This is a genomic window from Maribacter luteus, from assembly GCF_009674825.1.
Taxonomy (GTDB): domain Bacteria; phylum Bacteroidota; class Bacteroidia; order Flavobacteriales; family Flavobacteriaceae; genus Maribacter_A; species Maribacter_A luteus.
This window is the reverse complement of the sequence record NZ_WKJH01000002.1, coordinates 230,685-288,355: the sequence shown is the minus strand read 5'-3', so window position 1 is coordinate 288,355 and position 57,671 is coordinate 230,685. Positions and strand designations below refer to the sequence as shown.

Genomic DNA, 57,671 nt, shown 5'->3' with positions numbered 1-57,671 from the left:
TATGGGGCTTTGAAGTAATGCGAAGGCATTTTAGGGAGGAGGAACGTTCGGTTTGGCAAAGGTTACCACCTGATACCGGTGGATTTGTTAGCGAATTCGGGGAATTGCATGGGTTAATGGATCTGGAGCCACAGAATCAATTGGAGATACAACCATATACAGTCGGCAGCGTAAAAACATATGAGGCGGAAGAAGGTAATCCGTTCCGTGATGGGAGCGATGGGAAATTGACGGTAGGTTTGGATGCTAAAATCGGAATAACGAATGATTTGACAATGGATGTAACCATTAATCCAGATTTTGGGCAGGTAGAAGCAGATCCATCTGCCATTGCCTTGGACGGTTTTCAGATTTTTTTTGAGGAACAACGCCCGTTCTTTGTGGAGAATAAGAATATTTTTGATTACACGGTTTCGTCTTCGGAAGCAGGTAATACTTTTGGTTCGGATAACCTGTTTTATTCGAGGCGGATAGGCCGCAGTCCGCAAGGGTATCCTGATCTGTTAGATAATGAATTTATTGATCAACCTGAGAATGCCAATATTTTGGGGGCGGCCAAATTTAGCGGTAAGACCAAAAATGGATGGTCTATTGGTGTGTTAGAGAGTGTTACGGCAAGAAAACAAGCTACTATTGTAAATAATGGGGAACGTAGAAAAGAGGTTGTGGAACCCCTGACCAACTACTTTGTGGGGCGTTTACAGAAAGACTTCAATGACCGCAATACTTTTGTGGGGGGCATTTTAACGGCAACAAATAGGAATCAATTGACACCGGAGCTCGATTTTTTACATAAGTCTGCCTATTCCGGAGGGTTGGATTTTAAACATCAATGGAATGATCGGGATTGGTATGTAGGGGGAAATGTGATATGGAGCCATGTAATGGGTAGTGAGGAGGCTATCCGAAACACCCAAGAGTCCATTGCGCATTTATTTCAAAGGGTGGGGGCAGACCATGTAGAATTGGACCCGGGAAGAACTTCATTGACCGGTACGGGAGGTAATTTGCAACTTGGGAAAATAGGTAATGGGCATTGGAAGTTCGAAACCGGTGCAACATGGCGTTCTCCGGAACTTGAGCTGAACGATATCGGGTTTCAAAGAAGGGCGGATGATATTCGCCATTATACATGGATTGGGTATCAAACCTTAAAGTCTGATAAAACTTTTAGAAAGGTTGGGATTAATTACAATCATTGGAGTGTTTGGGATTTTGGGGGTAATTTCAATAGCCTAATGTTCAATACCAATTCTTGGCAAAACTGGAAAAACAATTGGTTCAGTAATTTCGGTTTTAATATAGAACCTGTTTCCTATTCTAATTTTGCGTTACGTGGCGGGCCAAGATTAAGGGAGTCTCCACAGATGTCTTTTTGGAACGGCATTAGCATGGACGAGCGTAAAAAACTGAGATTTGAATTTTTCCATAACGGGAACAAGGCATCTGACAATTCATTCAGTTCTTATTATGTTGAATTTGGAGCAGTTTATCAACCTTTTAACTCTTTGCGAATTTCCGCCTCTCCCGAGTATGGAACCAATAGAAACAAATTACAATATATAGATAACTTGGACGTAAATGGCGAAACGAGGTATTTGAACGGTACGGTGGAACAGCGAACCTTGAGTATGTCATTCCGTCTAAATTATACCATAAATCCAAATCTTACCATTCAGTATTGGGGGCAACCTTTTATTTCCCGGGGTAGATATAATAATTTCAAGGAAGTGGTAGATCCTCTGGCCAAAAACTTTGATGATAGGATATCACCATTTTTAGAAAATCAGCTTTCACTTTCTGAAGATGTATATGCTGTGGATGATGATTTGGATGGTACAACGGACTTCAGTTTTGATAATCCGGATTTTTCATTTGTACAATTTAGGTCAAATTTGGTCGTGAGATGGGAATACATTCCGGGCTCGGAGATTTTTCTGGTATGGTCGCAGGATTTATCACAATCGGGAAATCCTAGAGAGATGCTTTTTCAGGATCTACAAGACAATATTTTCAACAATGAAAAGCCTCAGAATATCTTTCTGATCAAGGCTACATATCGGTTTATTCTATAGGCGTCAATATCTGCGAACATAATAGATCATCTATTTTTACGTTTTGTTTTCATATTAATAAAACTAAACTAATAGATGAAACGATATTTGTTTTTATGTGCCATAGCGGCATTCATGGTGTTTTCATGTTCTACGGATAAGGAAGATGAAGCGATTTCTGAGGATTCGATTGTAGGGACTTGGAAGTTTCAAGAGTTGAATATAGACAATGCCGATTCACCAGACGAAATAAGATTGGCAAATGATGTTATTGAGGTTTTGGTTGCTTCCGGTTGTGAAATACTTGTTTTTGATTTTAAATCAGATAATACGGTAACTGCTTCGGCAAAGGATTTTACCGAAACGGGAAGGGATATAAATGCCGAAGGTACCGGTCTATTGATAGAATGTCCTTCAGATGTTGAGACCAGTTCTTCTGTTTGGGAGCTAGACGGTGATCAATTGACTTTTGTTGATGAAAACGGTTTAGAGGAAACAATTACCATTAAATTAGATGGTGATACCCTGACAATACCAGCCGAAATTGTAGATGAAGATAATCTGGATGGGGCGGAAGCAATTTTTATAAGGGAATAAACTTTAAGATATATTCAATATGATTTAAAGACTACCTAATTTTTAGGTAGTCTTTTTATTTTTTATAGAACTTGGTCTGTACTTTCTGTTCTTGGGAAATAATGGTGACCATATAAATGCCCGCACTCAAAGATGCAATCGGAATGTTCAGTGCATTGGTCTTTATTTGCCATTGATATCGCAAAAGTGAGTTCCCGTATACATCCGAAATAACGATATCGGCCCTATTACTGTTTTTGAGCCCAAGAATATTGACCACATTCGTGGCAGGATTAGGGAACACCTTTACTTTTTGGGCAACGCTATTTTGGGATACTTGGTTCCCATTTTGGGAAATATCCTGTGCTTGTCCGGCAAAGGAACATAAAAGAATTAGCATGAAAATATAAAACGCCCTTCTCATCGTCATTCGGTATTTAGAATTACCTCTTTGTCAATAACGTAAAAAATGGATTCTTTAGTGTTGCTGTACTCCTAATAAAAGGTTAAAAATGAAAGTGTTGGGTTTAGGGGTGTTTTTGTTTTTTCAGTTTATTAATGTGCCTCGAGCCAATTTTGGCCAATGCCCAAGTCTACATCCAAGGGAACGGCAAGTTCATAAGCATTTTCCATTTCCGATTTGATCATGGCCTGTAACGCTTCCAATTCGGGTTTGTATACATCAAAAACCAATTCATCATGTACTTGTAAAAGCATTTTGGATTTGTAATTGCCTTCCCCAAGTTTTTTGTGGATGTTGATCATCGCGATTTTGATGATGTCCGCGGCACTCCCTTGAATGGGGGCGTTTACGGCATTCCGTTCTGCGGCTCCTCTAACTATGGCATTACTGCCATTGATGTCTTTTAAATACCTGCGTCTGCCCAAAACGGTCTGTACATAACCATTATCGCGGGCAAAATCTACTTGCTCACTAATATAACTTCGTAATTTAGGATAGGTCTTGTAATAAGTTTCTATCAATTCCTTGGCTTCAGAGCGTGAAAGATCGGTTTGATTGCTTAGTCCAAATGCCGATACTCCATAGATAATCCCGAAATTCACGGTTTTGGCATTACTACGTTGTTCTCGGGTTACCTCGGCCAAGGGAACATTGAAGACTTTCGAAGCTGTGGAGGCGTGTATGTCCTCACCGTTCTTAAATGCCTCGATCATGGTGGTCTCGTTGCTTAAAGCCGCGATTATGCGTAATTCTATCTGTGAATAATCCGCTGCCAACAAGATGTAATTTTCATCCCTTGGTACAAAAGCTTTACGTACTTGACGCCCGCGCTCCGTTCGTATAGGAATGTTCTGCAGGTTCGGATTGTTACTGCTCAAACGACCTGTGGCAGCGACCGTTTGCATGTAATCGGTGTGTACCCTTCCGGTTGAAGGTTCAATCTGTTCTGGCAAGGCATCGATATACGTACTCTTTAATTTTGAAAGTCCGCGATAGTCCAATACGCATTGCACGATCTCATGGTCTTTGGCCAAATAAGAAAGTACATCCTCTGCGGTGGAATATTGTCCGGTTTTGGTCTTTTTGGGTTTGTCCACCAGCTTCAATTTGTCAAAAAGGATTTCACCCAATTGTTTTGGGGATGCAATGTTGAATTCCTGATCGGCTTCTTTATAGATTTTTTCTTGAAGGTCCAAGATGTCCTTGTCAAGGTCTTTGGAAAGTGAGTGTAAAAATTCCTTATCCAGATTAATGCCTTCCAATTCCATGTCGGCGAGCACATGCAATAAAGGGATTTCGATGGTGTTAAAAAGTTCTTCGGTTTTGGCTTCGGCCAATTCAGGTCTAAAATGTTGCGCCAACTGGAACGTAATATCGGCATCCTCAACGGCATATTCGGTCTGTTGTTCCAAAGGCACGTCTCGCATACTCAATTGGTTCTTTCCTTTTTTGCCAATGAGTTCGGTTATGGAAACGGGGGTATAATTTAAATAGGTTTCCGATAAAACATCCATATTATGGCGCATATCGGGATTTATAAGGTAATGGGCCAACATGGTGTCAAAACATTTGCCTTTGACTTGAACATTGTACTTATGTAATACTTTGATGTCGTATTTCAGGTTCTGTCCAATTTTCTCTATTTCCTCTGATGCAAAAAACGGCCGCAAGGTTTCGATAACCTCTTGAGCTTCGTCTTTATTTTCGGCAAACGGTACGTAAAACCCTTTTCCGGCTTCCCATGAAAATGCGATTCCCACCAATTCAGCTGTCAACGGATTAAGTCCGGTCGTTTCCGTGTCAAAGCAGACGGAAGGCTGTTTCATTAGGTTTTGCATGAAGAGTTTCATGGCCATAGGGCTGTTGATGCTCTGGTAAACATGCGCAACATCCTTTATCGTTTTTCTGCCCGAACTTTCTGTAATAGTCGCTGGTGAGTCACCATCGTTTCCGAATAAGGAAAACTGACCCTCACCCGCACTTGTTGCTGTTTTTTTAGGAGTTGGAGAGTCCTCCGAATTTGTATCGGCAGTATTTGTGTTGAATATTTTGGCAAATTGGTCTTTGAGTCGTCTAAATTCGAGCTCATCAAAGATTTCCTGTACTTTTTCATTATTAGGCTCGGACATTTCATAGTCCTTTGCATCGAATTTTACATCTACGGTAGTACAGATCGTTGCCAATTTTTTTGAGAGTAATCCGAGTTCCGCATTCTCAATGACCTTCTCTTTCATTTTGCCTTTAAGCTTGTCTGTGTTGGCAAGGAGCCCTTCCAACGAACCAAATTCATTGATGAATTTTTTTGCCGTTTTATCACCTACACCCGGAAGACCTGGAATATTATCACTGGCATCGCCCATCATGCCCAAATAATCGATCACTTGTTCAGGGTGTTCTACCCCAAAGCGCTTTTGTATTTCTGGTATTCCCCAAATCTCGATGCCGTTACCCATACGGGCGGGGCGGTACATGAAAATATTCTCGGAAACCAATTGTCCAAAATCCTTGTCCGGCGTTACCATATATACTTTGTACTCTTCTTTTTCTGCTTGCTTGGCCAAAGTGCCGATGATATCATCGGCTTCCCATCCTTCTTGAACCACTACCGGGATATGCATGGCCTCCAGGATTTGTTGAATGTAAGGGACAGCTATTTTTATCGCATCTGGGGTTTCGAGACGGTTGGCTTTATAGTCAGGGAACATTTCAGTACGTTCCACGCTGCCTCCTTTATCAAAACATACGGCTATATGGTCTGGTTTTTCACGTCTGATGACATCGAATAGGGAATTGGTGAACCCCATAATGGCAGAAGTGTCCATGCCTTTGGAATTTATTCTTGGGTTTTTTATAAGTGCATAATACCCACGGAAAATCAAAGCGAAGGCATCTAATAAAAAAAGTCGTTTTTGCTCGGCCATTTTAGGTTTTTTAATTTTCGTAAATCTACGAAGATTATAATTTTCAGTAATGTTGTTACTGGGGTTATTGATTCTATAAATCCTCTGGTTTGAACTTGCTCTTAAATGAGAAGGCATATGGGGTCTCTCCATTGGTCTGCAGATATTCCAATCTTTCCTTTGCTTCCGATGGAGTAGGGAAAATACCTTCTTTCACATACCAAAGCGCCATATGCATATCTTCCATTTTATCGAACCACTCCTTTTTGCGTTTCAACACTTCTACATGCATGGAATTGTATACATATTCTTTGAGTGATGTGGCATTTTCCCAAACGGACATATTGATGATAAGATAGTCATTATCGAAAATCTTAATGGCCGTTGCATTGTCCTCTTCATCCTTAAGCCTCCAAACAAAACCTTTGCTTTTATCCGCAATGGCATTGATGCTGTCAAGATTATTTACAAAGTCGGCCATGATCGGACTATCGATCGGGGGTTTCATTTTCGCGATATTTACTTGTGCTAAATGCATAGACTTATACCATTATCGTTTTATAAAAGAATCTGAAGGGTTGTTTACATGTCCTTCATTGGAATATTGACGATAGGTAAACCCTGGATGTATGCAAAAACTACCGGTATCCCCTTTTTTGTTCATAGCGATAAAACCTATTTGAAAATCTGTATTGTCCTTGTTTTTGGCCATGATACGTTTTACACCTTCCTCACAGGCTTCTTGGGGCGATTTTCCTTGGCGCATTAATTCTACGATCAAAAAGCTGCCCACGGTACGTACAACCTCTTCACCAACACCGGTTGCAGTGGCCCCACCGACTTCGTTATCAACGAAAAGTCCGGCACCTATAATGGGTGAATCCCCAACACGACCGGCATATTTATAGGCCATACCGCTTGTGGTACAGGCTCCGGAAATATCACCGTTTTTATCAATGGCCAACATGCCAATGGTATCGTGGTTTTCAATATTGATGATAGGCTTGTACTTTGATGTTTTTTTCCATTCGAGCCATTCTTGTTTTGATTTTTCGGTAAGTAGGTTCACTTTCTCGAACCCTTTTTCATAAGCGAATTGTTCGGCTCCTTTACCGGCAAGCATAACATGGGGCGTATCTTCCATTACCTTGCGCGCCACGGAAACTGGGTGGGCTATGTTCTGCATGGCCAATACGGCCCCACAATGTCCATCTTTGTCCATGATGCATGCATCCAAGGTTACATTTCCATTTCTGTCCGGACGACCTCCTTTACCTACCGTTTGGTTGTTTTCGTTGGCTTCCTCAACCATAACACCTTGCTCAACGGCATCCAAAGCACTTCCTCCATTTTTCAAGACTTCCCAGGCTTTGGCTGTGGCGTTTTGAAAATTCCATGTGCAAATGGCAATGGGTTTGGTTTCTACGGTGTGGTCATTGATCTTTGTTTCAATTTTTCTGGTGTCTGGGTATGAGGCCAATAAAGGGGCCGAAACCAATCCGGCGGTGATCTTAGTTGAATTTTTAAGGAATTTTCTTCGTTTCATCTGTATGCGTTACTTAATTTTAGGGAGTTAAATATAACAATATGTTAGTAGAAGTCTGTGCCAATTCCTTGGAATCTGCAATGAATGCACAAAAGGCCGGAGCCGATAGGATTGAACTCTGTTCAGAGTTGGCCGTTGGGGGAATTACCCCTTCTTATGGATTGTTAAAAGCTGTAAAAGAAAATGTGGACATTCCCGTTCATGTGCTAATTAGGCCACGAAGTGGTGATTTTTCATTTACCGAAGATGAGTTTAAAATCATGAAACGGAATATTGAACTGTGTGCTGATATGGGTTTCGACGGAATCGTTTCAGGGGTTCTGCAAACGAATTTCACTTTGGATTTGGAAAAGACCAAGATGTTGGTCGACTTGTCCGGGGATTTGAAATTTACTTTTCACCGGGCATTTGATTGGGTCGTTGATCCAATGGGCACCATGAAGCAGTTGGAGGGTTTAGGGGTTGATTATATTCTGTCTTCAGGGCAAGAAAAGTCGGCTTTGGAAGGGATCAATTTATTGACTCGGCTTCAGCATGAAGCTTCTACATGTTTAATAATGCCCGGTAGTGGGGTGAATGCCGGTAATGTGCGGGAATTCAAGAAAAATGGCTTTAAAGTGGTTCATTTGTCAGGGTCATTGTTTGAAACCCGATTGTTGAATGCCCCAAAGGTATCTATGAATTCGCCTTCTTTTTTAAAGGACAAGGGTGTTTTTGTTTCCAATGTCGAGGTTGTTCAAAAAGTAATAAAAGAAGTTAAATAAACTGTAAAGGATGCGAATAGCGTTCACATTAGAAATAACTTTGTAAAAAATAGGATTATGTTACGTTGGATAATTTTTGTGGCACTTTACACCGCACTTGGTTTCTATGCTTTGCAGGCACTTAGGACGGTAACACGGTTCCCGTGGGTCTACTTTACCTATATGGGTATTTCGCTGATCGTGCTTTTGAATTTTATATATCATTTTACTTGGGGTGAAGATGCCGGAAGGGTCTTGAGCAGACCCAAGAGTTATGCGTTTGGATTTTTACTTACCATTATCGTTTTTAATCTTATTACGGTCATTTTTCTTTTCTCTGAAGATTTGTTCCGTTTTTTAACAAGTGTGTATCATAAACTGTTCGGTGGGAATAAAGAACTGACTTTTCCCGAGCGAAGAAGGTTTTTGAGTATGATCGCAATGGGGATCGCCGCTATTCCTTTTGGGGCATTGCTTTATGGTATGTACAGGGGGAAATATAATTTCCAGGTTTTGAAATATAAGATGGAGTTTGATGATCTTCCCGATGCCTTCGATGGTTTTCAGATAACACAGATTTCCGATGTGCATAGCGGTAGTTTTGATAATCGAAAAAAAATAGAATACGCAATTGATCTTATAAATAAGCAGCAAAGTAATGTTATTTTGTTTACGGGGGATATGGTGAACAACAAGGCCGAAGAGATGGAGCCTTGGAAAGAGACCTTTGCGCGGTTGGAAGCAAAGGATGGGAAGTTTTCCATCTTGGGCAATCATGATTACGGTGATTATGTAGATTGGGAAACACCGGAATTGAAAAGTAAGAACCTAGAGGACCTTAAAGTACTACAGCGCGAGATCGGTTTTGATCTTTTATTGAACGAAAGCAGGTATTTGAGTAAAGGGGATGATAAGATCGCATTGGTCGGTGTTGAGAATTGGGGTCGTGGAGGATTCAAGAAAGCCGGGGACTTGTCCAAAGCGGCCGAAGCGATAGCCAAGGATGACTTTAAGATATTGATGAGTCATGATCCATCCCATTGGGAAGATGTCGTGATTAGCGATGATTACCACTATCATCTTACCTTAAGTGGTCATACCCATGGTATGCAGTTCGGGATAGAAATACCGGGATGGGTAAAATGGAGCCCAATAAAATGGCGCTATAAATATTGGGCCGGTATTTATGAGGAAATGGGTCAGTTCATAAACGTGAACCGTGGATTCGGCTTTTTAGGTTACCCTGGCAGGGTGGGTATTTGGCCAGAAATATCGGTTATTACCCTAAAGAAAAAGTCGTTAACATGATTTTAACGGCAAACTTTGACTACAATTAGGTGGCAGAAACTGGTGTTTTAACATTTTTTCTTACATTTGATTTGTAACCGAAACAACTATATATGTCGAAGTTTGGTGAACTCATAGATTTACCTGTTCCAGTTTTATTGGATTTTTATGCCGAATGGAACGAGCAATCAACTGCAATGCATGCCGTACTTAGGGATGTTGCGGCCGCTCTGGGGGATAAAGGTAAGGTCATTAAGATAGATGTGGATAAGAACAAGGAATTGTCCCAGGCATTACGTGTAAAAGGATTGCCGACCCTAATTATATACAAAAAAGGGGAGATGGTTTGGCGCCAAAGTGGGGAGCAAGATGCCAATACACTTATCGGTATCCTAAATGAATACGTTTAATACTTTGTTATTTGGGTAATACGGCCCTTTTGAATAACTTATTTAAAATAAAAACACCTATCTATATTTTGTAGATAGGTGTTTTTTTTATTGGTTATGGTCTAAACACAGGATGTTAAACCAATTTTGACCTGCTTTTATTCGCTGGTTTTAACGGTGTCCAAAGCTACGGTATCCTTAAAGTCCGGATTATCCTGCATGAGGGGTTCATCCTCTTCCAGCATCTCATCTTGATAAAAATGACTGAACTTGTCAATATATTCATTGAAAATGATGGTTTCCTTTTCTGCCATCTGCCTGTCATTGTTCTCAATAAGTACATCTATCAACCTACGATACGATTCCATATCGGATATAATGTCATCGATTTTTTTGTATTGCTGGTCTAAAGGTATTCCTTCATAATACTCCAAGCGCTCTTGGTATATGTTTTTCAGGGTTTCATAAATTTCGTGGGCCTTGTTGGTTTCGCCCACCTTGTAATAGCCATCTATGAAAGGAAGTACAAAATGGTAGTAACTGAAGTATGCAACGGGCATCTTCTCCATGGCGAGGTCAATGATTTCCTTGGCCTTGTCAACCTTGTTTTCTTGAATCAATTTCTCCATTAATCGGGCAAGGTTACTTCGGTAAGAAATGCCTTGGACCCTTGTCTGTGGATCGTGATAGATATCCGGGCTGCCCGAGTTGCCCCATTCCCAGTTGGTAACGATGTTGTACATGAGTTCGGAATCTATCCGGCCCATATCAAAGGAATTACTTCGTTCTGTTTTTATAGGGACCAATTTATAGGCCATTCCGTCTAATTGAAGATAATCTTTCATCCAGATGAATTCGGCATCATCAAAGCTTCCTCCTGAGAAGTACAAAGGCCGTTTCCAATCGTTGTTGGCCACAATATCGAGCATCATCATACTTTTCTTGGTAATGGCACTTGGAAGGTCAATGTCTATGTAATCCACGATTTGCGCAGAATCCTTCACTTTTACCAATCCGCTCTCCAAAACATTCGTTTTATTAACTGGGATGCGTATTTTTTGGGTAGGATAGTATACCAGATTTTGCGTATTCTCGGGATATTCATCTACATCAACATCTTGTTGTTCCAAGAAAAACTTGAACTTGGTCTGGGGTTTGTCGCTATCTATCCAATCAATAAAATCTTTAATGTTCCAGCGACTCTTTGAAACTTCCCTGTTGAACAATGGGTCAACATTTTGGAAGTAAAGAACGTCCCTAGATCCCCATCGGTATTTGTCGTGGGTGATTTGGGAAGGTATTGGGTCGCTCGTATATGCTTTACGCTTCATTTGATCCACATACCAGTCCGTTTCAAAAAGACTTGTACAAACAATACGCACATCGGTCCTGTAATTTTCAATTTCCTGTGCGTACCAGAGAGGGAAAGTATCGTTGTCCCCGATAGTGAACAACAAGGCCCCAGCATCTTTTTGACAAGAGTCGAGGTAGGCTTTTGCAGAGGATTCGGCGGTATAACGGTTAGATCGGTCGTGGTCGTCCCAATTTTGAACGGCCATTACCGTAGGTACGGCCAACAGGCATAGTACGGTAATTACAGGTGCCAAAACCGTTGGGTTCACCCATTTCTTGAATTCATCGAACAGGCCATATACTCCAAGCCCTATCCAAAGGGCGAAAACATAGAATGAGCCAACTAAGGAATAATCCCTTTCCCGGGGTTGGAATATATACGGGTTCGTGTAAAACTGTATGGCGATTCCCGTGAACAAAAAGAAAACCAGCAAGACCCAAAACTGTTTCGGGTTTTTCGAGACTTGGAACAATATTCCGATGATTCCTAGAATAAGCGGTAAAAAGAAATAGGTGTTACGTGCTTTATTGTCCTTGATGTCACTTGGTAGGTTGTCTTGACTGCCATGAAAAGCGCTGTCGATAATCGGTATGCCCGATAACCACTTGCCGTTTTCGTCGTAACGACCCTGTATATCATTGTTCTTGCCAACGAAATTCCACATGAAATAACGCCAGTACATGTAACCGAATTGAAACTCGAACATGTATTTTACATTGTCCCAAATGGTCGGGGGTTGTACTTCAAGATAGTCATCGAACCGTTTTAGGAAGCTTATGTATTGTTCAGCATCTATATCCCCGTTGGCATATCCGGTCTTTACTTGGGCTACTGCTTGTCTAAGTTCATCGTTGGATTGTTTCATCTTAAAATCCAACGGCCCAAAATACTTCATATAATTTTCGGCATGCTGTCCGCTCCACATTCGGGGTAAAATACCTTTATGCTTTTCGTTGGAGTCTTGCAGTGCATTTTTATAGTAGTTTACGATTACGTATTTCCCTTTTTCATAATCTTTTTCGTACTTGGGCTTATCATCTTTTTCCTCACCTGCAGGAGCGAAAATATCGGAATAATACGCGCCGTAAACAGGACTGTCAACACCAGGGTATTGTTCCCTGTTGTAATAGGCCAATAAGGATCTTGCATCTGAGGGATTGTTCTCATTGATCACCACATTGGCATTGGCCCTGATGGGGAGCATTAACCATGTAGAGAAACCGAAGAACAGGAACATGATGCAAAGGACGATGGTATTCGCATTGCGAAAATCGTTTTTGCGTGTATATCGTAATCCAACATAAAAAGTGATGATGAAAATAAGTCCCATGATCAAGGATCCGGAATTAAAGGGTAATCCAATGTTGTTTACAAAGAAGACCTCTGCCCATCCGAATAACTTCAGGACGTAGGTCAGCGAAAACTTATAAACCAGCATTAGGACCGCGATGACCATGATATTGGCCAAAAGGAAATTTTTTACAGTGGTGGTTTTGTATTTTTTGAAATAATAGAGTAAACCTACGGAGGGGATGGCTAAAAAGCCCATGAACTGAACCCCGAAGGTTAGGCCGACAACAAAGGAAATAAGTACCAGCCAACGGTTGCCACGTGGTGTGTCCAGGTTATCCGTCCATTTGAGTCCAAGCCAAAGGAGCAATGACATGATCAAACTTGCACTTGCATAAACTTCGGTTTCAACGGCATTGAACCAAAAACTATCGGAAAATGTGAACGCTAAAGCACCAACCAAACCGCTACCAAGGACCGCTACCGATTTGCTATCGGAGAGTATTTCTTTTTCACCGATCAATTTTCTGGTAAGATTGGTAATTGTCCAAAACATAAAAAGAATGGTAAACGCGCTACTTACACCGGAAACATAATTGACCATTCGGGCAACTTGATCGGGTTCAAGGGCGAACATAGCGAAAAACGCCCCGATCATTTGTAATAATGGTGCTCCTGGGGGATGGCCAACCTGTAATTTTGCGGAAGTTGCGATATATTCCCCGGCATCCCAAAAACTACTTGTGGGTTCTACGGTAATACTATAGGTTATAAGTGCTATAAAGAAGACTACCCATCCGAGTATGGTGTCCCATTTTTCGAAGTTCTTAGAAAACATGCAATATTTGGTTTTACCTTGAGGGCGAATTTAGTAATTAAAATATATATGCTCACACATTTTTGATAAACCTTTAACAACGCAAGTTGGTGTTTTTTCGATGAATGTTTTTAAAAATGTTTGCTCAAACCAAACTTTGTTTTAAATTTGCACGCTCTAAAGCTGAAACAATTTCTAAATTTTTTTCGGAGTTGGGCTTTAGATGAGGTATTGGCCTATGGTGTAATTGGCAACACAGCTGGTTTTGGTCCAGTCGTTCTAGGTTCGAGTCCTAGTAGGCCAACAGATTTAAAAAGAATCCTGATATTGAAAAATATCAGGATTTTTTCGTTTTTGGTAAATTTTCTTTACTTCAAAGCTGAAGTTATGCTGGGTTCGTGGGGTCCTTATATCTTAAATAAATGAGGAAATGGCTTTATTCCTTGGGAATACTGCCTTGGTTGTCCTCATCTTTCAGGTCTAAATCAATATTGTTTTGGGTATTGGGTGTTTCCGATTTCGGTAATTCATTTTCCTCTAATGGATCATGTGGGATTTCGTTATCAGTTAGAATACTTGGTTTTTTTCCTTCTTTGATCAAGGCCCAAGTCATGATCAGACTAGTGGCTATGATAACGAAAAGTAAAATACCAGATTCGAAATTTGCCACTTCCGCCTCTTTTGGAATGGCATAAAATAAAAGAACGGTTATAAGTCCCCGTGGGGCTATAAACAGTTGGGGCATTATATCGCTGCCAAAAAAAGTACGGAGTATAACAAATCGTATAAGGTAAATAGAGATGATGATCAAGATGCTTATCATAGCTACACTTAGGCTAAAAAGTGAAGAGATGGCTATGGTAAGACCGAATATCACAAAGAAAAACGTGCGTACCACAAAGGCGGTTTCCAGTGTGATGATGTGAAGTTCATGGTACATTTGGCCTACTTTGTCATTTTTCAGAATACGGGATAACCTGCCGGGAAAGAACAGTTTCACATTGGCGATGACCAAACCGAAGATCAATATGATGATAAGTGAGGAAAGGTGGAATTTCTTTCCGATGGCATATAATAACAAGAGTATGGCAATCAATAAAAATAATTTTGCCTGACTTTTTATACGTTGAAATATAAGGATGATGGCATAGCTCGCGATAAGTGCTATAACAACTGTTATTAAAAGGTTTATTGAAAACCCTGCAAAACCTGTGTCCTCTGCGGGGTTCAATCCTCCGATAAGAAAATAGAACATCATAATGCCCATGATATCCGAAAATGTACTTTCGTAGATATGAAACTCTTTTTTCGATTCTGAAAGTCCACTTACACTTGGAATGATGATCGCACTGGACAATATGGATAAAGGAGTGGCGTACAGCCATGCCGATTGCATGGTCATTTCAGGTATGAACTGATGCATAATGAGGGCTGCGGCCCAAGCTGAACCCAATAATCCCAGTAAGGCAATACCCATAGCTTTAAGAATGGGGATTATTTTTTCTTTTTTTAGTTCAAGTTCTAGGGCAGCTTCAAGAACGATCATAATTAGACCAACAATGCCCAATATTTCCAAGGCCCCATCGAATTCGGGTTTATCGGGCATAAAATAGCCTAATGCATATTGAAGGATAATACCTAGGGCGATCAACATTAATACCGACGGAATATTGGTTTTTTTGGATAGGCCGTTAAACCAAAATGATAAAATTATAATGATAGAAGCTTCAATGATAATGTTGTAAGAAGAGAAAATTTCCATAAAAAAGGGCTTTGGTCCAAAGGCTAAAAGTAATATTTAATTATAACTTTAAATAAGAAGGATTATTAATAGGGGATATCTTGAAAATAAGCTTGTTGCGGATACTAAAAATGTTGTATATTTGTGCCACTGAAAGGATATTAAGGTATTCATGAGGGGACAATTTGTCCCCTCTTTTGTTACTGAAAATTATGTTGAAGGATAAAGTAAAGGCCCTTTTGAACGAAGCCCTGGCCCAGGACGAATCACTCTTTTTAATCGATTTTACCATGGGTGCGGACAATAGCATACATGTGGTATTGGATGGGGATAAGGGTGTAAGCGTTCAAGATTGTATAAAAGTGAGTAGGGCAATAGAACATAACCTGGATAGGGACGAGGAAGATTTTTCCTTGACCGTTACTTCTTCGGGAGCTGCGTCCCCGATGGTTGACCCACGGCAATACAAGAAGAATATTGGTAGAAAAATAAAGGTGCAGACCATCGAGGAATCGTATGAAGGTAATCTTACCGGAGCCGATAACCAGGGTATTGTGCTGGAATGGAAAGCAAGGGAACCCAAACCCATAGGAAAAGGGAAAACAACGGTTCAGAAAAAAAAGGAGATCTTATTTTCTGATATTAAGGAAGCAAAAGTTATTTTAAAATATTAATTGTAGTATATAAATGGAAAATATTGCGCTGATTGAGTCTTTTTCGGAATTTAAGGATGACAAATTCATTGACAGGGTAACATTAATGGCAATCTTGGAAGATGTTTTTAGAAACGCGCTTAAAAAGAAATTCGGTTCCGATGATAACTTCGATATAATTATAAACCCTGATAAAGGGGATTTGGAGATATGGAGAAACCGTATCGTAGTTGAAGATGGGGAAGTCGAAGAGCCAAATGAAGAGATTTCATTGTCCGAGGCAAGGAAAATCGAGCCCGATTTTGAAGTTGGAGAAGATGTTTCTGAAGAGGTGAAATTGATCGATTTGGGTCGTAGGGCGATTTTGGCATTACGTCAAAATCTGATTTCAAAGATCCATGAACACGATAATACCACCATATATAAGCAATTTAAAGACTTGGAGGGTGAAATTTATACCGCTGAAGTACATCACATAAGACATAAGGCTGTAATTTTGTTGGATGATGAGGGTAATGAGATTATTTTGCCTAAAGACAGACAAATTCCATCTGACTTCTTTAGAAAAGGGGATAATGTCAGAGGGGTTATCGAAAGTGTGGAGCTTAAGGGAAATAAACCTACTATTATCATGTCAAGGAGTTCCCCTCGCTTTTTGGAGCAGCTTTTCTTTCAGGAGATACCAGAGGTTTTCGATGGTTTGATCACTATCAAAAAAGCAGTTCGTATTCCAGGGGAAAAGGCCAAAGTGGCTGTTGATTCCTATGATGATCGTATTGATCCGGTCGGTGCCTGTGTGGGGATGAAAGGTTCCAGGATACATGGTATCGTTAGGGAGTTGGGAAATGAAAATATTGATGTTATCAACTGGACGAGTAACCCTCAGTTGTTGGTAACCAGGGCATTGAGCCCTGCAAGGGTTTCTTCGGTGAAACTAAATGACGAAAAAATGACCGCCCAGGTTTATTTAAGGCCTGAAGAGGTTTCCAAGGCCATTGGTAGGGGAGGTCATAATATCCGTTTGGCAGGAAAACTTACGGGTTATGAGATAGATGTGTTCCGTGAAGGGGTAGAGGAAGATGTGGAGTTGACCGAATTTTCAGATGAAATCGATGCTTGGATCATCGAAGAGTTCAAGAAAATCGGAATGGATACTGCAAGAAGTGTGTTGGAGCAAGATGTGGACGATCTAGTGAAAAGAACGGACTTGGAAGAGGAAACGATTTCCGAAGTTGTTCGTATACTTAAAGAAGAATTAGAAGATTAGCTATATATTAGCGGCAGTTTTAGAATAAGGAAGTAATATTTATGGCAGACAATGCAACAATTAGACTTAATAAGGTACTAAGGGAGCTCAATATCTCTTTGGACAGGGCAGTGGATTTCCTAAAGTCGAAAGGGCATGAGGTTGAGGCGAGGCCCACTACAAAGATATCTGAGAAGGTACACCAAGTGCTATTGGATGAGTTCCAAACCGATATGAGCAAGAAAGTTGCTTCTAAGGAAGTAGGGGAGGAGAAAAGAAAGGAGAAGGAAGCCATAAGATTGCAGGTAGAGCAAGAGCAAGAAGAGCGGAGGTTGGCACGTGAAAAAAGGGCGGAGGCCTCTGAACGCATCATCAAGGCCAAAGTTGAGCTTGCCGGACCTAAAACTGTAGGTAAGATCGATCTTAATCCTAAGAAAAAGGCAGATCCGGTTGTAGAGAAGAAAATTGAAGAAGTTAAGAAAGAGGAAGATTCAGCCAAGGTAGAACCTAAGAAAGTTGAGGTTGTCAAAAAAGAGGAGCCTAAGAAAGTAGAGGTTAAAAAAGAAGAAGTTAAGAAGGAGGAGGTTAAGAAGGAAGAGGTTAGGAAGGAAGAGGTTAAAGAAGTTGTTGCCCAGCCCATTGTTGGGAAAGAGGAAAAACCAAAAACTCCAATAGCTAAGGAAGAGAAAGCCGAGGATGTTGCTCCTGCAGCAGAGGAAGAGCCAAAGAAAGAAGAGAAGATAAAAACCCAATATCAAAAACTTAGTGGTCCTAAGATAATGGGGGACAAAATCGACCTTAGTCAATTTAATAGGCCTAAGAAGAAAAAAGAGGACCCAAAGGCCTCGAAGGACAATACGGATAGGAAAAAAAGAAGAAAAAGGATTGTCAGTAGTCCTGGTAGTGGTCCTGGCCGTAATACCACCCCTAGAACAGGTGGTCCTGGAAACAGAAAAGGAGGTAAACGTTTTGCGACGGTTAATAAAGTTGAACCTTCTGAAGAAGATGTTCAAAAACAAGTACGGGAAACCTTGGAGAAATTGCAAGGGAAATCCAAGAAAGGAAAAGGCGCAAAATATAGAAGGGATAAAAGGGACCAACACCGTCAGCAAACCGAAAAAGATCTGGAGCAACAAGAACTTGAAAGTAAAATACTTAAAGTTACCGAGTTTGTTACCGCAAGTGAGGTTGCGACCATGATGAACGTTAGTACAACGGAAATTATCTCTGCCTGTATGTCGCTTGGTATCATGGTAACCATGAACCAAAGATTGGATGCTGAAACCTTGTCCATCGTTGCGGATGAATTTGGTTATGAGGTAGAGTTCGTTACAGCTGATATTGAAGAAAGTATCATAGAAGAAGAGGACGCACCGGAAGACTTAAAACCAAGGGCGCCGATAGTGACCGTAATGGGACACGTTGACCATGGTAAGACTTCTTTGCTGGATTATATTCGTGAGGAGAACGTTATAGCAGGTGAAAGCGGGGGCATTACACAGCACATTGGTGCTTATGCGGTGACACTTCCCGGTGGACAAAAAATCTCATTCTTGGATACCCCAGGTCACGAGGCCTTTACGGCAATGCGTGCGCGAGGGGCCCAAGTTACTGATATAGCGATTATCGTTGTGGCTGCTGATGATGACATTATGCCACAGACCAAGGAGGCCATTAGCCATGCCCAAGCAGCTGGTGTGCCGATTGTTTTCGCAATAAACAAAATAGATAGGCCTACGGCCAATCCTGATAAGATTAAAGAAGGTCTGGCACAAATGAATTTGTTGGTCGAAGATTGGGGAGGTAAGATCCAATCCCATGATATCTCGGCCAAAACAGGTGAAGGTGTTAAGGAACTATTGGAAAAAGTACTTCTTGAGGCCGAGTTGTTAGAATTGAAGGCCAATCCTGATAAGTTAGCATCCGGTACGGTCGTTGAGGCCTTTTTGGATAAAGGAAAAGGTTACGTGTCGACAATTCTGGTACAAGCAGGTACCCTGAAAATCGGGGATTATGTTTTGGCCGGTACCTGTAGTGGTAAGGTCAAGGCCATGCAAGATGAAAGGGGTAAAGAGGTAAGTGAAGTCGGACCTTCGTCCCCAATTTCAATCCTTGGATTGGACGGTGCCCCACAGGCGGGTGACAAATTCAATGTATTGGAAGATGAGCGTGAGGCAAAACAAATTGCAACGAGGAGGTCTCAATTACAAAGGGAACAGTCGGTGCGTACGCAAAGACACATCACATTGGATGAAATCGGAAGACGTATTGCCTTAGGTGATTTCAAAGAATTGAATATTATCCTTAAAGGTGATGTGGATGGTTCCGTTGAGGCGTTGACTGATTCTTTCCAGAAATTATCAACCGAAGAAATTCAGGTCAATATTATCCATAAAGGGGTAGGACCAATAACCGAATCCGATGTGCTTTTGGCTTCGGCTTCCGATGCGGTGATTATCGGGTTTAATGTGAGGCCAATGGGCAACGCAAGAATGGTCGCTGAAAAAGAAGAGATAGATATTCGTATGTACTCGATTATCTATGATGCTATCAATGATCTTAAGGATGCAATGGAAGGTATGCTTTCGCCAGTAATGAAGGAAGAGATTACCGGTACTGCGGAAATTAGGGAAACATTCAAGATTTCTAAGGTCGGTACCATTGCAGGATGTATGGTGACCAATGGAAAAATATTCCGTAACTCCAATATCCGCTTAATACGTGATGGTGTGGTGATATACACAGGAACCTTGGCTTCGTTGAAACGATTTAAAGATGATGTCAAAGAAGTCGCGAAGGGATATGATTGTGGTTTGCAGATAAATAACTATAATGATATCAGGGAATTGGATATTGTAGAGGCATTCCAGGAGGTAGCTGTTAAGAAGAAATTGAAATCAAAATAAAATAAACAATAAATATTAGGCAAAAAAAAATCGACTTGATCAAGTCGATTTTTTTGGTTTTAAAAGCATCGCATCAGGATATTTGGCGCGAACTTCGATAAATTTTCTTTCGGCCTCGAGTTTTGTTTTGAACCGCCCGACCCGAACACGGTAGGTGGGTGAGTCAAAATCTATTTTTGAAAATAGGTCGGGGAAATCAATCTCCACATTTTCCTTTATACGTTGGGCTTTGGCATATGAACCGAAGCCAACCTGTATTTTATAATAATCATGACTTTCATTCGATGATTTGTAAATGCTTAATAAGTCTTTGATCCGATTGTCTTCTTGTATGTTGACGTGTCCGTTCTGGGCGACACCAACGGTGGTCGACAAAGCGATAAGACCAGTAATTAACAGTTGCTTCATTATTATGTAGTTATAATATGGATTGCGTTTTTGCAAAAGTAAATTTTAAATGAATAAGGTAAACTTTTCTTTCTTATTTAGAATAATTATAAATTGAGATTATCAATACCTTAACATTTTGCAAATAAAGTCTAATCCTTATTTTTGCCCTCAATGCAGGTACGGTTTCTTTGAATGTGTTTATCCTTTAATATAGTAATAACCGTGCCAAAATTTCGATTGAAATATTCTATATATGAAAAAGGTAACATACCGCAATCAAATTTCTAGAGTTTTAGGTGTTAGTCTAGTAGTTTTTCTACTTTTTTCCGGTGCTATTTTTGGGCAGGATGAAGCTGCGGCTGCTGGTGATCCAGCAAAGGGTAAGGCTCTTTTTAATCAAAATTGTGCCGCATGTCATGCATTGAATAGGAAAATGACCGGCCCGGCTTTGGCAAATGTTGAATCCCGTCTAAGTGAGGATGAAGGTTTAGATCGTGAATGGATCTATGCATGGGTTAAGAATAGCCCAGGTGTTATAAAGTCCGGTGATGACTATGCGAACAAGGTGTTCAATGAGTATAATCAGGCGCCTATGACTGCTTTCCCGACATTGTCGAACGGTGATATAGATAATATTTTGGCGTATACCGCCGCACCTCCTCCGGAGCCCGTTGTTGCTGAGGCCGCAGTAGCGGAAGAAGGGTCTGGGGATTCTTCTGGAATTTCCAATGAGTTGATATTAGGGGCTTTAGTGATAATATTCGGGCTTTTGGTCATGATGTTGGTATTGGTTCAAAGAACCCTAAGGCGTATTGCGGTTGCCAATGGTCTTGATTTGGAAAAAGAAAAGGCGGAACGCGGTTTGCCGTTGTGGAAGGCATTCGCACAAAATCAGTTCTTGGTTTTGGTAACTGTGGTTTTATTGTTGTTGTCCGGTGCTTATTTTGCATATGGTTGGTTAATGCAAGTTGGTGTTGATCAAGGGTATATGCCAATCCAAGAAATTCATTATTCACATAAGATCCATGCGGGTGATAATAAGATCGATTGTAAGTATTGTCATTCATCTGCCCGTGTTTCCAAGCATTCAGGAATTCCTTCCTTAAATGTTTGTATGAATTGCCATAAATCTATTTATGAGTACAAAGGAAATGCCGAAGGTCCTTCAAAAGAAGATTTGGCCAATGGTTATACCAATGAATTCTATACAGGGGAGATAAAGAAATTGTATAAGGCCGTTGGTTGGGATGAGGACAATCAAAGTTATACCGGTGAAAGCAAACCCGTAGAGTGGGTGAGAATCCATAACCTTCCCGATTTGGTTTACTTTAACCATTCACAACACGTTTCCGTTGCTGGTATTGAATGCCAGACTTGTCATGGTCCTGTAGAGGAAATGGAAATCATGTACCAGTATGCTCCGTTGACCATGGGGTGGTGTATCAACTGTCATAGGGAAACCAATGTCAAGGTTGAGGACAATGAGTATTATGCAAAAATACATGAAGAGCTTTCCAAGAAATATGGGGTCGAAGAGCTTACTGCTGCCCAAATGGGTGGTTTGGAATGTGGAAAATGTCATTATTAATAAAATTAAGTAGCTAATTACAGATATAGTATGGCATCAAACAAAAAATATTGGAAAAGCGAAGCGGAGTTAAATCCAAACGATTCCATTGTTGAGGCGCTAAGACAGAATGAATTTGTTGAGGAAATTCCTGTTGATGAATTTTTGGGGGACAAAGAGAAACTGTCCTCGACCAATACAAATAGAAGGGATTTTTTAAAATACGTAGGTTTTAGTACTGCGGCTGCATCTTTGGCAGCCTGTGAAGGGCCGGTTAAAAAATCGATTCCTTATGTTGTTCAGCCTGAAAGGATTATTCCCGGAGTAGCGAACTATTATGCAACTACAATTGCCAATGGTTTTGATTTCGCTAGTGTATTGGTTAAGACCCGTGAAGGTAGGCCGATAAAAATCGAGAATAATACAGATGCCAAGGTTAATGGTGGTGCAAACGCTCGTGTTCAAGGCTCGGTATTGTCCTTATATGACAGTACAAGGTTGCAAGGACCTGTAAAAGGGGGTGAGGCAATTGAGTGGAGTGCATTGGATGCTGATGTCAAGGCGAAATTAAACGCCTTGAAAGGTTCTGGTAAACAAATAGCTTTGTTGACCCAGACCTATGCTAGTCCATCGACTTCAAAATTGATTGCGGAGTTCAAGGAAATGTACGGTTCAGTGAATCATGTTGTATATGATGCAATTTCCGAAGATGCCGCGTTAACTGCTTTTGAGGCTAGATATGGTGAAAGGGCTTTAGCGGACTATGATTTTGAAAAAGCCGAGGTTATCGTTTCTTTCGGAGCTGATTTCCTAGCTGACTGGCAAGGTGGGGGGTATGATAGTGGATATTCCAAAGGGCGTGTGCCGAAGAATGGCAAAATGTCCAAGCATGTTCAGTTTGAAGCCAATATGTCTTTGACCGGGGCCAATGCGGATAAGCGTGTTGCCTTAACACCTATGCAGCAAAAAATTGCTCTTGCCAAGTTGTATGCCAAATTGAACGGTACTTCTATAGGGGGTGAAATTCCTGAATATGCCCAACAGGCCATTGATGCTGTTGTTGCTGAAATAGATAAGAACAAAGGTGCGGCGGTTGTCGTTACCGGTTTGCAAGATGTGAATGCCCAGGCGGTTGTTCTGGCAATCAATGAAAGTTTGGGTAGTAAGTCGTATGATGCAAAAGCGCCCAAATATATCCGTCAAGGAAGTGTTAAGGGTTTAAATGCATTGGTAGCGGACATGAAGTCAGGTCATGTTGGTGCATTGATTATGGATGGTGTTAATCCAATGTATACTTTGCCAAATGCTTCTGAGTTTGAAGAAGCACTTGGAAAGGTGGATTTGTCTGTAAGTTTTTCAACAAGTTGGAATGAGACTACGGAGGTTACCCAATATGCTGCTGCAGCAAACCATTACTTGGAGTCTTGGGGGGATACCGAAATTAAAAAAGGCCATTATAGTCTTATACAGCCAACGATAAAAGAGCTTTTCGATACACGACAATTCCAAACGGCCTTGTTGGCTTGGATGGATAGTGATAAGAGTTATTACGATTATATAAAAGAAACATGGGATGCCGATGTATTGGGAGGTGCTGATTGGAATCAGGCCCTGCATGATGGTGTATATGTTTCAGGGTCAAATTCAATAGATCAATTTGTTGAAACCGTTGCGAGTACGGTAGGCCTGGATGAAGTTGATACTTCCGGGGTCGATGTTTCATCGGCAGTAAGGAACTTATCCAAAGCCGTTAGTGGTGGAGGCATGGAGCTTACTTTGTATTCTAAGGTAGGTATGGGAGATGGTCAACAAGCCGGTAACCCATGGTTGCAAGAATTTCCGGATCCAATATCGAGGGTATCATGGGATAACTATGTAACGGTATCCAAAGCTGATGCTATTACATTGGAATTGGTCAATGAACATGCTGCAAACGGAGGTTTGGATGGTAGTTATGCGAAATTGACCGTGAATGGTGTTACCGTGGATAATGTTCCTGTTTTGATCCAACCCGGTCAAGCACCTGGATCTATAGGTCTTGCTTTAGGTTATGGTCGTTCGGTAGGTATGAAGGAAGAAATGAAAACAGGTGTTAATGCCTATCCTTTATATCAAGGGTTTAACAATGTGCAATCCGTAACCATTGAAAAGACTGCTGGTATGCATGAATTTGCATGTATACAATTGCATAATACCTTAATGGGTAGAGGTGATATTATTAAAGAAACCACATTAGAGATCTTTAACACAAAAGATCATGCAGAGTGGAATAAAGTTCCGATGGTCTCGTTGGACCATCAAGAGGTAGAAGCTACATCTGTTGATTTATGGGATAGCTTTGATCGATCTATCGGTCACCACTTTAATATGTCCATAGATCTAAATGCTTGTACCGGTTGTGGGGCTTGTGTTGTTGCCTGTAGTGCAGAGAACAATGTGCCTGTTGTCGGTAAGGAAGAGGTAAGGCGTTCTAGGGATATGCACTGGTTGCGTATAGACAGGTATTATTCTTCTGAAGATACCTTTGAAGCTGATAATACCAAAAAGGAAGAGTTCGATGGCTTGTCCGGAGATAAAGGTTCTTTAGGTGGTTTTGGTGAGTTGGAAGATCCGGCTACAAATCCGCAAGTAGCTTTTCAGCCTGTAATGTGTCAGCATTGCAACCATGCTCCTTGTGAAACCGTTTGTCCTGTTGCGGCGACATCCCATGGTCGACAAGGGCAAAATCAAATGGCATACAATAGGTGTGTAGGTACAAGATATTGTGCTAACAACTGTCCATATAAGGTTCGTAGGTTCAACTGGTTCTTATACAATAATAATGACGAGTTCGATTTCCATATGAACAATGACTTAGGTAAAATGGTCATCAACCCTGATGTTACCGTTAGGTCTAGGGGGGTTATTGAAAAATGCTCTATGTGTATACAGAAAACACAAAAGACCATTCTTGATGCCAAACGTGATGGTAGGGTAATCAAAGATGGTGAGTTCCAAACAGCTTGTTCTATGGCTTGTAGTAATGGAGCGATTGTGTTCGGGGATGTCAATGATAAGGAAAGTAAGGTCGCGGAATTGAAAGAAAGTGATCGTATGTACCACCTTTTGGAGCATGTGGGAACAAAACCTAATGTATTCTATCACGTTAAAGTGAGAAATAACAACGAAGCGTAAAAATATTATTTAGCAAAGTAACTATAAAAGATTATGGCGTCGCATTACGAAGCACCTATACGAAAACCCTTAGTTCTTGGAGACAAAGGCTATCATGATGTAACAGTTGATATAGCCGCTCCTGTTGAGGGAAGGGCCAATAAGCATTGGTGGATAGTATTTTCCATTGCGTTGGCAGCATTCCTTTGGGGAATCGGCTGTATTATTTATACTGTTTCCACTGGTATCGGAACCTGGGGTTTGAATAAAACCGTAAACTGGGCTTGGGATATTACAAACTTTGTTTGGTGGGTAGGGATAGGTCACGCAGGAACCTTGATTTCTGCCGTTCTATTATTGTTCAGGCAAAAATGGAGAATGGCCATTAACCGTTCTGCTGAGGCGATGACTATTTTTTCGGTTGTACAGGCCGGTCTTTTTCCAATTATCCATATGGGTCGACCATGGTTGGCATATTGGGTGTTGCCAATACCAAACCAATTTGGGTCATTATGGGTAAATTTTAACTCCCCATTGCTTTGGGATGTATTTGCGATTTCAACATACCTTTCTGTTTCTTTAGTGTTCTGGTGGACAGGTTTATTACCTGATTTTGCCATGATCAGGGATAGAGCGGTACTTCCTTTCCAAAAGAAAATATATGGCTTGTTAAGTTTTGGATGGACAGGCCGTGCCAAAGATTGGCAACGATTTGAAGAAGTTTCCTTGGTCTTGGCTGGTTTGGCTACACCATTGGTGCTTTCAGTGCATACCATTGTATCCTTTGACTTTGCCACATCGGTTATTCCTGGATGGCATACCACGATATTCCCGCCATATTTTGTTGCTGGGGCGGTATTCTCAGGATTCGCAATGGTAAACACCTTATTGATTATCATGAGAAAGGTTTCCGGATTGGAAGCTTACATTACCGTACAACATATTGAGTTGATGAACATCGTTATCATGATCACTGGTTCAATTGTAGGTTGTGCATATATCACTGAATTGTTCATGGCTTGGTATTCAGGTGTTGAATATGAACAATATGCTTTCTTGAATAGGGCTACAGGGCCATATGCTTGGGCTTATTGGGCTATGATGAGTTGTAATGTGTTCTCTCCACAATTTATGTGGTTCAAAAAACTGAGAACCAGTATTATGTTCTCTTTCTTTATTTCCATAATCGTAAATATAGGTATGTGGTTCGAGCGTTTTGTTATCATCGTAACATCATTACATAGGGATTATTTACCTTCTTCATGGAGTATGTTCTCCCCTACGTTTGTAGATATAGGCACTTTTATTGGGACTATTGGATTCTTCTTTGTTCTTTTCCTTTTATATTCAAGGACATTCCCGGTAATTGCACAGGCAGAGGTGAAAACCATTTTGAAATCTTCTGGAGAGAAGTACAAAAAATTAAGGGACGCTGGTAAACCGTTATACCAAATCAGTGCGAATACTATTGTTAAAGAAGAAGTGTCCGAAGTGATAGAAGAAGCTCCAAAAGATGCTGAAAAAAACGTTTCAAGTTTGTTGGATTCTATTGGGACCTTCGATGCGTCTAAAGATAAGGCCGATGACCTTAAGAAAGTAAAAGGTATTGGACCCCAAATGGAAAAGACATTGAATCAAATCGGAATTTTCACATTCGCCCAAGTAAGTCGAATGACAGAGAAGGAATATAATTTATTGGATTCAATAACAGGTTCGTTCCCGGGTAGGGCGCAACGTGATGATTGGGCCGGTCAAGCAAAAAAATTAAATAACAACTAAGAAGATATGGCATCTAAAGTTATACATGCATACTACAATGATGACGACGTGCTGATGCATGCTGTCAAAAAGGTGAAGGACGCCAAGCATCATATAGAGGAAGTGTACTGTCCTTTCCCTGTTCATGGTTTGGATAAGGCCATGGGGCTTGCTCCTACTAGAATAGCCATAACATCGTTTCTTTATGGTTGTGTGGGTCTTACTGTGGCAATCTTGATGATGAACTTTATCATGATCCAGGATTGGCCTCAGGATATTGGTGGTAAGCCAAGTTTTAGTTATTTAGAGAACATGCCTGCTTTCGTACCTATTATGTTCGAGCTAACGGTTTTCTTTGCAGCGCATTTAATGGTTATCACTTTTTATCTTAGAAGTAGATTGTGGCCATTTAAAAAGGCTGAGAATCCAGACGTAAGAACAACTGATGACCATTTTGTAATGGAGTTGGCCATTCACGATAACGAAAAAGAATTAAAGAATTTATTGATGGGTACCGGTGCGGTAGAAATCAATGTATCAGAAAAGTAGTCCTAAGATGATGAACAGTTTTATTAAAGTAGGAATAACATTTGTAATGGTACTATTATTGGCCTCATGTGCCGATGATAGTAGACCTAACTATCAGTACATGCCCAACATGTACGAGCCAGTGGGCTATGAGACCTACCAAGGGTTCAATGAAGAGGATGCCACTAGGATTGCTTTGTTCAAAGGGGTTTCTGAAGCTATGTTGCCACCTGATAATACTATTCCAAGAGGTTGGATGCCTTATGGTATAGAGAATACGATGGAAGGAAAAGAACTTTCAAGGGTGAATCCTAGTCCTTTGGATTCATTACAGTCAGAAGCCAATATGGCCAAAGGTAAAGAGCTTTTTGATATTTATTGTGCAATTTGTCATGGGACAAAAGGGGATGGTCAAGGCACATTGGTCAAAAGAGAGAAGATTTTGGGTGTCCCAACTTATGCGGATGCAGCCCGGGATATTACGGTTGGTAGTACGTATCACGTAATATATTATGGTTTGAACTCCATGGGGTCGTATGCCGTGCAATTGAACCATGAAGAACGTTGGCAAGTAGCCGAATACGTTATGAAATTGAAACAAGATTTATAAAATAATACATAGATTAAGATATGTACACGTTTTCAAGCAGACTTAGAATGGCTTCCTTCATCATGATGATCGTAGGGGTATTAGGTATCGGAATAGGGTTTATGTCGGCCCCAAGCACGGTTGAAGAAGCTAAAGCTTTAGTGGCCAGTCATGGTGATGCGCATGCCGAAGAGGCTGCACATGCAGTGGCAACAGAAGAACATCATGCTGAAAGTCATGATGCCGCACACGACGAACATGTTTTGCACCAACTGCAGAATAAACCATGGTCGGCATTGTATGTTGCTGCATTTTTCTTCTTTATGATTGCATTGGGCGTTTTGGCTTTTTATGCAATTCAAAGGGCTGCACAGGCAGGTTGGTCCCCACTCTTATTTAGGGTAATGGAAGGTATTACATCATATTTGGTGCCCGGAGGTATAATCGTGTTCGTTATTTTGGTGTTGTCCGTATTGCATATGAACCATTTATTTGTTTGGATGGATGCTGATGTCGTGGCGCATGATCACCTTCTACAAGGTAAAGCAGGTTATTTAAACCCAACATTTTTCCTAATTCGTGCCGCCGTTTTCTTAGGGGGGTGGATATTGTACAGGGAGTACTCAAGAAAATTATCATTAAAGCAAGATGAATCTGATGATAACTCGAACTTTAAATTGAATTTCAGGATTTCAGCTGCATTTTTGGTATTCTATTTAATTTCCGAATCCATGATGTCTTGGGATTGGATTATGAGTGTTGACCCACATTGGTTCAGTACACTATTCGGTTGGTATGTGTTTGCAAGTATGTTCGTGTCGGGTATAACTGTTATAGCCATGGTAACCATTTATTTGAAGTCAAAGGATTATTTACCGGAAGTAAATGATAGCCATATTCATGATTTAGCTAAATTCATGTTCGGTATAAGTGTCTTCTGGACCTATCTTTGGTTCTCGCAATTTATGCTTATCTGGTATTCCAATATACCGGAAGAGGTAACCTATTACGTAACGCGTATCCAGGATTTTAAGCTTCCTTTCTTCGGAATGGTCGTTATGAATTTCGTTTTACCATTGTTGTTGTTGATGAACAGTGATTATAAAAGAATCAATTGGTTCGTAATCCTAACGGGTATTATCATATTAGTGGGTCATTATATGGACATCTTTAACATGATCATGCCTTCAACGGTAGGGGACCAATGGTCAATAGGTATTCCTGAGATAGGGTCTGTATTGTTCTTCGCCGGATTGTTCATTTTCTGGGTCTTTAGGGCATTGACCAAGGCACCTCTTCAGCCTAAACGTAATCCGTTTATCGAAGAGAGTAGACATTTTCACTATTAATTTTTACAGTATAGATCCCGTACTTCCCAGTATAAACTGGGTCGTACGGGATTATTGTTTTAACACTGCATTGGATAGGTTTCTTTTCAATGATGGTGGGTTTAAGTTTTTTTTATTAAGTTTAGCGAAATTTTAAATTATACAATGACTACATTTTTGATTTTAGCTGTTTTGGTTCTAGTGGCAATTGCAATATGGCAAATGACCAAGATTTTTGAATTGTCACAAATTAAAGCTGTGAATTCCCAAATTGCGAATGACACGGATAATAAATACAATGGTTATTTGTTATTCTTGTTTTTGATTTTCATTTATGGGATAACCATTTTTAGTTTTTGGAAATACGGAAAAATGCTTTTACCCGAAGCGGCATCCGCACATGGCGCTGAATATGATAATTTAATGCTCGTGTCCATGGCGATAATATTTTTCGTTCAGACCATTACTCAGGCATTATTACACTACTTTGGGTATAAGTATAGGGGAGAGCAAGGTAAGAAAGCCCTTTTCTATGCGGATAATGATAAGCTCGAGTTCATATGGACCATCATACCGGTCATTGTCTTGGCAGGTTTGATCTTGTGGGGTTTATATACATGGACCAGCATAATGGATATCAATGATGAGGATGATCCCATCGTTGTTGAGTTGTATGCGCAACAATTTAATTGGACGGCAAGATATGCCGGTGCTGATAACGTTTTGGGGGATGCGAATGTTCGAATGATAGATATTGATAGGGCCAATATCCTAGGTGTCGATGAATCGGACGACTATGCGAAGGATGATATTATCGTTAAGGAATTGCATTTGCCCGTTGGTAGAAAGGTAAATTTCAAAATGCGGTCACAAGACGTTCTTCATTCGGCCTATATGCCACATTTTAGAGCCCAAATGAACTGTGTGCCCGGTATGATCACACAATTCTCTTTTACGCCGTCAATTACGACTGCGGATATGAGGAATAAGCCCGAAATAATAGACAAGGTAAAAAGAACCAATACCATTAGGGCCGAAAAAGCCGCTGCAGGTGTTGAAAATTCAGACCCTTGGGAGTTCGATTATATTTTACTTTGCAATAAGATCTGCGGGAAATCCCATTATAACATGCAAATGAAGATAATCGTAGAAGAGGAAGAGGATTACAACAAATGGCTTGCTGAACAGCAAACCTTTTCCCAATCAATGGCATCAGTTCAATAGAATTACTAAAAAATAAAAAAAAGAAATATTTATGTCGGCCACAGCACATGCACATATAGAAGACCACGCAGATGATCACGGGCATCATCACAAGGAGACTTTTGTGACCAAATACATTTTTAGTCAAGACCATAAAATGATAGCAAAACAGTATTTGATTACTGGGGTTTTGTTTATGGGCTTTATCGGTATTGCAATGTCATTATTATTTAGGATGCAACTGGCATGGCCAGGGGAATCATTTTCGGTTTTCGAGGCATTGTTAGGTAAATGGGCACCGGGAGGTGTCATGGATGCTGATATATATTTAGCCTTGGTAACGATTCATGGTACCATTATGGTGTTTTTCGTACTTACGGCCGGATTAAGCGGTACGTTCAGTAACCTGCTTATTCCTTTACAGATCGGGGCACGTGATATGGCATCAGGTTTTTTAAACATGGTTTCCTATTGGTTGTTCTTTATATCTTGTGTGGTTATGCTCTCTTCTTTGTTCATAGAGGCGGGACCTGCGGCTGCTGGTTGGACGATTTATCCACCTTTAAGTGCCCTTCCAATGGCACAGCCAGGTTCAGGGTTGGGTATGACCCTTTGGTTGGTGGCCATGGCCATATTCATTGCGTCATCCCTTTTAGGTTCTTTGAATTATATTGTAACCGTAATTAACCTAAGAACAAAGGGTATGTCAATGACCAGATTGCCATTGACGATCTGGGCATTCTTTGTTACGGCAATTATAGGTGTAGTATCGTTTCCGGTATTATTGTCAGCAGCGCTTTTGTTGATTATGGATAGAAGTTTCGGTACTTCGTTCTTCCTATCCGATATATTTATCCAAGGGGAGGTGTTGCATTATCAAGGTGGATCACCTGTTTTGTACGAGCATCTTTTTTGGTTCTTGGGTCACCCTGAAGTTTACATCGTATTGTTGCCCGCATTGGGAATTACCTCTGAGGTTATGTCGACCAATGCGCGTAAACCTATCTTTGGTTATAGGGCCATGATCGCTTCTATTATTGCAATAGCTTTCTTGTCTACCATTGTATGGGGGCACCATATGTTCATTTCTGGGATGAATCCGTTCTTGGGTTCTGTATTTACATTCACGACTTTGTTGATTGCCATACCTTCTGCGGTTAAGGCCTTTAACTATATAACAACCCTATGGAAAGGTAACTTGCAATTGAATCCGGCTATGTTATTCTCTATTGGCTTGGTTTCTACCTTTATAACTGGGGGGCTTACAGGTATTATCCTAGGGGATAGTACTTTGGATATTAATGTGCACGATACTTATTTTGTTGTTGCCCACTTTCACTTGGTAATGGGTATTTCTGCCCTTTACGGGGTATTCGCAGGTATCTACCATTGGTTCCCAAAGATGTTCGAGGGCAAAATGATGAACAAGAACTTAGGGTATGTACATTTTTGGATAACCGCTATATGTGCCTATGGGGTGTTCTTCCCCATGCATTTTGTCGGAATGGCCGGGGTGCCACGAAGATATTATGAGAATACGGCTTTTCCAATGTTCGATGAATTGACCGATGTTCAGGTGCTGATGACAGTTTTTGCTTTAATAGCCGGACTTGCACAGTTGGTTTTCTTAGGGAATTTCATCTATAGTATGTTCTATGGTAAAATAGGTCCTAAGAACCCATGGAAGTCCAACACTTTGGAGTGGACAACACCTCAAGAACATGTACACGGTAACTGGCCAGGGGCTATTCCCCATGTTTATCGATGGGCATATGATTATAGCAAAACCGGTGAAGATGGTGAATATGTAATTCCAGGGCAAGATTTTATTCCTCAGAATGTACCCTTGGGGGATAATGAAGAAGAGGAAAACCATTAAATATCTAAATTAACCATATATAAAATGCCCAATTCACTGAGTTGGGCATTTTTTTTGATATTACCCAAGAAGTTGATTTGGCTTTTTTATGATATATTTAGTCAAATTAAATGGCGTTAGGTAATGAACATGGCGCTTTTAATCATAAAAACACACACCATTGAAATGAAAAAAATTATCACACTGATCGTGCTTTTGGTCTGTTATCAGACTTTCGCACAAAGAAAACCCAAAATTAAAGGCAGTAAGAACGTAATAGAAGTTCGTGAGGAACTTCCTTACTTTAATGGCGTTAAACTGATAGATGACTTAGAAATAGTGCTTCAGAGAGGCTCTGATAACGCTTATGTCATTAATGCTGATGATAATTTGGTCGATGTGCTTAAGTTTAAGGTAGTCGATAGTACTCTGGTCATTAGTGCTTTTTACAAGATAACCTCAAAAAAGAAGCTGGAAATCGTTGTTAATTATACCGAATTAGAGGCGATTACCATGCTAGATGGAAAGATTAATATGAAGGATGTTATTTCTTCGGACAGGTTTGTAGTGAATACTTATGGGCCTTCCAGGTTGGAATTGAATGCCACTGCCCCGATAATGGATGTAAATATGGAAGGTATGAGCTCGGGGGATTTTAATTTGGCCAGTGATTCATTGAAAATTTCCCTAAAGGATAGGGTCGATGCCCGCATATATACCGTAGGTACATCGAATACCATTCATATGTATGATAATGCCAGTGCCAAGGTTGAAGGAAATACTGATATGCTTGCGGTTGAATTATATGATAATTCTAACTTAAAAGCTGAAAAAGTGGAAGCGACAAAGGTAGTGGCCTACTTAGAAGGTTCACCCAATACAAAACTTAAGGCAATCGAAGAATTTGATCTGTCTTCAAAAGGTTCGGCAAAGACGCAATTATATGGTAACCCTAAAATAGTCATAAAGGATTTTTTGGATACATCACAATTGCATAAGGAAAATTAAAAAGGATTGGCCCCGGTATTTGTGGAAAAAGAAAATCCCCATTGCCTTGGCAATGGGGATTTTGGTTTAAAAAAGAGTATTGGTTGGGATTATAGTGCAACACCCTCTTTTGGGCCAGCTGCTATAATCTCAGGGTTTGTGTTTGCTTCGAATTTTTTGAAGTTTTCATTGAATAACTTGATAAGTTTCAATTTAGTAGCTTCATACTTCTCTTTGTCTTCCCAAGTGTTTCTTGGAATCAATACCTCAGAAGGTACGTTAGGGCAACTTGTTGGGATTTGGAATCCGAATGCTTCATCTGTCACAAATTCAACATTGTCGAAAGAGTGATTGTGGATAGCATCAACCATAGCCCTTGTGTATTTCAATTTCATCCTAGAACCACTACCTGTCCAACCAGTGTTGATCAACCAAGCATTAGCCTTGTGGGTCTTGATTTTCTCAGCTAACAATTCAGCATATTTGTTAGGGTGCCACATCATAAAGGCAGCTCCGAAACAAGCACTGAAGTTAGGGGTTGGTTCTGTAATACCCATCTCAGTACCTGCCATCTTAGCGGTATAACCGGAGATAAAGTGGTAACTAGCCTGTTCTGGAGTAAGTTTACTTACTGGAGGTAATACACCAAAGGCATCACAAGTTAGGAATATTACATTTTCAGGGTGTCCGGCAACACAAGGAATCTGTACGTTATCAATGAAATTGATAGGGTAAGAGGCTCTTGTGTTTTCGGTTATTGAAGTATCCGTGTAATCAACTTTTCTTGAATCCTTGTCATAAACCACATTTTCCAAAACGGTTCCAAAACGAATGGCATTGAAAATATCTGGCTCATTTTCAGGGGTTAAGTCAATGGCTTTGGCATAACATCCACCTTCAATGTTGAAAGTTCCTTGTTCAGTCCAGCAATGCTCATCATCACCGATCAATCTACGTTTTGGATCAGCACTTAAAGTTGTTTTTCCTGTTCCGGAAAGACCGAAAAGGATGGTTACATCATCTTTTTCACCAACGTTGGCAGAACAGTGCATTGGTAATACTCCTTGTAATGGCATTAAGTAGTTCATTACAGAGAAGATTCCTTTTTTCATTTCACCTGCATATTCAGAACCAAGGATGACGATTTCCTTACGTTCAAGGTTCAAATCGACACTGGTCTTAGAGGTCATTTCAGAAGTGTAACGGTTTGCTGGGAATTGTCCTGCGTTGAAAATAACGTAATCAGGCTCACCGAAATTGGCCAATTCTTCTTTTGTAGGCATGATCAACATGTTCTGCATGAACAATGCGTGGTATGCCCTTGTACAAACGATTCTTGTTTTGATTCTATAGTTTGGATCCCATCCAGCGAAAGCATCAACAACGAAAAGGTGGTCACGTGTGTTTAAATAATCAAGAGCTCTTTCGTGGTTTACCATGAAAGTGTGCTCATCCAATCCCATATTTATACTACCCCAATCAATGTTCTTTTCAGAATCAGGATGACGTACTATTCTTTTATCTTTTGGACTACGTCCTGTTTTTTCACCGGAGTAGGTCATTAATGCACCTACATCGGAAATAGCAGTTCCTTTTTCCAAACGAAGGCCAAGTTCATATAACACGGGAACGCTGCTGTTCCTGTAAATTTTCTCGGTATCGATACCGTACTTTTTAAGACTAAATGCTGTTGACATTGTTTTCTGCTTTAAAATGGTTGTTAAATAATTCTCGTTTTTAATTTCTATGCAAATTTTGACAATTTTCGCCGTAAAAAAGATGACAATTGTCATGATTGTTACAAGTTAATCAACTATAACGATATATATGGTCAATTTGAAGTGATTTTTAACATATGATTTTCACTATCTTTGTTTTTATATGAATGAGTATTTGGATCCGACTACAGGTAACTTTTCACCTGAGGAGATTGATATAGAAAGGGCGCTGAGACCGGTAACATTTGATGACTTTACCGGGCAGGAACAAGTGCTCGAAAATCTTAAGGTTTTTGTTGAAGCGGCCAATCAAAGGGATGAAGCATTGGACCATACCTTGTTTCATGGTCCTCCCGGATTGGGAAAAACGACCTTGGCCCATATTCTCGCCAATGAACTCGGAGTAGGTATAAAAATTACCTCAGGGCCGGTTCTTGATAAACCTGGGGATTTGGCCGGTCTTTTAACGAACCTACAGGAGCGGGATGTCCTGTTTATTGATGAGATTCATAGATTGAGTCCCATAGTGGAGGAATATCTGTATTCCGCGATGGAGGACTATAAAATCGATATCATGATAGAAACCGGGCCAAATGCCCGATCTGTACAGATTAATTTGAATCCGTTTACGTTGATAGGGGCCACGACCCGTTCAGGCCTACTTACCTCGCCAATGAGGGCTAGGTTCGGTATCCAAAGTAGGTTGCAATACTATTCTACTGAATTGTTGTCTACTATAGTGGAACGTAGTGCCGAAATCCTAAAAGTGCCCATTTCCCAAGATGCTGCCATTGAAATAGCCGGGCGTAGTAGGGGCACACCAAGAATTTGTAATGCCCTATTACGAAGGGTTCGCGATTTTGCGCAAATTAAAGGTAATGGTAGTATTGATATGGAAATATCTAGATACAGCCTAAAAGCGTTGAATGTAGATGCCCATGGTCTTGATGAAATGGATAATAAGATCCTAACGACCATAATCGATAAATTCAAAGGGGGGCCTGTGGGTATTACCACTTTGGCCACCGCAGTTTCTGAAAGTGCGGAAACCATTGAAGAGGTTTATGAACCTTTTTTGATTCAGCAGGGATTCATAATGCGGACCCCAAGAGGAAGAGAGGTGACCGAATTGGCCTATAAACATTTGGGCCGAGTTAAGGGAGGTACTCAACCCGGACTCTTTTGAGCCATAAATCTAAATATACCCAATTGATAAAATCCGAAGCCAAACGCCTCGGTTTTTTGTCTTGTGGTATCTCCAAGGCCGAATTTTTAGAGGAGGAAGCTCCTAGGTTGGAAAAATGGTTGAAAGAAAATATGCATGGCGAAATGCAGTATATGGCGAATCATTTTGACAAGCGGTTAGATCCTACCAAATTGGTCGAGGGTTCTAAATCGGTTATTTCCATGTTATTGAATTATTATCCTGAAGATAAACAAAGAGAAGGAACCTATAAAGTATCGAAATACGCCTATGGTCAGGATTATCATCATATAATTAAATCCAAATTAAAGTTACTCCAAGAATTTATAACAGAAAATATCGGGGAGGTCAATGGTCGGGCCTTTGTAGATTCCGCCCCGGTATTGGATAAGGCCTGGGCAGCAAAAAGTGGGTTGGGGTGGATCGGTAAACATAGCAACCTATTGACCCAAAAAATAGGGTCGTTTTATTTTATTGCCGAACTGATTGTTGACCTTGAGTTGGATTATGATCATCCGGTCACCGATCATTGCGGTTCTTGCACCGCATGTATAGATGCATGCCCCACACAGGCCATAGTTGGCCCAAAGGAGGTTGATGGTAGTAAGTGTATTTCATATTTTACAATTGAACTGAAAGATGAGATACCCTTATCTTATAAAGGTAAATTTGATGATTGGATGTTCGGTTGTGATGTGTGTCAAGATGTTTGTCCGTGGAACCGTTTTTCAAAACCACATAAGGAACCTCTTTTTGATCCACACCCTGATATTTTGGAAATGACCAAAAAGGATTGGGAAGAAATAACAGAAGATGTTTTTAGAAAAGTATTTAAAAAGTCTGCAGTAAAGCGAACTAAATTTTCTGGATTGCAACGAAATATCGCATTTTTGAAAAAATAATTCCGCCCCGCAATCGATAGAGTTTCGACAACTCAGGTAGTTTGGTTTGTATTTTTACGATTTCATGGTTTATTGTGGTATCTTTTCAGTCATTTCGTAATTAAACCGTGAAATAAATGAACATGCTTAAAAAACCCAATCTGAGCTTTTGGCAAATTTTCAATATGAATGTCGGATTTTTAGGTATTCAATTTAGTTTTGGTCTACAACAAACAGCAATAAACCCGGTTTTTCTTTTTTTAGGGGCTCCTGAAGATATGTTGCCAATTTTGAATATTGCCGGTCCGGTAACAGGTTTGGTGGTTCAACCCATAATCGGGGCTATTTCGGATAAAACATGGTCTCCTCGTTGGGGAAGAAGAAAGCCTTTTTTCTTGATTGGGGCGATAATCGGTAGTTTGTGTCTTTTCGCTTTTCCTTTGAGCCCGGCCTTATGGTTCGCTGTCGGTTTACTTTGGATATTGGATGTTGGTAATAATATGGCCATGGAGCCGTATAGGGCTTTTGTTGGGGATAAATTACCCGAAAAGCAATTGAGTTTGGGGTACCAGATGCAGAGTTTATTTGTAGGTGCAGGTATTGTTTTGGCCAATGCTTCCATTTTTTTGTTTCAAGATTGGTTCGGTGGTGATTCTGTAACCGACGTTGTGGGTACCATACCAAAATGGTTGTACTATTCGTTTTTTATTGGGTCCTTATTGTCTGTGGCAACTATTCTCTGGTCGGTACTGAAAACTCCTGAGATCCCCCCTTCGGACAAGGAGCTGTCCGAAATAAATATGCATAAGGCTTTACCTTTTCTCGAGCGTTTCAAAATGCCTTTTATCGAAATCTCCAAGGCGGTAAAAGAAATGCCGTCTTTTATGTGGAAACTCTCTGTCGTTTATCTTTTTCAATGGTATGCGCTTTTTGTTTATTGGCAATTCATAACCCCTTTGTTCAGGACAACAATGGGTTATGATCTTTCAGAAGCTGCCGCGCAGGCCGCTAAAATGAGCACGACCTATAATATCGCAACTATTGTTGTGGCCTTAATGTTGGTCCCTTTGACCTTGAAATATGGAGGTAAAAAAATATATGCCGCCAGTTTATTGGGTACAGGTCTTGCCTTATTGTCGATTCCTTACATTACCGATCCTATTTATGTCTTGATACCTATGATCCTGTTTGGTATAGGATGGGCGGCCATGATGGGTATACCTTATACCATGGTGTCCAAAATAGTACCTCAGGAAAGAAGGGGGGTGTACATGGGTATATTGAATATGATGATCGTAATACCAATGGGAATAGAAACATTGACCTTTGGGCCGATCTTTAAAAACCTCTTGGGTGGCAATTCAATAAATGCCATGTTATTTGCCGGTGTATTCTTTATAATTTCTGCGATATTGGCTCTGCGTTTGAATGTTTCCAAAGAAGAAAACAAGGTTTCAAATTTTTGATAAATTCGTTTCTTTGGATCTATTAATCCTTAATTGTTTATCCCACAACTTTTAGCGAGTACTATGTGGTTGTTTAGGTAATATTTGCGACTAGAACTTATTTTTTTCGACATATTACCTTTAAATTTGACGTACAATAATTTATCATGAGCGAAAAGAAGTTAAGGAGTGAGGCATTGATCTATCATGCCAAACCCGAACCGGGAAAAATTAAGATTATACCCTCAAAAAGTTATTCTACCCAACGCGATCTTGCCTTGGCGTATTCACCAGGTGTTGCAGAGCCTTGTCTTGAGATAGCTAAAAATATCGATGACGTTTACAAATACACTTCAAAGGGGAATTTGGTTGCTATTATTTCCAACGGCACCGCGGTTTTGGGGTTGGGTGATATAGGTCCTGAGGCTTCTAAACCGGTAATGGAAGGTAAAAGTCTGTTATTTAAGATTTTTGCGGATATAGATGGAATTGATATAGAGTTGGATACTACCGATGTTGATAAGTTCGTTGAGACCGTAAAGATTATTGCACCAACTTTTGGAGGAATAAATTTAGAAGACATTAAAGCCCCTGAGGCTTTTGAAATAGAAAGAAGGCTTAAAGAAGAACTGGATATCCCGGTGATGCATGATGATCAGCATGGTACGGCCATCATATCCTCAGCAGCTTTATTGAATGCCTTGGTCGTTACGAATAAAAAGATTGAGGATGCTCGTATTGTCATTAGTGGAGCGGGTGCTGCTGCCGTCTCATGTACAAGGCTTTACAAGGCCTTTGGGGCTAAAGCCGAAAATATAGTAATGTGTGATAGTAAAGGGGTTATTCATAAAAGTAGGGAAAATTTAAGCCCGGAAAAATTAGAGTTCGCCACAGAAAGAAACATTGAAACGTTAGCGGAGGCCATGAAAGATGCCGATGTTTTCATAGGACTTTCAATTGCCGATATAGTATCTCCGAAAATGTTGAAGAGCATGGCCAAGGACCCTATCGTTTTTGCTTTGGCCAATCCCGATCCAGAGATTTCCTATGAATTGGCCATAAAAACCAGAAAGGACATTATTATGGCAACCGGTAGATCGGATCATCCTAACCAAGTTAACAATGTATTGGGTTTTCCTTTTATATTCAGAGGGGCTCTTGATGTTAGGGCTACGAAGATAAATGAGGAAATGAAGATGGCCGCTGTAGTTGCCTTGGCAGAATTGACCAAGCAAACAGTTCCAGAACAAGTGAACATCGCTTATTCTGAAACAAGGCTCACTTTTGGTAAAGATTATATTATTCCCAAGCCTTTTGATCCCAGGTTGATATCCGAGATTCCTCCGGCGATAGCAAAAGCGGCGATGGAGAGTGGGGTAGCTAAAGAACCCATCAAGGATTGGGCAAAATACAGGGAAAAATTATTGCGTCGATCAGGTTCGGATAATAAATTGGTTCGCTTGGTTCATGAAAGGGCCAAAAGAAACCCTAAAAAGATAGTTTTTGCCGAGGCGGATCATTTAGATGTTTTAAAAGCTGCCCAGATCGTTCATGAAGAAGGGATAGCGATTCCAATATTATTAGGAAATGTAGAGATTATTGAAGAACTCATGAAAGAAATTGGGTTCAAAGGTGATGTAGTCATTATTGATCCCAAGTCAGACGAATCCTTGGAAACTAGAGACCGATATGCTAAAAAATATTGGGAAGCGACAAAAAGGGACGGTGTAACCTTATATGGGGCCAAGACCAATTTAAGGGAACGCAATTACTATGGGGCCATGATGGTGAATGAGAAAGATGCGGACGGAATGATCTCGGGTTATTCCAGGGCATATCCAACGGTAATCAAACCCATTTTTGAGGTAATCGGTAGGGCGAAAGGAGTTAAACGTGCCGCAACGGTGAATATCATGAATACCGAAAAAGGTCCATTATTTTTGGCAGATACGTCCATTAACATCGATCCTACAGCTGAGGTACTTGCAGAAATAGCCTTAATGACCTCGAACCTTGCCAAAGCTTTTGGTTTCGATCCGGTTATCGCTATGTTGTCTTATGCGAATTTTGGGTCCTCATCGCATCCGAATGCGAAAAAAGTGGCTAAAGCGGTAGAGATTTTACATACGAATCACCCAGATTTGGTTATTGATGGAGAGATACAAACCGATTTTGCCTTGAATATGGAGCTGCACCAAAGCCAATTCCCATTCTCGAAATTGGCGGGTAAAAAGGTCAATGGTTTTGTATTTCCAAATTTGGAATCTGCGAATATCACCTATAAACTATTGAAAGAACTCAATGGAGCCGATTCTATCGGTCCAATTATGTTGGGCCTAAAAAAGCCGGTACATGTGTTGCAATTGGGGGCAGATGTTGACGAAATGGTGAATATGGCCTCTGTTGCCGTAATAGACGCCCAAGAAAGAGAAAAGAGAAAACGAAAGAAAATATAACCCGTTCCCCAAACCTTATTCCCATGATACATCATCTTAATGGAAAATTAGTTGAGAAAAACCCGACCCATGTAATAATAGAGTGTGCCGGTGTCGGATATTTCGTGAACATTTCTTTACATACATTTTCGAATATCAAGGATCAGGAGAACATTAATCTATATACCCATTTACAAGTCAAGGAAGATTCCCATACCCTTTTCGGTTTTGCCGAGAGGTCAGAGAGGGAGATTTTTAGGTTATTATTGTCGGTTTCGGGTATAGGGGCGAGTACGGCAAGGACCATGCTTTCTTCTTTGTCGCCCGTGCAAACAAGGGATGCGATTGCCAATGGTGATGTCGCCACTATTCAGGGTATCAAGGGGATAGGTGCTAAAACGGCCCAAAGGGTTATTTTAGACCTTAGGGACAAGGTTTTAAAGGTGTACGATATTGACGAAGTTTCCATCAATTCAAACAATACAAATAAAGAAGAAGCGTTATCTGCTTTAGAGGTTCTTGGATTTGTCCGTAGACAGGCTGAAAAGGTTGTGGATAAAGTAGTAAGCCAAGACCCTTCACTAAGCGTAGAGAACATTATAAAACACGCGCTTAAAAATTTGTAATAAGTTTGAAAAAAGGGGCAAAAAAAATTCTTAAATATTCATTTAAGCTTATAATCCTATTCTCGTTTTTGCTTGGGGCAGTAGAAAACTCCTACGCACAAGATACGGAAGGCGAGGATGTCGAGGGGCAGGTGCAGGATTCTGTAAAAACGGGTTTCTCTTTAGGTAGGTTAAAATTGGATAACCCGGAGAGTATCAGTTCCAAATATATTTACGACCCAAATCTTGACAGGTATATTTATTCTGAAAAGGTGGGGGATTTTAATATCGGCTATCCCATTATACTCACTCCGGAACAGTATTTGGAATTGGTGCGTAAGGAAGGGATAAAAGAATATTTCAAGGAGAAAAGCGATGCGTACTCCGGTAAAAAGGAAGGTAGTGAGGATGCTCGTAAAAACCTTCTTCCCAATTTCTATGTAAATAACAACTTTTTTGAATCTATTTTCGGGGGTAATACGATTGAGGTGATTCCACAAGGTTCGGTCGCCATGGACCTGGGGGTCATCTGGCAGAAGAATGATAATCCATCTCTCTCACCAAGAAACCGTACCAATCTGTCTTTCGATTTTGATCAGCGTATCAGTTTAAGTATGTTAGGAAAAATCGGTGAGCGTCTTCAAGTGACTGCCAATTATGATACAGAGGCGACTTTTGATTTTCAGAACATTGTAAAACTCGATTATACGCCTACTGAAGATGATATTCTCCAGAAGATAGAGGTCGGTAACGTGAGTATGCCACTTAACAGTTCTTTGATTACAGGGGCCCAGAGTTTATTCGGTGTTAAGGCCCAACTGCAATTTGGAAAAACGAAGGTTACAGCGGTGTTCTCTGAGCAAAACTCCCAAAACAATACGGTTGTTGCCCAGGGTGGAGGCACTATCAATGATTTTTCTATTACAGCTTTGGATTATGATGAGGATAGGCACTTTTTCCTTTCCCATTATTTCAGGGACCATTATGATGAGGCACTGACTAATTATCCATATATACAAAGTCAGGTACAAATAACCCGTTTAGAGGTTTGGGTTACCAATACGAGCCAACAAACCTTGAATGTGAGGAATGTCGTAGCCCTTCAGGATTTAGGGGAAGCCCAGGAGGATAATACCAGAATAGCTTTGAACAATGGGGATCCTTCAGGTTTCTTCAATAATCCAAGTAACGCTTTGCCAAGAAACAATGCAAACGATTTTGATCCTACACTTATAGATGCTGGTGGGGTGTTGACCTCGAGCATTAGGGATGTTGCCACGGTAGAGGCAGGATTCAATGTTCCGGGATATCAGATAAATCAGGGTTATGATTATACGATTCTTGAAAATGCAAGAAAGTTGGAAGTCACCAGGGATTACCAATTTCATTCCCAATTAGGGTATATTTCCTTAAATCAAAAATTGAGTAATGATGAGGTATTGGCAGTAGCCTTCCAGTACACCTATAACGGTCAGGTTTACCAAGTGGGTGAATTTGCCAATAGTAGTTTGGATGCTACATCCGTTTCAGGTGATGTTGATCTTGTGGTAGAAACAAATGCCCTTATATTAAAGTTGCTCAAAAGTAATATCACCAATATTTCAGATCCCATTTGGGATTTGATGATGAAGAATATTTATGCTACGGGAGCCTATAGTCTTAGTGAGGATGATTTTAAAATGAATATACTTTATTCAGACCCTACACCGAGAAATTATATAACTCCGGTGGCTGAAGGTCCTGGTTCGGGATGGCCAGATGAAACGAGCCCAGACGGCCCATTGGAAGAAAGGGTTTTGTTGGAGGTTTTCAATTTTGATAGGTTGAATACCTATGATGATGTTCAGGCTGGGGGAGATGGTTTCTTTGATTTTGTTTCCGGACTAACGGTTGACACCCAAAACGGAAGGATCATTTTTACCAAAGTAGAGCCATTTGGGGAGTTTTTGTACAACGAACTTGGTGGTGGGGGAAACTATGAAACGGAGACCCTCTATAATGAAAATCAGGCAAAGTATGTTTTTAGGGATATGTATGAGTTGACACAGGCCGCAGCCTTACAAGATCCGGTTAAGAATAAATTCTTGTTAAAAGGTACCTATAAATCTGAAAGTAGCAGTGGTATATCCATTGGTGCGTTTAATGTACCCCAAGGTTCTGTAACGGTTACGGCTGGCGGTAGAACTTTACAAGAGGGGGTCGATTACACGGTGAACTATCAATCAGGGACAGTGCAGATTATAGATCCCAGTCTGGAAGCGTCTGATACACCTATTAATATTTCGGTAGAAAACAATGCGGTATTCGGACAGCAAACGCGAAGGTTCGCCGGGGTGAATGTGGAGCATCAGGTCAATGAGAATTTTGTCCTGGGGGCTACCATGTTGAATTTGAACGAAAGACCTCTTACGCAAAAGTCCAATTATGGAACGGAATCAGTAAATAACACGATTTTTGGTTTAAACGGTAACTTCTCGACCGAAGTACCTTTTTTAACGCGTTTGGTAAACAAACTCCCTAATATAGATACCGATGTACCTTCTAATTTGTCTGTAAGGGGAGAAGTGGCTTGGCTAAAGCCCAACTCGCCCGAAAGTGCCGATTTCGATGGGGAGACAACAACTTATATAGACGATTTCGAAGGGGCCCAGGCCTTAATCGATATTCGTTCATCCCTTGGATGGTCACTGGCCAGTACGCCTTTGGAGTTTGCTCCGGGGGGTGTTCTATCCGGGAGTTCACCCGAAGATCCCGCCAATTTGGAAAATGGCTACGGTCGTGCTAAAATCGCTTGGTATACCATAGATCCTGTTTTTTATACGAATCAAAGGCCGTCAAGTATCAGTGATAATGATGTTTCTACCAATGCCACCCGTAGGGTTTTCGTTGATGAGGTCTTTCCTGAAACTGATATTGCCCAAGGCCAGACTACCGTTCAAAGTACCTTGGACTTGGCTTATTATCCCGATATAAAAGGGCCATACAATACAAACGACGGTTTTGATACTGAGCCTGCTGATGATAAGTGGGGAGGTATTATGCGGTCCTTGAGTAGTACCGATTTTGAACAGTCCAACGTGGAGTTCGTTCAATTTTGGGTATTGGATCCATATGTAGACGGTATCGCTACCGATCCGGGGGAATTAGTGATAAATTTGGGAAATATCTCGGAGGATATTTTGAAGGATGGTAGAAAACAATACGAAAACGGATTACCCATTGAAGATGATGATTTAATATACGAACCTTCTTGGGGTATTGTCCCAGCTACCCAAGCATTGGTGTACGCCTTTGATGCCGAAGAAAGTAATAGGGTTTTGCAAGATGTAGGTTTTGATGGTTTGGATGATGTGGCTGAAGCCGCAATCTATGGTCCAGGGGAAGATCCTGCATTGGATAATTATGAATATTACCTGAGCCGAGAGGGAAGCGTATTAGAAAGGTATTTAAATTATAACAACCCAGATGGTAACTCGCCCGTAACCGTTACTGATACCGACCGGGGGTCTACCACCTTACCCGATGTTGAGGATATTGATCGCGATTTGACCATGAACACGGTCAATAGTTATTACGAATACAGGATTGCCATTAAACCCAATACTACGATAGATGATGAATATGTAACCGATATCAATGAGGGGCTTACTCCTGATTTGCCTAACGGTAGTCAATTGAATCGTAGGTGGATCCAATATAAGATACCCTTAAGTGATTTTACGGATGCTATAGGGGGTATCACGGATTTTAGGTCTATCAGTTTTATGAGGATGTACCTTACTGGGTTCAATAGTGATGTAGTCCTGCGATTTGCAACCTTGGATCTTGTTCGCGGGGATTGGAGAACCTATACGAAAACCCTTCAAGATGAGTTGGTCGATAGTGATCCTACCGATGACGGCACCGTTCTTGACGTGAATACGGTGAATATTGAGGAAAATAGCACTAGAACACCTATTCCCTATGTTTTACCTCCGGGTGTGGTTCGTGAGCAATTGAACAATAACAACACGATTATAAACCAAAACGAACAGTCCCTTTCATTTAATATTGATAATTTGGAATCTCAGGATTCAAGGGGGGTTTTCAAAAGTGTGAACATCGATATTCGCCAATATCAAAAATTAAAGATGTTCATGCATGCCGAAAAGATCAATGATGGGGATTATTCAGATGATGAAACACCATTAGTTGGTTTCTTGAGGATAGGAACCGATCTATCCGAGAATTATTATCAATTTGAATTGCCTTTACAGTTCACTTCTTTTGGAGCTTCTTCAGAAGATGATATTTGGCCAGAAGATAATCAAATGGAAGTTCTATTAAGCGATTTGAGTACGGTAAAATCCTTGAGGATCGCCAATATGACCGATGTTTCTCTTACTGAAATCCAGTTTTTCGAAATAGAGGACGGTGAAGCGGTAGCGGTCGATGAATTTGCTGAAAGGACTCCAGGTAAACTAAGGATAGGGATAGTTGGGAATCCGTCATTGGGAAGTATCAGGAACATGATGGTGGGTGTAAAGAATATAGACGACCTTCCTGCCCAAGGTGAGGTTTGGTTCAATGAACTTCGGTTGGCCGGGTTGAACAATGATGGCGGATGGGCGGCGATAGCTTCAGTAGACGCAAACATTGCGGATTTCGCCAATGTGTCCGCAACAGGGAGTAAAAGTACCTCGGGCTTTGGGTCTATAGATCAGACGCCGACTGAAAGATCCCTTGAGGATGCCGTATCCTATGATTTGGTCACCAATGTGAACGTCGGACAGTTGTTGCCCAGTAAATGGGGCGTGCAGATACCCTTCAATTATGGGGTGTCCGAAGAGCTGATTACTCCTGAGTATGATCCTGTTTATGATGATTTGAAATTGGAAGATCGTATTGCTGCTGCCGGAACACAGGAAGCTGCTGATGCCATATTGGAACAGGCCGAGGATTACACCAAACGAACAAGTATTAATTTGATCGGTGTACGAAAAGATAGAGGGGAAGAGGCCGATGCCAATTTTTACGATATTGAGAATTTTACGTTCAATTATTCATATAACGAAACGGAACATAGGGATTATGAGGTAGCCACTATGCGCGATCAGAGTGTGGTTACGGGATTTGTATATAACCATAGTTTTAAACCACTCGAGGTAGCGCCTTTTGCGAAAAAAGATTCTATGTTAACTGGTGCATATTGGCAATGGTTGAAGGATCTGAACTTGAATCTGTTACCGGCCAGTGTTTCGGTCAATTCGAACATTAACCGCCAGTTTACAGAACAAAAATTCCGTAATGTATTCGAAGAAGGTGTTGAATCTTTGGATTTGCCCTTCCTTCAACAACGAAATTACATTTTCAATTGGCAATATGCCATCAATTATAGCCTTACGAAATCATTGAGTCTTAGTTTAACGGCAAGTAATAATAATATCGTTCGTAATTATTATTCCGAGGATGGCAATTCAGACTCGGATATAAACGAAGCCCTTGGCCTATGGGACGGGTTCTGGGATTTGGGTGAGCCCAATAGGCATTCCCAACAAATGCAACTGAATTATCAGCTGCCTTTTAATAAGATTCCCGCGTTGGATTTTATCAATGCCCAATATTCCTACACCAGTAATTTTGATTGGCAACGTGGGGGTGATGCCTTGGCCGAGGTTGCAAGTGAGGCGCTTGGTTATCAGACATCCATCAATACGGTTCAGAATGCCAGTACGCATAATATTACCGCATCACTTTCCATGCAGAAGTTTTATGATCTTATAGGGTTGAAAAAGAAAGATGGTAAAGGTTCAACAGCTAGGCCTTCAAGAAGGGATAAGGCCGGGAATACAAAAGGGACTGAAGAAAAGCCCGAGAAAAAAACAGGTCCGTTACTAAATACCGCAATCGATGTTTTGACGATGGTCAAGAGATTGAATGTTAATTATAATGAAAATAATGGTACCGTGCTTCCTGGTTACACCCAATCGGTTGGCTTCATTGGTTCTGCCCGCCCTACAATCGGTTTTGTTTTCGGAAGTCAGGCCGATGTGCGGTACGAAGCTGCCCGTAACGGTTGGTTGACGAATTATGCTGATTTTAATGACCAATTCATTAAAAGGACCAACAAACAATTGAATATTTCCGCAACGGCCCAACCCATGAAGGACTTGACCATAGATTTAACGGCGGATAGGCAATATACCAGTAGTTATCAAGAGAATTTCGAAGTAAGTGATTTGGGTAACGGGCAATACCAATATATTGATCAATTGGGTAATGAATACGGTAATTTCAGTATTTCGACCATGATGATCGGTACCGCCTTCAGTAAAAGCGATGAAAATAGTTCCAAGCTCTTTGAAACGTTTAAACAAAATAGGATTACGATTGCCAATAGATTGGTCTCTGATCGTGGGGAGCTACCTGGAGACCTGGACGAAGATGGTTTTCCCGAACAATATGGAAAAACGCAGCAAGACGTATTGCTTCCGGCTTTCATTGCCGCTTATACCGGCCAAGATGTTAATCGGGTTAATCTTGATGCTTTTAGGCAGGTGCCAATTCCTAATTGGAACATCAAGTATACAGGGTTGATGCGCAATAAATGGTTTAAAAAGAAATTCAAACGTTTTTCCTTGAGTCATGGTTATAGGGCTTCTTACAGTATCAATTCCTTTCAGACTAATTTAGAAAAGGAAAATTATGAGTTCGATAGTGAAACAGGGGATAGGTTGCCCGACCTTATCTTGAATAATTTGGTTCTTACCGATCAATTCAATCCACTGATACGGGTCGATTTTGAGATGAAAAATTCATTCAGCTTATTGGCTGAGGTTAGAAGTGATAGGGCATTGTCCTTGAGTTTCGATAATGATCTAATGACCGAGATAAATGGCAAAGAATATACCTTTGGCTTGGGTTATAGGTTTAAAGACGTTAAGTTCGTTACCAATATTGGGGGTAATAAGACCCGTTTAAAAGGGGATTTGAACTTGAAGACCGATGTTACGTTGAGGAATAATATAACGATCATTCGAAATTTGGATATCGACAACAATCAGATAACATCTGGTCAAGATTTGTTCTCCTTGAAGTTTACGGCCGATTATGCTTTGAGTAAAAGCCTGAATGCACTATTCTATTACGATCATTCGTTCTCAAAATTCGCGGTTTCGACCGCTTACCCGCAGACCACCATTAGTTCAGGGTTCACGATAAAATATAACTTCGGGAATTAATATTTTATAATATTAGGATTCTTTTGGTTTGTAAAGTAAAACTTCATTTTCGGTTATTGCCATTTTATAAGGCGAACAATCTGCTTTTTTTTTGAATATCGGGGTCAAATCATTTACATTTGTTTTGTAAAATAAAATGATCAAAATGAACATACCTTCAGATTTAAAATACACCAAGGACCACGAATGGGTAAGGATTGATGGCGATATAGCCACAGTAGGGATTACGGACTTCGCCCAAGGTGAATTAGGGGATATCGTCTATGTTGAGGTTGAGACCTTGGATGAAACCATGGAAAAAGATGGGGTATTCGGTTCGGTAGAGGCGGTAAAAACGGTTTCTGACCTTTTCTTGCCATTAGGTGGGGAGATCATAGAGTTCAATGAAGGTTTGGAAGATGAGCCAGAGAAAGTAAATACCGATCCTTATGGCGAGGGTTGGATGATCAAAGTCAAAATAAGTGATAGTGCCGAAATCGAAGAGCTTCTTAGCAATGAGGATTATAAAGCATTGATTGGTGCGTAAAAAGCACGTATTAGCGGTTTTGTTTGTAAGCTGGATGGTGTTTGTCACTTTTTCCAGCTTATATTCTTTTGAGGGGGATGATCTACCGTCAATGAATATTCCACATGCTGATAAAATCGTGCATTTCACTTTCTATTTCGTAGCCATGATATTGGGTTCGTTATTTCTTCTGGAATTGAAATCCGATAGAAAGGATATCTTGAAAAAAATTAAATTTTTGGCAATTCTACTTATTTTGTTTGGTATAATTATTGAGGTTATTCAAGGAACGTTGACAGTTGCCAGATCAGGGGATGTTCTTGATGCTGTGGCAAATAGCACGGGTGTTGCCCTAGGATTTATAGCCATTTTGTCTATATTTTATAGGCAAAGAGGGTTAAAATAAAGTATTACTTGTTTTTTTGTCAATTATTTAGTTAAATTAGCGAACATTAAAAAAATTAAATATGGAATTAAAAAAGAACCCAAAAGCAGATTTAAGAAAGAATAGCGGTACCTACTTCGTCATAGGGCTTGCTGTTGTAATGTTTTTGGTATGGAGAGGTTTGGAATGGAAGACCTATGAAAAGACGAACGACTATGATGTCTCCATGAATGTTGAGGATATGTTGGACGAGGAAGTTCCAATGACCGAGCAGATTAAGACACCACCACCTCCACCACCACCAGCAGCTCCTGAAATCATCGAAATCGTTGAAGATGAGGTAGAAGTTGAGGAAACGGTAATTGAATCTACTGAAACCAGCCAGGAAGAAGAGGTGATAGAAGTAGAGGATGTAGAAGTCGAAGAAATAGAAGAAGATATTGATGTGCCTTTTGCTGTAATTGAAGATGTTCCGATTTTTCCGGGTTGTGAAGGTGAAAAGGGAAAAGGAGCAAAAGCAATGCGTGATTGTTTCCAATCAAAAATGCAAAAGCATATAGCCAAAAACTTCCGTTATCCTGAAATTGCCCAAGAAATGGGTGTTCAAGGTAGGGTTAACGTAATGTTCGTTATCCAAAAAGACGGTAGTATCGGTGGGGTTAGAATGCGTGGACCGGATAAAAACCTTGAGAAAGAAGCCGCTAGGATTATCGGTAAACTTCCTAAGATGACCCCAGGTAAACAAAGGGGTAGAGCGGTAAGGGTTCCTTTCAGTATTCCAATTACCTTTAGGTTGCAATAGATAATTTCCTCGAATGTACTTTTTAAAGGTGCATAAGGAAAACAAAACATATTTAATGTATTAAAATCCTGGGCTTAAGCCCAGGATTTTTTTTAACCATACTGTCGGTGTTTCCAAGACAAATGTATGATTGGGGAATGCTGCCCATCCAAGCAATAAATTAGTTTTATATATAATAAGGTGAAATATGCTAGAAGGGGTGTTTCCAATAGGGAATCATAAACCTTGGTATTTCGTTGCACACCTTGCTTACACCAATTATATTTGCGTTTGATAAAAAATGATAATGAAAACTGCGATTAAGCCAGCGAAACATATCTCTTGGTCTACGATGTTTGCTGATTTTAAGGAAATTACCAAGGTGAGACTCGCAGTCAGTGTTGTTTTTTCCTCCATTGCCGGTTATTTGTTGGGTGCCTATGAAATAAGTGTCGTTACCTTGTTGTTATTGGCTTTTGGAGGGTATTGTATGGTGGGAGCTTCGAATGCGTACAACCAAATCATCGAAAGGGATCTTGACGCCTTGATGAAAAGAACAAGAAACAGGCCTATTCCATCAGGAAGGGTGTCTGTACACCAAGGGTTGATCATCGCGGTTCTATTAACCGTTTTTGGTGTAGTTTCACTATATTTTGTGAACCCTAAAACTGCCATGTTCGGGGCTATATCAATTTTTTTATACACCAGTGTTTATACGCCTTTAAAGACAATTACGCCACTTTCTGTTTTTGTAGGGGCATTGCCAGGGGCTATACCCTTTATGTTGGGGTGGGTTGCCGCAACCAATGAATTTGGGATTGAGCCGGGTACCTTGTTCATGATACAGTTCTTTTGGCAATTTCCGCATTTTTGGGCTCTAGCTTGGATGTTGGATGACGATTACAGAAAGGGTGGGTTTAAATTGTTGCCAACAGGAAAGAAAGATAAAGGTACCGCGGTCCAGATAATCATGTATACCATTTGGATGATGGTCATTTCCGTTATTCCTGCTTTCGGTATTACCGGTCGCTTGCATTTGTCCATCATAGCTGCTGTCATTGTTTTTCTTATGGGTGCTGTAATGTTGTTCTTTGCTTTTAGACTATATGATAAAAGGGATAATGTTTCTGCCCGTAAATTAATGTTGGCCAGTGTAACGTATATCACTTTTATTCAATTGGTTTATGTGTCCGATAAATATATCGGTATGCTTATTTAATCTTTACAAGGAATTGAATTCCAGTGTTTTTTAGAAAGAAGTGTTTAAGTAGTTTTAATTATATGAATAGGTTTTTATGGATTTAACTCAAGGGACCCAGAAAGAAAAGAACGATAGGTCTAAAAAAATGATGCTTTGGTTTGGCATCGTTAGCTTACTTATGGCCTTTGCTGGGTGGACAAGCGCTTATATAGTTAGTAGTAAAAGGGAAGATTGGTTGGATAATATTGAGATGCCGTCTTCTTTCTATATCAGTACCTTGGTGATTATTATTAGCAGTGTAACCTATATGTTGGCCAAAAAGGCTATTACCAAAGATGCTATTAAGGCCTGTACGTCTTGGTTGGTCTTGACCCTGGGGTTGGGCGTGCTTTTTATAGTTCTTCAGTTTAATGGTTTTTCGCAAATGATAGCGCAAGGGTATTATTTTACAGGTCCTACCAGTAGTATAAAAATGTCCTATATATTCCTCATCGCTGCGGTACATGTGATCCATGTAGTGGCCGGTATTATTTCTTTATTGGTTGTTCTATACAACCAGTATAAGGGAAAATATTCTTCAAAAGAGTATTTGGGATTGTCCTTAGGAGCCACTTTTTGGCACTTTTTAGACCTATTGTGGGTGTATCTTCTTGTTTTTATGGTTTTGGTCGATTAAAAACCATTTTTTTTTGATTTCTTGGCGTTAGACTTTTGTATGTTGGGAAAAAATGTATTTTTGTGAAAATTCTAATCATACGATAACTGACTAATTTATGGATTCTACGGTAACAACTGGAGTGGAAGAAAGTGTTTGGGGTGGTGGTGACAACCGTCCTTTAGGTGCGAGCTACGGCAAAATGATGATGTGGTTCTTTATACTATCAGATGCTTTGACATTTTCCGGGTTCTTGGCCGCATACGGTTTTTCACGATTCAAGTTTATTGAAACTTGGCCCATCGCAGATGAGGTTTTTACACACGTGCCTTTCTTTCATGGTAACTATCCCATGTACTATGTGGCATTTATGACCTTTGTGTTGATTATGTCTTCCGTAACTATGGTTTTGGCCGTTGATGCAGGGCATAGAATGAAAAAGAACAGTGTTATCTGGTATATGTTCCTGACCATAATAGGAGGGGCAATATTCGTTGGCTCCCAAGCTTGGGAATGGGCAACTTTCATTCAAGGTGATTATGGAGCGGTAGAGACCAAAGGTGGTCGAATCCTGCAATTCGTAAATGCGGATACCGGTGAAAGGGCAGCGTTGGCTGATTTCGCGGCGACACTTCCAGAAGAAAGGACGATCCATGAAAATAAAAACGGAATTTGGTTTTATAGTGAGGGGTCCTTACCCACTTATTCCGTTAACGAAGTGTTAGAGGGTTTTAAAGCCCATTCGAATATCGTAGTACGTACTGAAACCATTAATGAAGAAGGTGAGAAAGTCGTATTGTCAAGGCAAGAATCTTTGGCAAAACTTAAAAATGCAACCCAAGTAGTAGAAGGGGCTAATCTAATTCATAATGAATATGGTAGTAGGCTGTTTGCCGATTTCTTTTTCTTTATCACGGGCTTTCACGGTTTCCACGTTTTTTCAGGGGTAGTGTTCAACCTGATCATATTTTTCAATGTGGCCTTGGGTACCTACGAAAAAAGAGGTCATTATGAAATGGTCGAAAAAGTGGGTCTTTATTGGCACTTTGTAGATTTGGTCTGGGTATTTGTATTTACATTCTTTTATTTGGTGTAACCATATCCCGTTTTTAGGTTTTACACAGCATAGTATAAAAAATTAATATTTAGTTTAACATGGCACACGCACACAAGTTGGAAATTTTCAGGGGACTTTGGAAATTCAAGTCGAATACCCAAAAGATTTGGGGGGTACTTGTCTTCTTAACCTTAGTAACGGCTGTTGAAGTGGCTTTGGGTATTATTAAGCCCCATGCACTTACTACTAGCCACGTTTTAGGGATGAAAGCACTGAATTGGATTTTTATTATTTTGACATTGGTAAAGGCATATTATATAGCGTGGGACTTTATGCACCTAAGGGATGAAAAAAGTTCGCTACGTAGAGCTGTTGTTTGGACATTCCTGTTCCTTGTTGCTTATTTAAGCTTTATTCTTTTGGTTGAAGGAAACTATATCTACAATGTCTTCAAGGACGGTTTCGTAACTTGGAACTTCTAATAAGATATTATTAACAAATTAAAAGACGGTTTAAAGACCGTCTTTTTTATTTTTGTATGAACCGAAATGAATTCGGTAGTATATAAAAGTTTGCCGGTAATTGGCATCACATCCCAAATGAAAAAAACCGTTGTTCTAGTAGTACTGTTCATACTGCCTATTGTAGCTTATCTCTTCTTTGCCTCTGGTATCAATAATTTTGGAAAACTTCCTGTTCTTACGGAAAACATATCGGATATAACCGAAGTTGATGATACGTACACACTTCAAGATAAAATAACCATCTTGGGATTCCTTGGGAGCGATTTGGAAAATAAAAAGGGTATCGCTTTTAATTTAAACCAGAAAATCTACAAAAGGTTTTATGAATTCAATGATTTTCAGTTCGTAATGGTAGTTCCCAATGGAAGTGAAAGTAAAGTGGAAGAACTTAAGTCAGAACTGGGAAATTTGGCCGATGTTGTAAAATGGAACTTTGCCTATGGTGAAAAAGAACAGATACAACGTTTTTTCGAAGGATTAAAGACCGATTTAACCTTGGATGATAATCTAGCCACACCCTATGTCTTTATAATCGATAAGGATAAGAACCTTCGGGGAAGAACCAATGATATTGATGAAGGCACCAAATATGGATTTAAGGCAACTTCTGTAGCGGATTTGAACAATAAAATGGAGGATGACGTAAAGATCATTTTGGCAGAATATCGGTTGGCACTGAAAAAGAACAATGCGGAGCGTAAAAACCAATGATTCGCATTACTGTATCAGGGCAATTGAATATGGTCGTGTTTCAACCGTTTAATAGAGAATTGTCTTTGTTATTGGTATAAAGGATCATAAAAGTTAAAACTCATGAAAAACAAATACACCTATGTTTGGATATCGTTTATAATCTTGGTCTTTGGGATAATATTTATTCCTAGAATCGTTGATCGCGTGGGTTCTGGTACGGTTGTGGAAAATGACCGAATTAATTTAAAGGATAATAATGCGGAACTGGCATATATTTTTTTGAATGGGAAAAAACGAAGGGTCCCTTCGTTCGAATTTATAGATCAGGATAGCTTGGTAATTACCGATAAGGATTATTTAGGTAAGGTATATGTTGTGGAGTTTTTCTTTACATCTTGTCCTTCTATTTGCCCTATAATGACCAAGAACCTTGTAGATGTTCAGAACGAGTTTAAAACAGCGACCAATTTTGGAGTGGCTTCTTTTACGATTACACCGGAATACGATACTCCGATGGTACTTAAGGAATATGCCGAGAAACACGGGGTAACCAATTTGGATTGGCATTTTTTGACCGGTAAGCAAGAAGCCATTTATGACTTGGCCAATAAAGGATTTAATATTTTTGTTTCAGAAATGCCCGACGCCCCAGGTGGTTTTGAGCATGCCGGACTTTTTGCCCTTATTGATAAAAAAGGCTATTTGCGCTCCAGGGTCGATGAATTCGGAAATCCGATTATCTATTATCGCGGAACCATTACTGAGGACCAAGGAGAAAATGGGGAAGGGGAAAAGGAACAGATTTCCATATTGAAAGAAGATATAAAAAAACTTTTAAAAGAATAAACTAAGATGGAAACGGTCGATATTCGAGAGAAAAAATTCAATAAATTAATCACGGTGGTTTCCATTGTTATTCCATTGGTCGTTGCCTTGTTGTTCGGGGTTAAGATTCCCAATGTGGAGCCCTTGTCTTTTTTGCCTCCTATCTATGCCTCTATAAATGGGCTCACGGCCCTTATCCTGATTGTCGCTGTTTGGGCGATCAAAAATGGGAAAAGGGAATTGCATCAAAAGTTAATGACCTTTTGTATTGTGCTCTCCCTTCTGTTCTTGGTTATGTATGTGGCTTATCATATGACATCGGATTCCACACCTTTTGGTGGCGAGGGAGCGATTAAATATGTCTATTATTTTATATTGATTACCCATATAGTTCTATCTATTGCTATTATTCCTTTGGTATTACGAACTTATGCAAGGGCATATTTAAAGAAGTTTGATGCACATAGGAAATTGGCCAAAATAACATTCCCTATTTGGTTGTATGTCGCCATTACCGGGGTAGTGGTTTATTTAATGATCTCACCTTATTATGTTCATTGATGAAAACTAAATTCATATTTATCATAGTACTTGCTTTTTTATTGTTGCCACAAGGTATTGAGGCACAATGTGCAATGTGTAGGGCTGTTTTGGAAAGCGAAGGCAATACATCCTCAGCAGAAGGGATAAATAATGGCATTGTCTATTTAATGGCCATTCCTTATCTATTGGTGGCTGGTGTCTTCTATTTTGTTTATAAGAAAATGAAAGCCTGATCATTAATTGGGTATAAAAAAATACACCACCTTGTGTAACAATTATTTGGTTTTGTAGTCTTATGATAGTACGGTACTCCGGTATTGTATTCATCAATCAAAATCAATCATATGTTCGACATCGAAAGATGGCAAGAGATTTTCGAAACGATTCGTAAGAATAAATTGCGAACGTTCTTAACGGGCCTCTCCGTCGCCTCCGGTATTTTCATTCTAGTAATTTTATTGGGTTTTGGTCAAGGCATGCAAAATGGTATTGCCCAAGAATTTGAAGATGACGCCTCGAATCGTATTGTCGTTTGGACCCAAGTTACCACTAAAGAGTTCAAAGGGCTCAATCCTGGCCGGTCAATACAAATGCGAAATGGGGATTATGATCATATTGAAACGAGGTTCGCCGATCAATTAGAGGGGCGATCCGCTAGGTTCAGGGTGCCCAATGCCATGGTCAATTATAAAAAAGAATCGGTCGGGTACAGTGTTCAAGGAATTCATAGCGGGTATCAGCAGATAGAAAACCAATACATGTCGCAAGGGCGGTATATCAATTATGAAGATCATCGTAATGTTTCTAAGGTAGCCGTAATAAGCAATACCATTAAAAGGGAAATTTTTAAAAACGGTGACGATCCCTTGAACGAATATCTAGATATATCCGGAATAAAATTCAAGATCGTAGGAGTTTATGGTGATAGGGGTGGAGAACGCGAAGAGGAACGCATTTTTATCCCAATGTCTACGGCACAAAGGGTCTTTAACGGTTCGGATAGGGTAAACAATCTGTACTATACACTTAAGCCTGTTGAAAATCTAGACCAGGCTGTGGCCGAATCCATGAAATTTTCCAATGATATGAAACGGTATTTACAGGAAGTACATACTGTTGCCCCTGATGATGACAGTGCCATTAACGTATTCAATACTTTGGAAGAAGTGAAACGTTTCTTTAATCTGATAAGCGGTATCAAAATGTTCTTTTGGTTCGTGGGTATATGTACGATCATCGCCGGGGTGGTCGGTGTAAGCAATATCATGTTGATCGTGGTTAAGGAGCGTACTAGGGAAATAGGGGTAAGAAAGGCCTTGGGCGCAAAACCTTGGTCCATTGTCGGAATGATTTTGCATGAGGCTATTTTCGTAACTGCAATTTCGGGTTTTGCCGGACTTATTTTCAGTATGGGGTTATTGGAGGTTTTCGGGCCCTATATTGAGGTTGATTATATATTGAATCCCTCAGTGAATTTCAACGTGGCCTTATCCACGGTGTTTGTCTTGATATTCGCAGGTGCAGTGGCTGGTTTTTTCCCAGCGTGGCGAGCGGCCAATATACATGTAATCGATGCCCTTAGGGATGAATAGTTAAAACTAGGATAAGATGTTCAATAAAGATCGTTGGAAAGAGATATTAGAAGTGTTGACCAGTAATTGGTTCAGG

General features: G+C 40.3%; 44 protein-coding genes and 1 tRNA gene (2 of these 45 cut by a window edge). 37 read left to right on the top strand and 8 right to left on the bottom strand.

Going from position 1 to position 57,671, the window contains the following annotated elements; all coding sequences use genetic code 11:
- Together GJ691_RS04430 and GJ691_RS04425 are read left to right on the top strand one after the other, a co-directional pair.
- Positions 1–2,075: the 3' portion of a DUF5916 domain-containing protein gene (locus tag GJ691_RS04430; protein ID WP_154364170.1), read on the top strand. The gene continues 577 nt to the left of window position 1, outside the view; the window shows 2,075 of its 2,652 coding nt (coding positions 578–2,652); its start codon lies beyond the left edge, outside the window; the stop codon is at positions 2,073–2,075.
- A gap of 75 nt (positions 2,076–2,150) precedes the next feature.
- A complete protein-coding gene (locus tag GJ691_RS04425) occupies positions 2,151–2,651 on the top strand; it encodes a lipocalin-like domain-containing protein (RefSeq protein ID WP_154364168.1) in 501 nt (166 codons plus the stop codon).
- A gap of 55 nt (positions 2,652–2,706) precedes the next feature.
- On the opposite strand, the gene GJ691_RS04420 is transcribed toward GJ691_RS04425, so the two are convergent.
- The 4 genes from GJ691_RS04420 to GJ691_RS04405 all read right to left on the bottom strand — a co-directional run bounded on the left by GJ691_RS04420 (position 2,707) and on the right by GJ691_RS04405 (position 7,539).
- The gene (locus GJ691_RS04420) at positions 2,707–3,054 is read right to left on the bottom strand and encodes a T9SS type A sorting domain-containing protein (RefSeq protein WP_179955025.1); all 348 of its coding nucleotides are present in this window, start codon (positions 3,052–3,054) and stop codon (positions 2,707–2,709) included.
- 131 nt (positions 3,055–3,185) lie between these two features.
- The gene (gene polA, locus GJ691_RS04415) at positions 3,186–6,014 is read right to left on the bottom strand and encodes a DNA polymerase I (RefSeq protein ID WP_154364163.1); all 2,829 of its coding nucleotides are present in this window, start codon (positions 6,012–6,014) and stop codon (positions 3,186–3,188) included.
- Positions 6,015–6,087: 73 nt separating this feature from the next.
- Positions 6,088–6,531 (bottom strand): DUF3291 domain-containing protein, encoded by a 444-nt coding sequence (locus tag GJ691_RS04410; RefSeq protein ID WP_154364161.1) that lies wholly within the window; start codon positions 6,529–6,531, stop codon positions 6,088–6,090.
- A 12-nt stretch (positions 6,532–6,543) separates the two neighbouring features.
- Positions 6,544–7,539, bottom strand: a complete 996-nt coding sequence (locus GJ691_RS04405; RefSeq protein ID WP_154364159.1) for an isoaspartyl peptidase/L-asparaginase family protein — start codon at positions 7,537–7,539, stop codon at positions 6,544–6,546.
- Between the two features lie 41 nt (positions 7,540–7,580).
- Between GJ691_RS04405 and GJ691_RS04400 the strand changes: the two genes are divergently transcribed.
- The 3 genes from GJ691_RS04400 (at position 7,581) to GJ691_RS04390 (ending at position 9,979) form a co-directional block, all read left to right on the top strand.
- Positions 7,581–8,303 carry a copper homeostasis protein CutC gene (locus GJ691_RS04400; protein WP_154364157.1) on the top strand — a complete coding sequence of 241 codons (723 nt, stop codon included), beginning with the start codon at positions 7,581–7,583 and terminating at the stop codon, positions 8,301–8,303.
- Positions 8,304–8,360: 57 nt separating this feature from the next.
- Entirely contained in the window at positions 8,361–9,590 is a 1,230-nt protein-coding gene (locus GJ691_RS04395) for a metallophosphoesterase (RefSeq protein ID WP_154364155.1), read from the top strand.
- A 92-nt stretch (positions 9,591–9,682) separates the two neighbouring features.
- Entirely contained in the window at positions 9,683–9,979 is a 297-nt protein-coding gene (locus GJ691_RS04390) for a thioredoxin family protein (protein ID WP_154364153.1), read from the top strand.
- A gap of 137 nt (positions 9,980–10,116) precedes the next feature.
- On the opposite strand, the gene GJ691_RS04385 is transcribed toward GJ691_RS04390, so the two are convergent.
- Positions 10,117–13,440 carry a glycosyltransferase family 117 protein gene (locus GJ691_RS04385; protein ID WP_154364151.1) on the bottom strand — a complete coding sequence of 1,108 codons (3,324 nt, stop codon included), beginning with the start codon at positions 13,438–13,440 and terminating at the stop codon, positions 10,117–10,119.
- 211 nt (positions 13,441–13,651) lie between these two features.
- Here GJ691_RS04385 and GJ691_RS04380 point away from each other — a divergent pair.
- Positions 13,652–13,723, top strand: a tRNA-Gln gene (locus GJ691_RS04380).
- A gap of 132 nt (positions 13,724–13,855) precedes the next feature.
- Here the strand turns inward: GJ691_RS04380 and GJ691_RS04375 are convergent.
- Complete coding sequence (locus GJ691_RS04375) at positions 13,856–15,181, bottom strand: cation:proton antiporter domain-containing protein (protein WP_154364149.1); 1,326 nt, start codon at positions 15,179–15,181, stop codon at positions 13,856–13,858.
- A 191-nt stretch (positions 15,182–15,372) separates the two neighbouring features.
- Here GJ691_RS04375 and rimP point away from each other — a divergent pair, with 191 nt between their 5' ends.
- From rimP to infB, 3 genes are read left to right on the top strand one after another with little or no spacing between them, the layout of a single operon-like run.
- Positions 15,373–15,834 carry a ribosome assembly cofactor RimP gene (gene rimP / locus GJ691_RS04370; RefSeq protein ID WP_154364147.1) on the top strand — a complete coding sequence of 154 codons (462 nt, stop codon included), beginning with the start codon at positions 15,373–15,375 and terminating at the stop codon, positions 15,832–15,834.
- Between the two features lie 13 nt (positions 15,835–15,847).
- Positions 15,848–17,080, top strand: a complete 1,233-nt coding sequence (gene nusA / locus GJ691_RS04365; RefSeq protein ID WP_154364145.1) for a transcription termination factor NusA — start codon at positions 15,848–15,850, stop codon at positions 17,078–17,080.
- Positions 17,081–17,121: 41 nt separating this feature from the next.
- A complete protein-coding gene (gene infB, locus GJ691_RS04360; protein WP_154364143.1) occupies positions 17,122–19,965 on the top strand; it encodes a translation initiation factor IF-2 in 2,844 nt (947 codons plus the stop codon).
- 39 nt (positions 19,966–20,004) lie between these two features.
- Here the strand turns inward: infB and GJ691_RS04355 are convergent, their stop codons facing one another.
- On the bottom strand, positions 20,005–20,373 hold the full coding sequence (locus GJ691_RS04355) for an SPOR domain-containing protein (RefSeq protein ID WP_154364141.1): 369 nt from the start codon (positions 20,371–20,373) through the stop codon (positions 20,005–20,007).
- Between the two features lie 235 nt (positions 20,374–20,608).
- Here GJ691_RS04355 and GJ691_RS04350 point away from each other — a divergent pair, with 235 nt between their 5' ends.
- The 9 genes from GJ691_RS04350 to GJ691_RS04310 all read left to right on the top strand — a co-directional run bounded on the left by GJ691_RS04350 (position 20,609) and on the right by GJ691_RS04310 (position 33,347).
- The gene (locus tag GJ691_RS04350; RefSeq protein ID WP_154364139.1) at positions 20,609–21,943 is read left to right on the top strand and encodes a cytochrome c3 family protein; all 1,335 of its coding nucleotides are present in this window, start codon (positions 20,609–20,611) and stop codon (positions 21,941–21,943) included.
- A gap of 30 nt (positions 21,944–21,973) precedes the next feature.
- On the top strand, positions 21,974–25,096 hold the full coding sequence (locus GJ691_RS04345) for a TAT-variant-translocated molybdopterin oxidoreductase (protein ID WP_154364138.1): 3,123 nt from the start codon (positions 21,974–21,976) through the stop codon (positions 25,094–25,096).
- Positions 25,097–25,129: 33 nt separating this feature from the next.
- Positions 25,130–26,854, top strand: a complete 1,725-nt coding sequence (gene nrfD, locus GJ691_RS04340) for an NrfD/PsrC family molybdoenzyme membrane anchor subunit (protein ID WP_154364136.1) — start codon at positions 25,130–25,132, stop codon at positions 26,852–26,854.
- Positions 26,855–26,860: 6 nt separating this feature from the next.
- Positions 26,861–27,382: a DUF3341 domain-containing protein gene (locus tag GJ691_RS04335; protein WP_154364134.1), complete on the top strand. Its 522-nt coding sequence runs from the start codon at positions 26,861–26,863 to the stop codon at positions 27,380–27,382.
- A 10-nt stretch (positions 27,383–27,392) separates the two neighbouring features.
- Positions 27,393–27,971, top strand: a complete 579-nt coding sequence (locus GJ691_RS04330) for a c-type cytochrome (protein ID WP_154364739.1) — start codon at positions 27,393–27,395, stop codon at positions 27,969–27,971.
- A 20-nt stretch (positions 27,972–27,991) separates the two neighbouring features.
- Positions 27,992–29,299: a quinol:cytochrome C oxidoreductase gene (locus GJ691_RS04325; protein ID WP_154364132.1), complete on the top strand. Its 1,308-nt coding sequence runs from the start codon at positions 27,992–27,994 to the stop codon at positions 29,297–29,299.
- Between the two features lie 144 nt (positions 29,300–29,443).
- Positions 29,444–30,502 (top strand): cytochrome c oxidase subunit II, encoded by a 1,059-nt coding sequence (locus GJ691_RS04320; RefSeq protein WP_154364130.1) that lies wholly within the window; start codon positions 29,444–29,446, stop codon positions 30,500–30,502.
- A 31-nt stretch (positions 30,503–30,533) separates the two neighbouring features.
- The gene (locus tag GJ691_RS04315) at positions 30,534–32,360 is read left to right on the top strand and encodes a cytochrome c oxidase subunit I (RefSeq protein WP_154364128.1); all 1,827 of its coding nucleotides are present in this window, start codon (positions 30,534–30,536) and stop codon (positions 32,358–32,360) included.
- Positions 32,361–32,525: 165 nt separating this feature from the next.
- Entirely contained in the window at positions 32,526–33,347 is an 822-nt protein-coding gene (locus GJ691_RS04310) for a GIN domain-containing protein (RefSeq protein WP_154364126.1), read from the top strand.
- An 89-nt stretch (positions 33,348–33,436) separates the two neighbouring features.
- Here the strand turns inward: GJ691_RS04310 and pckA are convergent, their stop codons facing one another.
- Positions 33,437–35,023: a phosphoenolpyruvate carboxykinase (ATP) gene (gene pckA / locus GJ691_RS04305; RefSeq protein WP_154364124.1), complete on the bottom strand. Its 1,587-nt coding sequence runs from the start codon at positions 35,021–35,023 to the stop codon at positions 33,437–33,439.
- Between the two features lie 184 nt (positions 35,024–35,207).
- Here pckA and ruvB point away from each other — a divergent pair, with 184 nt between their 5' ends.
- The 19 genes from ruvB to GJ691_RS04210 form a co-directional block, all read left to right on the top strand.
- Entirely contained in the window at positions 35,208–36,230 is a 1,023-nt protein-coding gene (ruvB, locus tag GJ691_RS04300; protein ID WP_154364122.1) for a Holliday junction branch migration DNA helicase RuvB, read from the top strand.
- Positions 36,227–37,150 (top strand): tRNA epoxyqueuosine(34) reductase QueG, encoded by a 924-nt coding sequence (gene queG / locus GJ691_RS04295; protein ID WP_154364120.1) that lies wholly within the window; start codon positions 36,227–36,229, stop codon positions 37,148–37,150. Before ruvB ends, queG begins: the two co-directional genes overlap by 4 nt.
- Positions 37,151–37,266: 116 nt before the next feature.
- Positions 37,267–38,595 carry an MFS transporter gene (locus tag GJ691_RS04290; protein WP_154364117.1) on the top strand — a complete coding sequence of 443 codons (1,329 nt, stop codon included), beginning with the start codon at positions 37,267–37,269 and terminating at the stop codon, positions 38,593–38,595.
- A gap of 146 nt (positions 38,596–38,741) precedes the next feature.
- Positions 38,742–41,030, top strand: a complete 2,289-nt coding sequence (locus tag GJ691_RS04285) for an NADP-dependent malic enzyme (RefSeq protein WP_154364115.1) — start codon at positions 38,742–38,744, stop codon at positions 41,028–41,030.
- Positions 41,031–41,053: 23 nt separating this feature from the next.
- On the top strand, positions 41,054–41,635 hold the full coding sequence (gene ruvA, locus GJ691_RS04280) for a Holliday junction branch migration protein RuvA (RefSeq protein ID WP_154364113.1): 582 nt from the start codon (positions 41,054–41,056) through the stop codon (positions 41,633–41,635).
- A gap of 5 nt (positions 41,636–41,640) precedes the next feature.
- On the top strand, positions 41,641–48,834 hold the full coding sequence (gene sov, locus GJ691_RS04275) for a T9SS outer membrane translocon Sov/SprA (RefSeq protein WP_154364111.1): 7,194 nt from the start codon (positions 41,641–41,643) through the stop codon (positions 48,832–48,834).
- 145 nt (positions 48,835–48,979) lie between these two features.
- Positions 48,980–49,360, top strand: a complete 381-nt coding sequence (gene gcvH, locus GJ691_RS04270; RefSeq protein ID WP_154364109.1) for a glycine cleavage system protein GcvH — start codon at positions 48,980–48,982, stop codon at positions 49,358–49,360.
- Between the two features lie 91 nt (positions 49,361–49,451).
- Positions 49,452–49,745, top strand: a complete 294-nt coding sequence (locus tag GJ691_RS04265; protein ID WP_484502582.1) for a VanZ family protein — start codon at positions 49,452–49,454, stop codon at positions 49,743–49,745.
- A 61-nt stretch (positions 49,746–49,806) separates the two neighbouring features.
- Positions 49,807–50,526: an energy transducer TonB gene (locus tag GJ691_RS04260; protein ID WP_154364107.1), complete on the top strand. Its 720-nt coding sequence runs from the start codon at positions 49,807–49,809 to the stop codon at positions 50,524–50,526.
- Between the two features lie 286 nt (positions 50,527–50,812).
- Entirely contained in the window at positions 50,813–51,724 is a 912-nt protein-coding gene (gene cyoE, locus GJ691_RS04255; RefSeq protein WP_154364105.1) for a heme o synthase, read from the top strand.
- A 76-nt stretch (positions 51,725–51,800) separates the two neighbouring features.
- A complete protein-coding gene (locus GJ691_RS04250) occupies positions 51,801–52,382 on the top strand; it encodes a cytochrome c oxidase subunit 3 (RefSeq protein ID WP_154364103.1) in 582 nt (193 codons plus the stop codon).
- A 97-nt stretch (positions 52,383–52,479) separates the two neighbouring features.
- Positions 52,480–53,457 (top strand): cytochrome c oxidase subunit 3, encoded by a 978-nt coding sequence (locus GJ691_RS04245; protein ID WP_154364101.1) that lies wholly within the window; start codon positions 52,480–52,482, stop codon positions 53,455–53,457.
- 59 nt (positions 53,458–53,516) lie between these two features.
- Positions 53,517–53,900 (top strand): cytochrome C oxidase subunit IV family protein, encoded by a 384-nt coding sequence (locus GJ691_RS04240; protein ID WP_154364099.1) that lies wholly within the window; start codon positions 53,517–53,519, stop codon positions 53,898–53,900.
- Positions 53,901–54,017: 117 nt separating this feature from the next.
- Positions 54,018–54,653, top strand: coding sequence for a hypothetical protein (locus GJ691_RS04235; RefSeq protein ID WP_154364735.1), 636 nt, complete (start codon positions 54,018–54,020; stop codon positions 54,651–54,653).
- A 102-nt stretch (positions 54,654–54,755) separates the two neighbouring features.
- On the top strand, positions 54,756–55,481 hold the full coding sequence (locus tag GJ691_RS04230; RefSeq protein ID WP_154364097.1) for an SCO family protein: 726 nt from the start codon (positions 54,756–54,758) through the stop codon (positions 55,479–55,481).
- Positions 55,482–55,487: 6 nt separating this feature from the next.
- Positions 55,488–56,021, top strand: a complete 534-nt coding sequence (locus tag GJ691_RS04225) for a DUF420 domain-containing protein (protein WP_154364096.1) — start codon at positions 55,488–55,490, stop codon at positions 56,019–56,021.
- The gene (locus GJ691_RS04220) at positions 56,021–56,236 is read left to right on the top strand and encodes a hypothetical protein (protein WP_154364093.1); all 216 of its coding nucleotides are present in this window, start codon (positions 56,021–56,023) and stop codon (positions 56,234–56,236) included. Before GJ691_RS04225 ends, GJ691_RS04220 begins: the two co-directional genes overlap by 1 nt.
- A 111-nt stretch (positions 56,237–56,347) precedes the next feature.
- Positions 56,348–57,595 (top strand): ABC transporter permease, encoded by a 1,248-nt coding sequence (locus GJ691_RS04215; RefSeq protein WP_154364091.1) that lies wholly within the window; start codon positions 56,348–56,350, stop codon positions 57,593–57,595.
- A 16-nt stretch (positions 57,596–57,611) separates the two neighbouring features.
- Positions 57,612–57,671 carry the 5' end (the start) of an ABC transporter permease gene (locus GJ691_RS04210; RefSeq protein WP_154364089.1) on the top strand. The gene runs 1,200 nt beyond the window's last position, so 60 of the gene's 1,260 nt are visible here — the first part of the coding sequence; the start codon lies at positions 57,612–57,614; its stop codon lies beyond the right edge, outside the window.

Excerpts from the sequence above, each read along its gene's own strand:
- GJ691_RS04425 (WP_154364168.1), top strand. The coding sequence starts at position 2,151 with ATGAAACGATATTTGTTTTTATGTGCCATAGCGGCATTCATGGTGTTT.
- GJ691_RS04420 (WP_179955025.1), bottom strand. The coding sequence starts at position 3,054 with ATGAGAAGGGCGTTTTATATTTTCATGCTAATTCTTTTATGTTCCTTT.
- polA (WP_154364163.1), bottom strand. The coding sequence starts at position 6,014 with ATGGCCGAGCAAAAACGACTTTTTTTATTAGATGCCTTCGCTTTGATT.
- GJ691_RS04410 (WP_154364161.1), bottom strand. The coding sequence starts at position 6,531 with ATGCATTTAGCACAAGTAAATATCGCGAAAATGAAACCCCCGATCGAT.
- GJ691_RS04405 (WP_154364159.1), bottom strand. The coding sequence starts at position 7,539 with ATGAAACGAAGAAAATTCCTTAAAAATTCAACTAAGATCACCGCCGGA.
- GJ691_RS04400 (WP_154364157.1), top strand. The coding sequence starts at position 7,581 with ATGTTAGTAGAAGTCTGTGCCAATTCCTTGGAATCTGCAATGAATGCA.
- GJ691_RS04395 (WP_154364155.1), top strand. The coding sequence starts at position 8,361 with ATGTTACGTTGGATAATTTTTGTGGCACTTTACACCGCACTTGGTTTC.
- GJ691_RS04390 (WP_154364153.1), top strand. The coding sequence starts at position 9,683 with ATGTCGAAGTTTGGTGAACTCATAGATTTACCTGTTCCAGTTTTATTG.
- GJ691_RS04385 (WP_154364151.1), bottom strand. The coding sequence starts at position 13,440 with ATGTTTTCTAAGAACTTCGAAAAATGGGACACCATACTCGGATGGGTA.
- GJ691_RS04375 (WP_154364149.1), bottom strand. The coding sequence starts at position 15,181 with ATGGAAATTTTCTCTTCTTACAACATTATCATTGAAGCTTCTATCATT.
- rimP (WP_154364147.1), top strand. The coding sequence starts at position 15,373 with ATGTTGAAGGATAAAGTAAAGGCCCTTTTGAACGAAGCCCTGGCCCAG.
- nusA (WP_154364145.1), top strand. The coding sequence starts at position 15,848 with ATGGAAAATATTGCGCTGATTGAGTCTTTTTCGGAATTTAAGGATGAC.
- infB (WP_154364143.1), top strand. The coding sequence starts at position 17,122 with ATGGCAGACAATGCAACAATTAGACTTAATAAGGTACTAAGGGAGCTC.
- GJ691_RS04355 (WP_154364141.1), bottom strand. The coding sequence starts at position 20,373 with ATGAAGCAACTGTTAATTACTGGTCTTATCGCTTTGTCGACCACCGTT.
- GJ691_RS04350 (WP_154364139.1), top strand. The coding sequence starts at position 20,609 with ATGAAAAAGGTAACATACCGCAATCAAATTTCTAGAGTTTTAGGTGTT.
- GJ691_RS04345 (WP_154364138.1), top strand. The coding sequence starts at position 21,974 with ATGGCATCAAACAAAAAATATTGGAAAAGCGAAGCGGAGTTAAATCCA.
- nrfD (WP_154364136.1), top strand. The coding sequence starts at position 25,130 with ATGGCGTCGCATTACGAAGCACCTATACGAAAACCCTTAGTTCTTGGA.
- GJ691_RS04335 (WP_154364134.1), top strand. The coding sequence starts at position 26,861 with ATGGCATCTAAAGTTATACATGCATACTACAATGATGACGACGTGCTG.
- GJ691_RS04330 (WP_154364739.1), top strand. The coding sequence starts at position 27,393 with ATGAACAGTTTTATTAAAGTAGGAATAACATTTGTAATGGTACTATTA.
- GJ691_RS04325 (WP_154364132.1), top strand. The coding sequence starts at position 27,992 with ATGTACACGTTTTCAAGCAGACTTAGAATGGCTTCCTTCATCATGATG.
- GJ691_RS04320 (WP_154364130.1), top strand. The coding sequence starts at position 29,444 with ATGACTACATTTTTGATTTTAGCTGTTTTGGTTCTAGTGGCAATTGCA.
- GJ691_RS04315 (WP_154364128.1), top strand. The coding sequence starts at position 30,534 with ATGTCGGCCACAGCACATGCACATATAGAAGACCACGCAGATGATCAC.
- GJ691_RS04310 (WP_154364126.1), top strand. The coding sequence starts at position 32,526 with ATGAAAAAAATTATCACACTGATCGTGCTTTTGGTCTGTTATCAGACT.
- pckA (WP_154364124.1), bottom strand. The coding sequence starts at position 35,023 with ATGTCAACAGCATTTAGTCTTAAAAAGTACGGTATCGATACCGAGAAA.
- ruvB (WP_154364122.1), top strand. The coding sequence starts at position 35,208 with ATGAATGAGTATTTGGATCCGACTACAGGTAACTTTTCACCTGAGGAG.
- GJ691_RS04290 (WP_154364117.1), top strand. The coding sequence starts at position 37,267 with ATGAACATGCTTAAAAAACCCAATCTGAGCTTTTGGCAAATTTTCAAT.
- GJ691_RS04285 (WP_154364115.1), top strand. The coding sequence starts at position 38,742 with ATGAGCGAAAAGAAGTTAAGGAGTGAGGCATTGATCTATCATGCCAAA.
- ruvA (WP_154364113.1), top strand. The coding sequence starts at position 41,054 with ATGATACATCATCTTAATGGAAAATTAGTTGAGAAAAACCCGACCCAT.
- gcvH (WP_154364109.1), top strand. The coding sequence starts at position 48,980 with ATGAACATACCTTCAGATTTAAAATACACCAAGGACCACGAATGGGTA.
- GJ691_RS04265 (WP_484502582.1), top strand. The coding sequence starts at position 49,452 with ATGAATATTCCACATGCTGATAAAATCGTGCATTTCACTTTCTATTTC.
- GJ691_RS04260 (WP_154364107.1), top strand. The coding sequence starts at position 49,807 with ATGGAATTAAAAAAGAACCCAAAAGCAGATTTAAGAAAGAATAGCGGT.
- cyoE (WP_154364105.1), top strand. The coding sequence starts at position 50,813 with ATGAAAACTGCGATTAAGCCAGCGAAACATATCTCTTGGTCTACGATG.
- GJ691_RS04250 (WP_154364103.1), top strand. The coding sequence starts at position 51,801 with ATGGATTTAACTCAAGGGACCCAGAAAGAAAAGAACGATAGGTCTAAA.
- GJ691_RS04245 (WP_154364101.1), top strand. The coding sequence starts at position 52,480 with ATGGATTCTACGGTAACAACTGGAGTGGAAGAAAGTGTTTGGGGTGGT.
- GJ691_RS04240 (WP_154364099.1), top strand. The coding sequence starts at position 53,517 with ATGGCACACGCACACAAGTTGGAAATTTTCAGGGGACTTTGGAAATTC.
- GJ691_RS04235 (WP_154364735.1), top strand. The coding sequence starts at position 54,018 with ATGAAAAAAACCGTTGTTCTAGTAGTACTGTTCATACTGCCTATTGTA.
- GJ691_RS04230 (WP_154364097.1), top strand. The coding sequence starts at position 54,756 with ATGAAAAACAAATACACCTATGTTTGGATATCGTTTATAATCTTGGTC.
- GJ691_RS04225 (WP_154364096.1), top strand. The coding sequence starts at position 55,488 with ATGGAAACGGTCGATATTCGAGAGAAAAAATTCAATAAATTAATCACG.
- GJ691_RS04220 (WP_154364093.1), top strand. The coding sequence starts at position 56,021 with ATGAAAACTAAATTCATATTTATCATAGTACTTGCTTTTTTATTGTTG.
- GJ691_RS04215 (WP_154364091.1), top strand. The coding sequence starts at position 56,348 with ATGTTCGACATCGAAAGATGGCAAGAGATTTTCGAAACGATTCGTAAG.